Raw genomic sequence first — 52,713 nt, 5'->3', positions numbered from 1 at the left:
CTAGAGCCTGTTATGAACTTGCGGCGTGTCGGGCGAGCATGATGCAGGCGAAGACGACGAAATGGAGTTGCTGCAAGCTGACGCTGAGTCGCTCGTAGTCGCGGCCCAGCCGCCGAAAGCGACTGAGCCAGGCAAAGCTGCGCTCGACGACCCAGCGCTTGGGCAAGAGGACAAAGCCGGTTTGGCCTTCGGGCTTCTTAACCACTTGCAGGTCAATGTCGTGCACAGCTGCGGCGTACTCGGCCTCCTCGCCCGTGTAGCCTTGGTCGACAAAGCCTACGGTCACCGTCTGGCCCGTGATTTCCTGCACCTGCCGGCACAACTCGCCGACCTGCGCCCGCTCCTGCTCATTGGCCGGCGTGATGACCACGCTCAGCAGCTGGCCCAGCGTATCGACGGCGATGTGCGCCTTGCTGCCCTTGCGCCGCTTGGCCCCGTCCCAGCCCGCCCGCTGCCCGCTCTCGGGCGTACTTTGCAACGTGCGCCCGTCGAGTACCACGACCGAGGGCGTGGCCGCCCGGCCGAGCAGTACCCGCTGCAACTCGTTCAAATCGTGCACAATAGACTCGAATATGCGGGCATCTCGCCAGCGCGTCCACTGCTGATAGACCGTCGCCCAGGGCGGCAGGTCGCCGGGCAGGTAGCGCCACGGGCAGCCCGTGTGGGCCAGGTAGCGCAAGGCGTTGAATACGTCGCGCAAGGCGTAGTCGCGTTGCGGCGCGTCCTCGCGCATCAAGCACAGGTACGGGGCCACGAAGGTCCATTCGTCGTCTTTTACATCGCTGGGGTAAGCCATACCCCGAATTTCGGCACAAGTTCATAACAGGCTCTAGTAACTGCTGCACAGCCGAGTTGGTGACCGCCCCGGTCGCCTGTACTTGTAACACCACGCGGCGCAGGTCTTCGCGCAGGCCGTTCTGCCGCAGCGATGCTTCCGTGTGGCGAAAGAACTCCACGGTGCACCCGCCGGCTTCAAACGCGTACCGGGGAGCCGATAGGCCTTGGCGCTGACATTTGACCATCATCTTGATAGTGCCCCGTCCCCACGCTTCAATGTAGCCCGCGCGAAACAGCGTATTCGCTAGGTCGGGATTAAACGGGCGGGACGGGTGCTTGTGGGTCAGGTTGTCGACGGTCCAGGTGTCGGGCAAGTGGCCGTCGTTCCAGAAAAGCAGGCGGTCGTCGTACACGCTCACTTGCACCGGTGGACCGCTGCTGTAGTCCTTGTGGGCGACGGCGTTGAGCAAGTCCTCCCGAATGGCTTCCCGTGGAAATGGCAACGCTTCCGTACGTCCGGCGCCTTCGTAGCGGATGTCCGCGGTGAGGTACTTGGTGAGCAGCAGGTCCAGCCCTTTTTCAACCTGGTCGAACACCGGCCCGTGCACCTCGTCTTGGTAGCGCAGGTCGTCGTCGGTCGCGAACCGACCAATTTTGAGGTACGCCCCGGTCACGAACCGCTCGGGTGTTGGGTGAAACAGCAACAGGGCCGCCCGCTTCAAGTAGGCGCCCTCCACCAAATGCAAATTATCGAGCAACGCGGCATCGCCCTCGTGCAACGCCTCCCCCTCCACCCGCAACAACCAGCAGCCCTGGGCCAACCTGGAGGACTACTGCCGCACGCTGGTGGGCCAGGGCCACGAGCTCTACGTCATTTGTGGCTTGTACGGGCGGGGCGGCACCGGTTCCAGTGGCTACCTCACCACCCTGGACCAGGGGCGGGTGACCGTGCCGGCCCACTGCTGGAAAGTGGTGGTGGTATTGGCCGCCGGCACCGACGACGCCGCGCGGGTGAGCAGCGCCACGCGGGTGATCGCCGTCGACACGCCCAATGACAACGGCTTAAGCACGAGTTGGGGCACGTACCGCACCAGCGTCGACGCCCTCGAGGCGGCCACGGGCCTGAATTTGTTCTCGGCCGTAACCGCTAACGTGCAAACCGCCGTGGAGGCCCGCACCGACACGGGCCCTACGAATTGACCGGCCCACCGTTCGGCCCAGGCGGTTAGTGGCAATATCGAGTGTACCCGAAGGCCTCGCCTTGGCGCACAGGGCCTTTGGGCACGGGTTTTTTTGATCGCTGCCCAGCCACTGCTGGCCGGCCCGCGAGGCCGGCGGTCCTAGCGCCGCACCGGTACGGAACCAGCTATTTTCCCCCCCAGTTCGTGCACTACCCGCTCGAGCTGCCCTTGGTGGCCGAACGTGCGCGGCGGGGTGCTTCCCTGGGCAAGCGCTCGGGGAACGTGCGTTAGCCAGGCCATCGCGCCGTCCACGTCGGGGAAGCAGTTAATGGCCGGCCCGGGCCGCCCGTTGCGCACCGTTTGCCCCACGCGGCGCCCGGGCCGCGCCCCCGCGTTTACCCAGGCCGCGTGCGCGGCGCCGGCCAGGGCCAAGTGGGGCAGCAATTCCTGGGCGAACCACCGGGCCACGTGCCGGTGCCCGCCCGTCACCAGGGCATTGTTGTTGAGCACCCACGCGTACGGGCGGGGCAGGTACCAGCGGGCCACCGCCACGCCCGCGGTTTGCACGGCGGGCTGCGCCAAGTCCCCTTCCCAATCCAAAAACAGCCAATCGTTGAACGAATCGTAGTAAACAGCCACGCCCAGCAGCCGCTCCAGTAGGTGTAAACGCATCGGAATATAGGATAAGCTAGTGAAGCAAATAGCAAATAGCGAATACAAGGTACGTAGCTGCAAGGCAAACAGCTAATTATCAGTTTAATACAAGTGCAGTTCGGGCAATGTGTTGCCCGAGCTGGCCAGCGTCGTGGTCGTGCCAGAGGTCTTCCAGCGCGATGCCGCGCAAGGGCGAATAAAAAGGGGCCACGCGCGTAAGCATAAGGAGAAAAATTAGTAGTTATCGCAGCTGAATCTCCGTATTCGCCCGCTGGTGCGGCGTTTTCTTGGGTCGGAACTTTGTTGCCTGCCCCATCTTCCAGTCCCTTCCGATGGCCTACGACCCCCGTTTCGGCCCCAACGCCCAAACCCCCGCCGCCCGCGCTTGGGTGCTGCAGCAAATGCAGGCCGTTATTCCCGCCCTGCGCACGCGGGTCACGGCCCACGCCCAAGGGTTGTACGACCGCTACGTGGCCGGGGAGCTAAGCTGGGCCGAGGTGCGCGGTACCCTCGACGAGGCGTCCGCAGGCTAGCGGCGTAACGCGCCTGCGACCGGGGCGGGGCGGCACTGGCGCAGCCAGCGCTGGGCCTCCGCCACGTCCTCGAACACCTGCAGTTCGAACGGGCCCCCGGCCGGCAGCTGTCCCGGGATGACGTCGTGGTGCCGATCGGCTTGCACCACGTGGGCCACGTAGCGCAGGCCTAGCGCCGCGGCCTGCGGCACCCACACCCGGGCCAGCCAGTCCAAGCTGTCAAACCAGGGCCCGCGCAGCGGGGTGTTGTCGTTGAGCAGGTACGCGCAGGGCACGGCCGCAGCGCGCGCTAGGTAGGCGGCCGCCCCGCGCATGGCCTCCTCCTCGTCCACGTAGCCGCGCCAGGTAGCCCGCAGCCATCCCTCGGTTTCGTCGTAAGTGAGCGCGCACGAGCTGCCGTCGAGCGGGTCTTTGTTGACGTTGAGGAGCATGGGCAGACGTAAAAAGGATGGGGGAAGCACCAGCAGCGAAGCTACCGGTTAACACAGGAATAAGCACGGGGTCAAATACTTAAGTATTCCGAATAACTACGTACCCCTGCTGTGGATACTACGTTGTGACGTGCTTGGGCCGTAATGCGTTTCTGTGCCCTGGCAACCGTGTAATGCGCTAGAAGGGTGCTCCTATCTTTGGGCCACTAAAAACCTCCCTAGTCGCTGGGTTCTTTTGTGGGCGCGTGCTGCCTATGTTCAGCCTGCGCCGCCCGTTGACAAGAAACGGCGGCCAAAGCCGAGCCGGGACGGCCGTGCTGAGTAGTGCGCGCCGCCAAATCCATAGTTACCGGCCCAATACCCGTAGTTGCCGGGCGCACCGCGCCCGGGTGGGGGCCGCACACCCGGCATGGAAGATCTCCCAACCGAGGCCGCGCGGCGGCGCGCCATTGCCTGGGCCACCAACCTAAGCGCTGGTACCCCCTGGCCCCGCACGCCCACGAGGCGGCCTTGCTCGAAGACTGCGCCCGGGACCTGCTTGCGCTCGACCAGGTGCTGGCCCGACTCGACGGGCGCATGCACCACGTGCGCTACTGCAGCTGGGCCACGCACCCCTTCACCGACGGCCAGCTCACGGACTTGCTTACCTGCCCACCCGTTACTTAGCGCTCGGATTAACTCCCGTTTTTGCGGCTCATGTGCTGCCTAGGCTAGCGGGGCCCTACTGGTGGTACCAACTCTACTTTTATGTATAAAACTTTTGCCCTAGCCAGCGCGCTGGTTGTCAACTCGTTTATCGCGTTCGCCCAAACGTATTCCATCAAAGACTATGGCGCGGTGGCTGATGGCAAAACCCTCGCCACGGCCGCCATCCAAAAGGCCATCGATGCCTGCCACAGGGCCGGCGGTGGCACGGTGGAAGTGCCGGCCGGCACCTACGTAGTCGGCACCATCTCGCTGAAAAGCAATGTGGAGTTGCACCTGGGCAGCGGCGCCGTGCTGCGCGGTAGCGCCCGCTTGGCCGATTACCAAACTTACACCGTGCCCGAGTACGGGCAGAACCACTACGGCATTTTGTACACGGCCGGGGCCGAAAACGTGACGCTGAGCGGGGAGGGCACGATCGACGGCAATAACCCGGCCTTCTACGATTTTACGCAAGCCAAGAAAATCGACACTGCCGCGACCCGCTACACCCGCCAGCGCGGCAACTACCGCAAAGTCGTCGACGGCGGCATCGGCGACGGTCCGGTGGTGCCCAAGGACCGGCCCCGGCAACTGGTTATTTTCTCGCAGTGCAAGCACGTGCGCGTCAGCAACGTGTCGCTGCTCAACTCCCCGTTTTGGACCCTGCACTTTGCCGACTGCGACGCGGTGAGCGTAACGGGCATCCGGCTCTGGAGCGGCCTGCTCGTGCCTAATGCCGATGGCATCGACGTGACAAGCTGCACCAATGTGCTGATCGATGGTTGCGATATTCGCTCGGGCGACGACGCGCTGGCCATCGTGGGCTACGACCACCACTTCGAGATTGCGGGCTTTACCGGCCAGCGCCACGTGTCGGAGAATATCATTGTGAGCAACTGCAACTTGCAGTCGTATTCGAGCGGCATCCGCATTGGCTTCTTGGACCAGAATACCGTGCGCAACGTAACGGTGAGCAACTGCAATATTACTAACTCGACGCGCGGCATCAACATCTCGCTGCGCGATGAAGGCTCGCTTGAAAATCTGAGCTTTAACAACATCCGCATCGAAACCAAGCTGCGCACCGGCGACTGGTGGGGCAACGGCGAGCCGATCCACATCTCCGCCATCCGGGGCAAGGACCACGTGAAGCTGGGCCAGATTAAGAACGTGCGCTTCAACGACATCACCTGCGTGGGCGAAAACGGCATGTTGGTGTACGGTACCGAAGAGAGCGTCATCAAAGACGTGACCTTCAACAACGTCACCTTCGATCTGGTCGACAGCAAGCTCAACAACGTGGCTGGCGGCAACGTGGATTTGCGCGGTAACTCCGACCCCAAAGTTGGCCTGTTCGCCCGCGATATTCCGGGCCTGCTCGCCGAGCACGTCGACGGCCTGCGCATCCAGAATTTTACCCTGAACTGGGTGAACCCCCACGCAGCCTTTCTAACGAATGGCATCGAGGTTAACCATTTCAACAACTTGCTTATCAGTAATTTTCGCGGTACCGGTGCGCCCACTAGCCCCAAGGCTCACCCCGTGGTGCTCACCGATGGTACCGGCGCCGCCCTGCCCGACGCGGCCAGGGGCATGGTGCAGCGCACTGGTGTGCGCTAGCCGCGGCCTAAGTGTATGGCCCGCAACGGTTTTTAGAAGGCGAGGACCTGTAACAAAAGCGCTTCGCCTGCCTTCAGGCATGTAGCGCCCGTCCAGGTGAGGTGGTCTAGGAATGACGGACGGAAGGGGAGCGTTGCCTACCCTGTTATGGCAACAAAATCCAGCGGAACGTCGCCCGACAAGCGGCGTAAATAGGCCTTGAAGGTCGAGGCCCTGCGCCTGGCCGGCGAAAGTCGCAGCACACAGGCCGCCGCGCGGCAATTAGGCATTAGCTCCAAAGTGCTTTATCGCTGGCAGCTGGCGAAATTCGTAGCCGAGGTGAGCCGTGAAGAAGTAGCGCAATCCGGAGGTGCACGCCCCGCGGACCCGCCTCAAGCGGGCCGGGTAGGAGCTCGACATTTTAAAAAAGCGTTGGTCATCTTCGGCCAGCCCGGGGCTTGGTGAGTACCTACCAGCACAGTGCCCAGCGCGCCGCCCGTGCGTCCGTGCGTCCCCTATACTTAGGTGCTGCGCGTGGCTCCGGCCGCGTACTATATCGGGCAGCGCCACCTGGGGGCACCCATTGAGCCGGCGGGGCAAGTGTTCGTGCGCGAAGCGTATACGTGCCACCACCAGCGCTATGGCACCCGTCGATTGTGCGCCGAATGCAGCCCCAGGGCCATGCGGTTGGCCGCTGGCGCATCCGCCGCGAGCGGAAAACCGACGGCCAGCGGGTCCAGCAAAGCGTGAGCCAGCGGGGCAACTGCTACGGCAACACCCACACCGTATCCTTCTGGAGCCGCTTCAAAGCCGAATTGCCCGACGGTGGCCGCTTCCCGGTCTGGCCGAAGCCAAGCTCTAAATCAGCCACCACATCGCCGAGCGGCGACATTCTTCGTTCGGTTATCTTGCCCCAGCTACTTCGAAAAGCAACTTCAAACAACGTCTCAATTCTGTCCAGCTTAGCTAGACCACCTCAGTTCGTGGTGGTCGTCACCCTCATGAACCTGTGGGCTTGTTGCCTGGTGTGGCGCTACCGGCCCGGTGGGCCGGCCGGCTACGCCTAGGGCATACGCTGGGGATTAAGCCTATTTCTACTTGGGACGTTGGTGGGCGGCGCGATGGGCCGGCTGGGCCGGCATACGGTGGGGGCACCCGATGGGGGGGGCGGCCTGCCGCTGCTGGGCTGGAGTACCCGCGCCGGTGACCTACGCATTGCCCACTTCGTGGGACATTCACGCCCTACAAACGCTCCCGCTGCTAGGCTGAAGCCTGCGCCACCGGCAGCCACGCTGGGCTGCACTGCTCACCAGCGCCGGAGCTTTGGCCTGTGCTGCGCTCATGGGCGTTCTATTGAAGCGCGCGCTGCATAAACTGCCGCTGCAACATGGAATCCGAGAAACAGTGCTCAGCTTTCTGCTTAAGAAAGAGATGCTTGCGGTAGCGTTTAATGCTGGTGAGGCTAGTGCCGGTCAGTTGTACGTTTTCGCTCACGGACAAACTTTTTTCGTGCGCTTTTTTGACTTTAATCAAGTTCTCGGCATCGAGTTCTTTGGGCCAGCCGATACGCTTGCTCTGGGCGGCGGCTAATTGCTGACCAGCTTTGGTCTTCTCCAAAACGCTCTCGCGGTCGTACTCGGCTGAGGAGGCGAAGATGGAGAGCATAAACTTGCCAGCTGGCGTCGTAGTGTCAATGCCCAGGTCCTGGGTATTATCGCCGCGGGCCAGAATGTGCTGCACTACTGAATTGCCTCGTTTGGCACAATAGGCAACTACGCCAAGCAGAGCGGCCTGAGCCAGGCAGCGCAGGATATACATACCTGCCTGAGCGAGGCCAAGCAAGCCAACGAGGAGTAGAGCGCGATTGCGGAGCTAATCCTGCGCACGAATTAACCTAAGCGCAGCAAGCACGCTAAGCCGGCCGGGTAGCGCTTTAAGCTGCCCGGCCGGCTTTTTGGTGCCTCCTCGCCAGCCGCTGGCCGTAAGCCCTAGGTTGGCCGGAGCTTTAATCGGCGTATTTTGCGCCCCTATGCGGGGATTTTTTCTTAGGGGCTGTTTAGGGATTCTGGTGGGGCGGAATTTTACGCAGTAGGAGGACGGCAAAAGCTAGAAAATGAAAAGCTAGCCCGTTATCGTCGTTTGTTTTGAAGCGCACGAGTAAGGTTTTGAAACTGTCTAATCAGGAAGTGGTGCGTTCAATGGCGGCGCGCTCCCAATAAAGCTCGCTATCCAAATAGGTGTCGGCGGCTTCTTCCTTCTGGCGGGAACGGGGGTTCGGAGCCTGTGCTGGCCCGCGCCGCGTTGCCGCCGTCGACCGCCCAGGCCACAGGCTGCCCCACCGCGCCGCAAGTGGGGCCTCACCACCCCCGGCGCCCCCGCGCTGGTGTGACCTGCTCCACGCGCGACGACGACAACGAATGGGTACAGCGGCTGCGGGCCGGCGACACGGCCGCGGTGCAGCAGTTTTGCCAGCGCTACCGCCGGGCCCTGCTGGCCTTGATCGGCCGGCTGGTGCGCGACCCGGCCAGCGCCGAAAACGTGCTCCAAGAGAGCCTGCTGCGCATCTGGCTGGCGCTGGCCAGTTACGACTCCGCCCGCGGCCGGCTCCACACCTGGGCCGTGCGCATTTGCACCCACGCCGCCGTGGACCACCTGCGCAGCCGTGCCGCCGGTCAGGCCCGGCGCGTGGGCTCCTTGGGGCCACTCGCGCAAGTGGGCGCCGAACCCGTCGCCCCGACCACGTTCTGGCCCAAGCACATCGGCCTGGCCGCGCTGCTGGACCAGTTGCGGCCCGCGCACCAGCGCCCGCTGGAACTGGTCTACTTCGAGGGGCGTACCTACGCCGCGGCTGCCGCGGAACAAGGCGTGCCGGTGGGCACCGCCAAGTCGTGGGCCGCTGCGGCCAAGCACCGCCTGGCCCAGTGGTTCTAACCCCGGCGCCGGCCTACGGGTGCACGCCCGCGTCGCCGGTCCAGCCGTAGGCCAGCGCCGGGGCCAGGTGCGCGCGCAAGTACGCCCGCGTGGAGCGCTTGTAGGCAGACAGCTTGACCCAGGCGTCGGGGCCCAAGTTCCCCAACGCGTGCCGGGCCGCGGCCGGCAGCGTGTCATACCATGCGCATGGGCCGGGCAGGGACGGCGCGAAGCCGTTGGACAGGTGGTGGTAGGCCACGGCGGCGACTTTTTCGGCCGGGGTCCGGGGGGGGCGGGCAGGACCATGCCCGCTGGTACGCGTGCCAGGCCAGCAGGGTTAGGCCGCGCAGCGTCCGCGGCGCCGTTGGCCCGGCACGCGTACCTTGTTCCATGGCAATCGCTTGATTGTCTATTACTTCGCTGCACCGTGGACTTCTATGAAGCCGAAACAGCTGCCGACCCGAAACCGTCCGGCGGCACGTGGTCGCGCAGGCCCTGGCCCGCGTGCGGGCGCGCGACCACGTGCCGCGCCCGGAGAATAAAGCATCTATCAAATAAAAAATTTGTTGGTTATGGCCTAGTAAATTTGAGCTGCCTCAAAAGAGGGTTCTCAATACGCTTGTTATCTTAAGGAGATCGAATAGCAGCCGCACCCGTTGCCGCTACTCCGGCCCCGTCCGCGGCCGGGTAAGCCGCAGCAACTGCTGGCAGAGGTCAGCTTCGGTAAAGGGTTTGGGAACGCACGCGTCCATGCCCGCGGCTAGGTAGGCCGCGCGGTCCGCAGTGAACGCGTTGGCCGTCAAGGCCACCAGGGGCAGGCGCGCCCGTTGGGGGTCGGGGTGGCGGCGCAGGGCCCGGGCCACCTCCACCCCGCTCAGGCCCGGCATGCGGATGTCGAGCAGGGCTGCGTCAAAGGCTTGGGTTTCCAGCAAGGCCAGGGCCTCGTCCCCGTTGGCCACGGCCTCGACCGCCACGCCCCGCTGCGTGAGCACCGTGACCACAATCCATTGGTTAACGGGGTTGTCCTCGGCCACCAGCACCCGCAGGCCCCGCAGGCCCGCATAGTCGGCCGCCGCGACGGGGGCGGGCACCGGGGGCGCGGCAGCTTCGGCCCGCGGCAACGCGAGGGTAAAGGCGAAGGTGGCGCCCGCCCCCGGGGCGCTGCTGATGCGCAGCGTCCCGCCCATGCGGTGCACCAGTTGCTCGCTGATGGCCAGGCCTAGGCCGGTGCCGCCCGGCGGGGCCCCCGCTTCCCCCGCCCCGGCCTGGGCAAAAGCCGCGAAAATGCCTTCCTGCTGCTTGGGCGCGATGCCCACGCCCGTGTCTTGCACCCAGTACCGCACCGTCAGGGCCGCGGGCGATTCGCCCACCACGGCCGCGCCGAGCGCAACGCGCCCGCGCGCGGTGAACTTGAGGGCGTTGCCGAGCAGGTTGAGCAGCACCTGGTGCAGGCGGTAGGCGTCGCCGAGCACCTGCGGCGGGTCCGGCGCCGCGGCTTCGACAACTAAGGAGAGCCCTTTTTGCACGGCCAGGGCCCCGACGGCTTGGGCCGCGGCGTCCAGGGCCCCGTTCACGGAAAATGGGTTTCGGGCCAGGCGCAGGGGCTGGGCGCCGAGCGCAGCCAGGTCCAGCACGTCGTTGACCAAGGCCAGCAGGTGTTGCCCGGCCTGCTGCATGGTGCGTAGGTAGTTCCGCTGCAGGGGGGCGAGCGGGGTTTTCTCCAGCAAGGCGGCCAGGCCGAGCACGCCGTTGAGGGGGGTGCGGAGTTCGTGGCTCATGCGGGCCAGAAAGTCTTCCTTGGCCCGGGCGTTTTCCTCCGCCCGTTGCTGGGCGTGCTTAAGGGCCGTCACGTCCGTGAGAACGGTGAGCACGTCCCGGCGCCCGTCGGCGCGCCGCAGCGGGCGCTTGTGCACCTGCAGGTGCGCGGGCTCTCCGGTGGTCATCGCCAGCGCCAACTCCGCCGTCACCGGTTGTCCGGTGGCCACCACTTGGCGGTGCCAGGCGCGCAATTGCTGCAGCTGCGCTTCGGCCGGGGGGCTTTTCTCCGCCCCCAGGTGCGGGACGCGGGCCGCCAGCGCGGCAAAGGCCGCGTTGCGGAAGGTTACCCGGCCGGCGGCGCCGCGTACGTACACGGCGCTAGGCAACGCGTCCACCAGCACCTGCAAAAACGCCTGCTGTTCCCGCACCCGCGCCTCGGCCCGGTAATGGGCCGTGAGGTCGAAGCCCGAGCCGACGACGCGCTGCAACTGGCCATCGGGGCCCAGAATGGGCCGCAAATGGTAGCGCGTGGTGCCCGGGTGCGGCCCCCCGGTGACCGTTTGCTCCCAACTAACGGCGCGCCGCGTGCGCACCAATTTATCGAAGGCCCGCCGCCGCTGGGCGATAACGGCCGGGGGAAAATGACGGTCCGGCCCCGTTTCGGCGTCGGTCCGGCCCAGCATGTGGGCCCGTACGGTGGGGTCGGGGTGCACGGCGGGGTTGACGAAGACGTAGCGGAAGGCGGGGTCGACGACGGCCACCGCCACGGGTACCTGCGTCAGCACGGTTTCGTAAAAGAGCTCCTGCTCCCGCAATTGCTGCGCGGCGCGGTGGCGTGCGGTCACGTCGCGGTAGCACACCAAGCGCCCGGCGCGCCCGCCGGCCAGCACCAGGTAGTCGAGTTCGACCACCCGCCCGTCGGCGAGGACAAACGCTTCGTTGACCGCCGTTTGCCCCGCCGCGTGCAGGGCCCAGGTCCGCGCCGCGAAGGCGGCCGGGTCTTGGAACGCACCTTCGATCGGAACCGTCTCGGGGACGTCGTCCGGGAGACCAGGGGGCAGGCGAAACAACTCCCGAAAATGGGCGTTGAGAAGTTGAATGCGGCCCTCTGGGTCCGCCAGCAGGAGCCCCAGGGGCAGGTGCTGCACCAAGGCCGTGAGTTGGGCCTCGTAACGCTGGGCCGCGGCCAACTGCTGCTCCAGGGCAGCCGCACGGGCCTCAGCGGCCACGCGGGCGGTCCGCTCCAACAAAAAAAGTGAGTTAGGTATCATGCAACGTAGCGGACGCGGACGAACGCCCGGCCGCGAAGTACGGGCCATCCTGCTTAATTTGCGCGCCGCTACGCCGCAGTCGACCTGGAGAAATTGCCTCCCCAAATGAGGTAGGCGTTCAGGGCACAAATGCCTATATAATGCAAATACAGCCATCTTTTTTTCGCTCTAAAAAGAACCGGCTTAACGTTGTTAACGCCCGCTTATCAACCCCCTGTAACGTTTGCAGTGAGGTCTGAGTTGGTCTAACTTAGCTGAACAGTATAAGGACGTATCTTTCTGTTGTGATAAAGGCTAAAGAGAGCGGGCCTTGCCCAGTAAACGACGCAAATACGACGAGGTGTTGCAGGCCTAAACCCTGCGCCCGGCCGCCGCACGCAAGCCGCCACGCAGCAGTTGGGCAACCGCCCCAAGCTGCGCTAGCGCAGCTTGGGGCGGTTGCCCAAGGATTAGGCTTTGATGCGCTACGAATGGCGCGCACCCGCCAGGCCGAGGAAGGGATAGCGGGCCAGCCGCTGGTGCACCAAGTGGTGGTTCACGTCGGCGGGGCGGGTGCCGCGGGCTGCGACGGCCGCCCGCAGATCGACTTCGGAACAGGCGAACGTGCTCATCCAGTGGGCGATAGTAAGCGGAGTGGCGAGGCTGACGCGGTGGGTATCGGCGGGCGCATCGGGGGCTGAGTAGGTGGGCATGGTGGGCGGGATTTGGAAGAGAAAAGCGCTGGGCAGGGGCTTAGTAAGCAGGGACGCGAATATGCCATTGCCCTACAGTACGTAGAAACAGGGGCCCTAAGGCTTGTCCTCTGCGTTATTTCTGCGGATAGCAGTATTTCTGCAGATAGATAATTAGGCCGGATGGGCGTCCGGGCAGTGGCGTGGTCTACGGCAGCCCCTACGCGTTGCTGGCGCAGTTGCGGAGGCGCTGAACGGCGCCAGTACCGTCCTGGTAGTAAGCCGCGCAGAGGGAGTACGGCTCCACCGCGTTGGGGACCTCCCGTTGGGTGGCCGGTTACGTGCCGTTAGCACCTGCCCTTACTGCGCCAAGGGCCAGGGGCGAAACGCAGCGTGGGTAATGGGCACGGCCCCGAGTCATTGGCGGTTGAGGTAGCCCTGCACGGCGGTGACTGCGGGCCCCACGGCGAGCACGGCGTTGCGCAGACGGGTTTCGGTGCAGTTGAAGACGTGGCACCAATAGTTCACCTTTAGCAGGTACTGAACGTTGACGGGGGGGGGGCTGCGGGCGGCGAAGGGGCGCGGGTCGTGCACAAAGCAGGTAATGGAATGGAAGAAAATAGGGTAAGCCAAGCGGTTGAAAAGAGCGTTGGAATGTCTGCACCAGTAGTTGACATCCCGCAGGGTATGTTAGCCAATGAGTCAATGTGCTCGCAGGCCAGGGCTGCAGGGCGCTGCCGCGGTCTCTACCTCCCTGATAAACGCACGCCGTTTAAAATCCGCGTCCGCTAACTTATACTGATGGCCCCGTGGCTAGCGTCTGCGCGCGGTGCGCAACCGGGGACCAACAGGGGTAGCCCGGGGACGGTGCTTTGGCGCAGGGCCGCGTACAGGGCCCCGGCCAGTTCGTGCTTAAGCGCCGAGGGCGCGGGCGGGGTCCCAGCGTCCGCCCGCAGCGCCAAGGCTCGCAGGGCAGCGAACAGGAAGGAAGGGCGCGCCGGGGTGGGCCCCCACCAGTTGGCCCGCCTCTGCCAGCACCTGCTCAAGAAGGTCGAGCACGCGCGCCTCGTCGTCCACCACCCGGGCGTGCGCCCGGTGGAGCCACACCCGCAAAAATTCAGCAAACCTTAAGTTGTACAAGTGTTCTATGGCGTGTGGTTTTATAAAAGTTTTACAAGGATGTGGGCAGACGTCAATTCATTGATTTGCGAGGTTACTGCGCCGCCGGCGAGCGTGCGCTCGAAACCTGTTTCAATGGCTCGTTGCGCTTGGCGGAAGACCTCGTCCGCTCGGCCCACAAGCGGGGGCAGCGAGCCCCTCAGCGCTACGCCAGCCCTGGCGCTGCTTGGCTGCTGTTAAAGCATCCGGGTTCTCGAAGAATGTAGTCGCCCCCGCGCCGTTGCCAGTAGGTCAAGAACGCTGGCCAGTCTGCCGCTGACAGGCAAAACGCAACGTGACGGGTGAGACAGCTTAATAGCAGCACGGGGAAGGGAACAGCTGCGAAAGTTACGCGCAGCTACTTGGCTGTGGCCAACCCCACGGCGGGTTAGGAATGGCATATCGCTGCTCTTACCAGTGCCCAAGAACACCTGTCTGAACAGTTTTTTCCCTGGAGCGCAAGGTCCCATAATATAATTTGGAGTTTTACTAAGCTGTACGGGCGCGCGTACACGTCTGTGAATACGGCGTTCCCGCAGTGCTACCACGATAACATCCCAGGGCTGGAATTCAAAGCTAACGGGTTCAAGGCCAGGCGGCCGAATCGCTGAATTCGTTGGCGCTCTAGCTTTCGACCACCAACAGCCAACCCACAACGCTCGACGTCGCCTGAAGTGCCATCAACGCCGGCGAGTTGCTGCCACCTGTCCACCCCTCTTTGACGACTAACAACGACTAGTACTGGTCAGTGCGTCTGGGCTGCCCGCACTGACGTAGCCACTGCTGGGCATCTGCCACTTCCTGAAAAATTTGCAACTCGAACGGCACCGACGCGGGGAGGTGGCGGGGAACAATGTCCGAATGCAGGTCGGCTTGCAGAACGTGGGCCACGTAGCATAAGCTCAAGCGCCCGGTCTGCGGTACCCACGCTTCGGCCAGCCAGTCACTCCGCTGGCAGTAAGGGCAGTCTTTTCCAATGAAGGCGGAACGATAAAGTTGAAAAGCTCCGCGCCGCTGGCAAAGGGAATTAAACTTATGATGGTGCTGGCCACTAAGTGCACCGCATCAGCACTGTTTACCTGCGGTACATCCAGCGATTTTTCACTCTCAAGTTGCCTATAGTCCGTTATTTTAAACTGGCCATTGGGTTCACCAAGGCCTTGGCCAAGGAAATGGTCGCCCACGGCATTGGGATTAATTGCGTAGCCCCCGGCGTCATCGACACGCCTTTGCTCGACCAGATGCCGGCCGCTACCGTGGACTACGTGCGCAGCAAAGTGCCAATTGGCCGATTCGGTACGCCCGCCGAAGTGGCGGCCGTCGTCCATTTCCTAGCCTCCGACGGCGCCAGCTTTGTCACCGGCCAATGCTATGACGTAAGCGGCAATCGGGCTACCTACTAGTGAGGTGGCCCAGGTAAAAGCGCGGACCTTGGTAAATAGATATAAAATGTTGTCTAATAGGTGCTTGTGGACACCGGTAAGTAAGACTGCTCTGGTTAGGGGCCGGCGCACTACTCGGCAGGACAACTCGAGTGGGAGAGCTACCGCATGCACACACTGTAACCTGTTAACCTCTCACGAGGCCGCAGCAGTGCCCATAGGCGATGTCGCTGACGACCATCGCCTTCAATCGCAAGAAGTTGCTCAAGCACCAGCCCAAACGGGTAGTGCGCCTGGCCATTGCCCTACCCAAGCCATTGTCTAAACACCTGTTTACGTAGCCAATGAGCTTATTATAGTTTGCTCTGTTAACTTGACAGCATGAAGTGTAGCAGGGCCAAGGGTTTTGCAACAGCCAAAACTCTTCTTTGACAACAGAGCTATAGCTTGCTTCTAGCTTCTATTAAATCAAAAAGTTGATCGTTTATCGTGCAAGTCCACCTTTCGGAATAAAAACGCCATTACCAAGAGCGCTTCAGAAAGTGTGGGGCATCGGGGTTAAGCGGTTTTTAGCAGGGCTTCCGTCAGCAGTATTCAATGGCTTGGTGATTACAACTGCCCCGCACTTTCTGACGCGCTCCCAGCTAAACTTGGCCTGCCGTTGCTGCCGGCGGTGCCACCACGCGTTGGCGGGCTTCGGCAATGACGGGCGCGTGGTCTTTAGCCCAGTTGCCCAACTCGATAACCGCGCCCAGTAGGCTTTGGCCAAGGGCAGTGAGGCAGTATTCGACGCGGGGCGGCACCTCAGCATACACCGTGCGGCGTACGAGGCCGTCATTTTCCAACGAGCGCAACGTGACGGTGAGCATGCGCTGCGAAATGCCCATGATGCTGTGGCGCAGTTCATTGAAGCGCAGCCGGTCGGTGCTGCCCAGGTAGAGGATGCAGAGCAGCGACCACTTGTCACCCACGCGGTCCAGGATGTCGCGCACGGGGCAGAGCGCGAAGCCGTCGGCCGGCACGGTTAGGATTTTTTTGGCGGCGTCCACATTTTTAAGGGCCTGATTATCAGTAGCAGTTACGTGCATGTGCCTAAGGAAGAATTAAATGCCTTCTTGCGCCGGGTTGAGGCCGCAAATATCTTTGAGTTATCAAAAGTAACTAACACCTTTTTAAGAACCAACCCATGCTAGCCATCACCGGCGCTACGGGCCAGCTCGGCCACGCCACCATCCAAGCCCTGCTGCCCAAGGTACCGCCCCAGGAAATCGTCGCCGTCGTGCGCGACCCACAAAAAGCCGCCGCGCTATCCCTACTCGGCGTGCAGGTGCGCCAGGGCGACTACAACGACCCGGCCTCGTTCGGCGCTGCTTTTCAGGGCGTTGATACGGTGCTGCTCATCTCGACCAGCGAAACCGAAAACGAGCTGCGCATCCGCCAGCACCGGCAGGCCATCGACGCGGCCCAGCAGGCCGGCGTGCGGCACGTCGTCTACACCAGCATCACGAATCCGTCGCCGGACTCCCGATTCGCAGCCTCGCCGGGCCACTTCGCCACCGAGCAATACCTGAAGGCTTCGGGCCTGACGTACACCATCCTGCGCAATACGCTCTACCTCGACATCGTGCCCATGCTCGTGGGCCAGGACGTGCTAACCAGCGGCAAAATCTACTTCGCAGCCGGCGACGGCCAAGTGGGCTTCGCGTTGCGCGACGAAATCGGGCAGGTCCTGGCCAACGTGTTGACTACCGATGGCCACGACAACCAGTTTTACAACATTGCGCCCGGCCCCACCTATTCCTTCCAGGATATTGCCGCCACGCTCAACGAAGTAACCGGCCAGCCCGTGGCCTACGTGCCCATCTCGGGCGACGACTTGGCGGCCGGGATGCGCCAGCACCAGGTGCCCGAGCCCATGATTGCGCTGCTGCAAGGCATGGCCAGTGCCATGCAGGACAGCGAGTTTGACCTCGCCAGCCCCACTTTTGAACGGCTGCTCGGCCGCCGGCCCACCGACCTGAAAACCTACCTAACAACGGTTTACGGCAAATAGACAGGCTACGACAGGGCTTCGGCTGCCTACGGCCAGTTAAGGCCCAAGTAGCTTCTTTCGAAGGGGGGTGCTCCTGCCCCGGCCTTGGTTCGAGGGGCAGGTTACGCACTTTTTCACCAGGACTGAGGCTCGGGCCGCGCACGCCACGCCGGCGGATGATGGCCCGCTACTTCGCCAGCGGATGCCGCAGCCATAGCAGCCCCAAAGGCAGTAGCGGAAAGGGGATTTCCAGCGCCGCGGTGCGGAGGTTGCCCGTCTGCAGGGCGTAGCCCATAATCAGCAGAATGCCGGCGGCATTGAGCAGGTTACCCGCCAGGAAAGTCGCGGGGAAGAGCAACAGCCCCGCCACCGGCAGATTTAGCCAGCTCAAGCCCAGCATGAAAGATTGGCTAATTCCTAAAGGTTCTAAAAATTGCTTGGTTTGGGGGCTGATAGTACCGCTCACGCCTGCCCTCCGTGCCCCAAATTCAGGACCACGGAGCGGAGCAGGAGGCCGCTAATGATGTTTATGAACATTCTGATTGGCTACTCGGAGGCGAAAAAGGGGTAGCTGCCCGGGGCCCCGGTTTGGGGCGGTTGGCCCAGCGCAGCCAGTTAAGCTTCGTCCCGCAAGGGCATGCCCAGCGTTACGGCACCCGCCGCTTGCGGGCAGAATTGCATGCCAAAGGGTACGCCGTCGGGCGCAACGCGCTGCGCACCTGGCTGCGTCGCCGCGGCCTGCGGGCGCTGAGCACCCGGCCGCAACGCCCGCGCACCACCGAGCTGACCCGGAGGCTATCGTGGCGGAGAACCTGTTGCTTGGCCAGCCCGCGCCCACCGCGCCCAATCAGGCGTGGGTGGGCGACATTGCCTGCCGGCCCCTGGTCGGCGGGCGCTGGTGCTACCTAGCCACGTGGCGCGATACCTGCTCGCGGCGCGTGGTGGGCTGGCACCTCGACCAACGGATGCCCACCGAACTGGTGCTCACGGCCCTGGAACAGGCCCTGACGCTACGCCAGCCGGCTCCCGGCCTGGTTACCCACGCCGACCCCAGCGGTCAGTAGACCAGCCTAACGTGCCGGGCGGGCATCGAAAAAGCCCAGGCACTGGCCAGCTACAGCCGGCCGGGCAACCCCCACGACAATGCCCCGGCCGAAGCCGGTTGGAGCACGCTCAAAACCGAACTGCTGCCGCACGGCGGCGCGTTTGCCAGCCTCGAAGGGGCCCGACTGGAAGGAGCCCGCTACCTCGACACCTACTTCAACCTCGACCGGCGGCACTCGGCCCTTGGCCATCGTTCGCCCCACCAGTTCGAACGCGACTTCCAACCTAGCTTATCTTAGCCTACTGTCCGTTTCAACTGGACCACCCCAGTACAAGGCATTGCATCCCATCGTAGGCTATCGACGCTTATTTGCCGCGTCTTCTGCCCTCATCCTTCGTCCTATGAATCTGTTTGCCAACGTATCGTTGCCCACCATCGACGTGAAGGCCAAGACCGTCTTACTGGCCGAGGGCAAGGTGGCGGCGCACCTCTACGTCGTGCGCCAGGGTTGCGTGCGCATCTGGCTCCACCACCGGGGCAAGGAGTTGACCGCACAGTTTTTCGTGGAGGGCGAAGCCGTGGCCTCGTTGGAAAGCTTTATGACCGGTGAACCTAGTGAATTTACCCTGGAAACCGTGGAGCAGTGCACGCTCGAGGTGCTAACCAAAGCTGAATTTGACCGCCTCCTGGCCGAGCACGCGGGTTTTCGCGAGTGGTTCCAGCAGCTTACCACCCGGCGGCTCATCGGTTACGTGCACCACCTACTGGCCTATATTCGCGACACCCCGCAGGAGCGCTACCAGCGCCTAGTGAAGAATCGTCCGCAGTTGCTCCAGCGGGTACCGCAGCACTACATCGCCTCTTATTTAGGCATCACGGGCGTGTCGCTCAGCCGCATTCGCAACCGCAAATAAGCCGCAGACCGGCCGGCGTTTTTAACAATTGTTATCGTCGCCACCGCGAACAGCTACCCACCTTTGTGCAATGCCCGCTCAGCCCCGCACGGGGCTGCTGGCTAGGCTCGATACGATCACAAATAAGCCCTTGTAGCGGCGGTTGCCTGATGTTTGAAGCGCTAATCGTGTTAGCAGCGCCGCTGCTTTTCCTGCCGACGATGACCGGCTACTACGCTTATAGCCACGGCCGCTCCTTCTGGCGTTGGTTTCTGGTCGGCTGGGGCCTGCCGTTCTTTTCGCTCCTAGTAGTGGCGGCCGTGGTGCATCGGGACCAGCGCCGCCAAAGCCGCTTGCCCCCGCCGTTGTCGAAAGCCGAACCGCCTAGCTCCTCTACTGGCTGCTCACGCCTTTCCACCACCTGTCCCCATGAAACAAATCACTAATCGCCTACATCAAATCAGTTTGGGTGCCGTCAATGCCTTTGTGTTGAAGGACGACGGCCTGACGCTGATTGACACCGGGCTGCCTGGCAGCACCGATAAAATCTTTAAGGCGCTGCAAAAAGAGGGCAAGAACCCGTCCGACATCAAGCGCATCATCCTGACCCACCTGCACACCGACCACGCGGGCAATGCCGCCGACATCAAGCGCCGGGTGAACGCGCGCGTCTACGCCCACCAGCTGGATGCGCAGCTACTGGAAAAAGGCATCAGCAGCCGGCCCATGACCCTCACGCCGGGCCTCACCAATAGGTTTATTTACCAGCTGTTCATCAAAAGCGCCGGTGATAGCGTTCAGCCCGTTGCCGTGGAGGAGCAGCTGACCGACAACGACGTAATTCCCCTGGCGGGTGGTATTCGGGTCATCCACACGCCGGGCCACAGCGCCGGCCACGTGGCGTTGCTGCTGCAAAGTGAGGGCGTATTGATTGCGGGCGATATCTGCGCGCACGTAGTGGGTTTGGCGTACAGTACATTATACGAGGACATCACAGTCGGCAAGCAAAGCATTCTGAAAGCGGCCGGCTTCTCGTTCGACAAGGCCGTTTTCGGGCACGGGCACCTGCTGCACGATGAAGCGGCGAACCGAAAAATGGCCGCCAAGTTCAGTTGAGCGGCTGCCCGGTACTTGGCGCCGGGGCTGAGAGGGCATGGGCTGGAGTACCCCACGCAAGCTTCCCAACAGCCGGGGAAACAGCTCTGATTTTTCCGCCGTACGGATAGCCTCCCATTTTCCGCCGGCCATTTTTTTCCTGAACGCAACGCAGGAATTATGCTCATTACCTTTTTTTATGTCAGAAATTATTTTAGTAACGGGCGCCACGGGTACCGTCGGCGCCGAAGTGGTGCAGGCACTGGCGGGCCGGGGACTCACCGTGCGGGCCGGCGTGCATTCAGCTGAGAAGGGCGACTCGCTTCGGCAGCGGAACCCGTTGGTGGAACTTGTAGAGCTGGACTACGCCCGCCCCGATACGGTGCGGGCCGCCTTTGCCGGGGCCGACCGCGTGTTTCTGCTCACGCCCTTCAGCGAAGACAAAGTCGCGGTGGGGCAGCGCCTGGTCGATGCGGCCCAGCAGGCGGGCGTCCGGCACGTGGTGTGCCTCTCCGGCGCCGGGGCCGACGCCCCCGACGAGGCCCAAGCCCGCGTGCGGATTAGCCGCTGGCACCGGGCCGTGGAAGAATACCTGGAGCAGAGCGGTCTACTGTACACACTGTTGCGGCCGAGTGGCTTCCTGCAAAACCTGGCCAAATACAACGCCGAAGCCGTCCGCCGGGAGGGCAAACTATTGCTGTCGATGGGCGATGGCCGGGTCAGCTTCATCGATGCCCGCGACATCGCGGCCGTCGCCGCCTTGGTGCTCACCGCGCCCGTGGCCGCGCACCAGGGGCGGGCCTACCTGCTAACGGGACCGGCCGCGGTTGGCGGCCAGGACATTGCCGCGGCCCTCGGCGCGGCGACGGGCCGGCCGGTGAGCTACGTGGACGTGCCCGGGGCAGTGGCGGCCCAGGCCCTGGCGCAGGCCCCGGCCTGGATGCGGGAGAGCATGCGGGAGCTGCAGCGCCTCTACAAGTCCGGCGCCGCCGCCGGGGTATCGCCCACCGTGGAGCAACTAACCCAGCACCCGCCCCGCAGCCTCACCCAGTTTGCGCAGGACTACCAGCAGGCATTCCTGCCCGTGCCGCAGAGCCGGAACGGTGAGGCAGCCTAAATAATTGAATCTTAGCTTCTGTTAGATTAGGGAAGTGGCCACCGGCGAGCAACCAGGCTTCGAAGTGGTGCCAAAACCAGTCGGCGTGGGCGTTGTGCTAATAATTGCCGCGCCGACTCGTGCTTTGCCGCGCCCTACTTCGCGCGTCTAAATCTTTAGAGCGGACGGCCCTGTACTGGTTTCCCTGTGCGACTCCAGAACTACCCTTTCAAGGTGGGCCATCCATAGTGGCCCATCAGGGCTGCGTGCAGCCGCTTACCGGCTCTGCTCGTAACTGCCAGGCACGGAGGATTGAGAACCCCTCTGCTCAAGCGGGCACACGGGGTGGTCAGCCAGAGTGGCCCCGCCGGCACCAACCCACCGCAGGTGCGCGCTTACCGGTTCACCTTATGCTTTCGACGTTCGCTAAGGCTGCCTGCTGGCGTGCCCGCACAATGGCTGGCGCGTGGGTTTTGGTCCAGTTCCCGAGGTCAATGACGGCACCCAACGGGCTTTGCCCGACCTCTGTGAGGCAAGATTCGCCGCGGGGCGGTACCTCAGCATGCTCTTGGCGGGCAACTATCCCATCCTGTTCCAGCAAACGGAGCGTGACGGTGAGCATACGTTGCGAAATACCAGCAATGTTTTTGAGCCACTTGTTGAATATCAGACAATCAGCACTTCCTAAGTACAGAATAATGAGCAGGGACCAGATTTTTAACAGCCTGAGTGTCAACAGTGGCTACGGGCATGTGCCTGAGGAAAAATAAAATGCCTTCTTGGTATTTAAATTGCTCCGTCCACACCTCGGAGTAGACAATCCACCCAGCTTCGTAACGGTTCTAAAGTGAAGCGGTAGAGCAGGCTGATAGGTGGCGGCACTTCGGCGACAGCTTCTCTTCCTTCTAGCTACTTCGGTAGCTCTTATCTTTTGCTTCGATTTCTCCTCTGACTTTTCTCTACTTGTATAAAGATGATAAAAGCCTTTTTTTTACTTGTCCTACTAAGCGTCGGCGTTAGCAGTGGGAGCCATGCGCAACAGACCAGCAAAACTATCTGGCAGGTAGGCGTAGCGGACCGTTCTGGCGCCGAGTTTGCGCTGGCTCCCGCAGGCTTCCGAAAATTTGTCGCGCACGATTTTGGCTATGAAGACAAGCGCTTTGTCATTGGCTTTTCCAAAGAGAAGAACGAATTCCCTTATGTGCTCCCCGGTCCAGTAGATACGTGGGGCGGCACTTGGAGCACCGCCGGCTGGCGAACCAACCAAGTGACGGTTCTATTTGCCCTCCAGCGGGAACCAGCAGCCGGCGCTTACAAGCTGCTGATTCAGCTAGCGGATTACGCGAAGAAGTTTCCACCACTGGTGAAAGTAAGCATCAATGAGCAGGACAAGAAAGTTCAGCTGGCGGCCGCTGGTGCGACTACATTTACCCAGCCGCCACCAACCATGACAGAAGCCGTGGGTGATACGGCGGCACTGAGCGGCAACTTGGCCGCGACGACGCCCCACCTTATCGAAGTTCCGCTCGGCCGAAACGTGCTGCACAAAGGGGGGAACAGCGTCACGATTACCGTGCTGGAAGGTTCCTGGATTTTGTTTGACCAGGTCCGACTCCTTGGCCCGGCAACGACAAGGCTGCAGCAGCCCAGCCACTTACTGATTCGGGCGGTAGCGCCGGCTCCCTACGAGCTTTCTGCCAACGGGCGGCGGCGGCAGCCCTTACTGGTGAAAGTAGAGCACCTGAGCGGCACTCCTAAATTGCAGGTACGTGTGGACCAACAACTCATTTTTAGCGAAACGGTAGAAAGGGGCACGTATGAATTTGAAGCCCTGATGCCTGCGGTTACAAAGGCGACGCGCAGCCGATACGAAGTGCTGGAAGATGGCCACGTGATTCAAACGGGTACCATCACCCGCGCCGCGCAGAAGGCGCAGACCTTGGCCGGTTACGTAGACACCCGTTTAGGCACGGCCCACTCGCGCTGGATGATAGCACCGGGCCCCTGGATGCCATTCAGTATGGTGAAGCTGAGCCCCGATAACCAGAATAGCGGGTGGCAAGCCGGGTACCAGCCCACGAATGAGAGCATCGGCACCTTCAGCCACCTCCACGAGTGGACCTTGGCCGGTCTGGGCATCTTCGCCACTAATGGCAAGTTAAAAATTGCCATCGGGGACGAGTTCCGACCAGCGTCGGGGTACCGTTCGCGCATCGATAAGAAAACGGAGGAAGCACCCATCGGCTATTACAAGGTGCAATTGGCCGATTACGCCATCAAAGCGGAGGTAACGGCAACCACGCGGTGCGGCTTTGAGCGCTTTACGTTTCCGGCCAACCGCGACAGCGCCCGCATTCTGCTCGACCTGCACATCCCGGCCGAATACGAGTATCAGGTTAAAGAACTGAAGATTACTAAAGTGAGCGAGTACCGCGTTGAGGGGGTAGTGCATCAGTTTTCGCCCCGGGTGTGGAGTGACGATGCGGCGCAGGACTACACGCTGCATTTTGTGGTTGAATTTGACCAACCCATCAAGCGCCTTGGGGGGTGGCTAGACAAACGGGTGCAGTACGGCGGTGAACTGTCAGCGAAGAACGTGCAAGAGGCGGGCTTGTTCGCCGAGTTTGACGCGAAGCAAACCCCCGTGGTGCAGGTCCGCTCGGGTATCTCACTCGTCAGCCTGGCCAATGCCCGGCAAAACCTGGCAACCGAAATAACCAAGCCGTTTGGCTGGCGCTTCGACGCGGTTCGCCAACACCAACTGCAAACCTGGAATGCGCTCTTCGATCGGGTGAAGATAACGACCACCAACCGGCTCGAAAAAGTCCGTTTTTACAATGCGTTGTACCGCTCAATTTGCAGCCGCAACACGTGGAGCGATACGAACGGCGAATGGCGTGGCACCGATGGTCAGGTGCAAAGGCTGACCCACCCAGATGACGTAGCGTTGGGCTGCGATGCGTTTTGGAACACCTTCTGGAACCTGAACCAGGTCTGGAACCTCGTGCTGCCGGAATGGAGCAACCGCTGGGTCAATTCTCAGTTGGCCCTCTACGAGGCGTACGGCTGGCTAGCCAAGGGCCCCGCCGGCATGAACTACGTGCCGGTGATGGTGGCCGAGCACGAAATACCGCAGATGGTAGCGGCGTACCAAATGGGCATTCGCGGCTTTGACGCGCAAAAAGTGCTCGCCGCAGCTGTCAAAATGCAGACCACGCCGGCGCAAAAGGTGTTCAACGGCTTTGCGGGCAACCGCGACCTGGTGGCGTACGAGCAGTACCAGTACGTACCGGCTGACAAGGGGCGCTTTTCCAATTCCCTGGAGTACTCATTTGACGACTGGACCGTTGGGCAGTTGGCCAAAGCCCTGGGCCAACAGGACGTCTACACGAAGTTTAATGCGCGGGGTGCGTGGTGGCAGCACACGCTGGACAGCACCGGCTTCAGCCACCTGAAACTGAGCAACGGCCGCTGGACCAAAAACTTTGACCCGTTTAGAAGCGGGGCCAACGAGGAGTACGTGGAAGGCAATGCCTGGCAACTGACTTTCTTCGTGCCGCAGGACGTGCCGGCGTTGGTTAGCCAGATAGGCAAACAGGCCTTTGTTGACCGGCTGGAATGGGGCTTTCGGGCAAGCGAGCCCTGGCGCTACAACGGCATGAACGACCAGTACTGGAATTACCCCGTGGTACAGGGCAACCAGCAATCGATGCACTTTGCTTTCTTATTCAACTGGGCCGGCAAACCCTGGTCTACCCAAAAATGGAGCCGTTCCATCCTAGAGCGGTACTATGGCTACGGAGTAGCCAACGCCTACCTAGGGGACGAAGACCAAGGCCAAATGAGTGCGTGGTTGATTATGGCCTCGATAGGCTTGTTTCAAACAGATGGGGGGACCAGTGCCACGCCACGCTATGAAATTGGCAGTCCGCTTTACCAGAAAGTAGAAATTAATTTGGGCCAGCGCTTCGGGCGGGGCAAAAAGTTTACGATTATAGCGCGCGGGGCTTCCCGTAGAAATCTCTATGTGCAAGGAGCAACGTTGAATGGCAAGCCGTTGCCCTCTTTTGACTTCCCTGCTGCGGACCTACTGAAGGGGGGCTCCCTAGTGCTGACCATGGGGCCGCTACCGAACAAAGCGTGGGGGACAGTTTCGTACCGGTAATACATTTGAGGCGGCGTAGGCCAGGCGCACAGAAGCAGGACGTATATTTTCTGAGTCATGAGCGCAGAAAAGGGCAAAAAGACGCCAGATAAACGGCGTAAATACGACGATGCTTTTAAAGCCGAGGCTTTGCGCCTTGCTGCCAAAAGCCGCAGCACGCAGGCGGCCGCCCAGCAATTCGGCATTAGTCTGAAGCTGCTTTACTGCTGGCAGCAAACGCAGCTCATTGCCGAAGTGGGCGGCGTCGAGGTGGCGCGCGACCCCGAAGTGCGCCAGCTGCGCGCCCAGTTGAAGCGGGCCGAGCAAGAACTGGATATTTTAAAAAAGCCTTGGTCATCTTTGGCCAGCCGACCCGGTAAGCACCTACCACTATATTGCCCAGCGGCGGAACCAGGTAGCTGTGCGCCAGCTCTGCCAGGTGCTGCACGCGTCAGCTAGTGCGTATTATGCGTGGCAGCGACGGCAAATGCCTGCCTCGGAGCCAGCCTGGTAAGTGGCTGTTCGATTGGAGTTTAAGTGGCAATCCGCCCGCTATGGCACCTGCCGCTTGCGGGCCGAGTTGCACGCGCAAGACTACCGGGTAGGCCGTTGGCGCATTCGGCGAGCGCTCGCAGCGGCGGGCTAGCGAGCGCAGCAGCCCCGCTCGTTTGTGCCCCGCACCACCGACTCCGACCCCCGCGTGCGCGCTGCCCCGAATCTATTGCTGGGCCAACCCGCCCCGGCCGCCCCCAAATAGCTCTGGGTGGGCGACATCACCTTTTTGCCCAAACAGGGCGGCGGTTAGCTTTATCTGGCTACGTGGCTCGACCGCTACTCGCGCAAAGTCGTGGGCTGGGACGTGCGCGAATTCATGCCCGAAAACTTGGTCAGCGAGGCCCTGCGCCGGGCCTTGGCCGTGCGCCAACCTTGCAGCCGGGCTGGTCATCCATTCCGACCAAGGTAGCCAGTACTTGGCCACCAACTTTAAGGCTTTAGTGACCCGCCACGAAGCGGTGCAAAGCATGAGCCGCCGCGGTGATTGCTATGATAATGCGCACGCCGAATCGTTCTGGAGCCGGCTCAAAACCGAATTGCTCGACGGCGGCAGCTTCCGCACCCTCGCGGAAGCACGCCTAGAAATCAGTCATTACCTCGCTTATTACAACAATGAGCGTCGGCATTCAGCCCTAGGCTATCTCACCCCCAATCACTTCGAAACCCATTTTCAAACTGCCTCCCAACTCTGTGCGGCTTAGCTAGACCACCTTAGTTGCGCCAGCGCGGGGGTAGCGAGGGGGCCAACGGCCAGGAGGAACAAAAGTGTCTTCATGGGAACAACGATTGAAGTGAGGTTTTTGTGTTGATTAAGGGAGCTATACGAAACTTGCGGTAGGTAGTTAGGCGCAACTGATGGCCGCCGGCGCTACCGGCCGGGTACAAAAAAACGGCTGGGTATTCCGGCCGTTTTTTCAAATTGTAGGTGGTTGCTTATTTCTTGTAGTGGTCGGTGTCCGTCGCTTTGGTCGTGGTGGTCGCGCCGGAAATTTGCTCCACGTCCACTTCGGTTTTGCGCACTGTGTCGTGGATGGTTTCCTCGCGCTCCGTGGCCGTTTTATCGATGCTGACCTCGCCTACTACGCGGGCTTCTTTGGCTACCACGGCGCGCTCAGCCGATTCGGTGAGTTCCACCTGGCCTTCTTTAAAGGCCGTGAAGTCGGCTTCCGTCGCCGGGCGGTTCACCGGAATGCGGTTCACGACCACGTGCTTTTCGCGCAGGCGTACGCCGCCGGTTTGCTCCACGCGCTTGCCCACTTGCAGGCTTTCCTCGATGATTTCGGCCTTCAGGCCGCCGGTGGACACGTTGCCGGCGCGGTTGTTGGCGGGGCTTTGGTCCTTGCCGGCGTAACCCGCCAGGGCGGCTCGTCCACCGTGCCTTGGGGGAGCAATTGCTGCGCCTGGTCCGGCAAGGAACGCGTCGCTGGGGCTGGCAGGGGGGGGAGGGGCTGGTTCGTGGAAGGAAAACGAGGGGAATTGGCGGGGTCTTACGGTGAAAGCACCGGTGAGTTGGCCTGATTGGTTGCGGGCTAACCAATTAGAGCAAGGGCAGCCGGTGGGCAACTTCCTCCTTGCCATTAGCTTAAACGCTATGCCTAGAAGCTGCTAGCCGCCACACGGAATAACCTACGGCAGGGCTTATAATTTCTATGATGGCATTTTATTAATTTTTAATGGTAACCTGGACATAACCCTCTTCTTTCTAACAGCGTAAGGGGCACACGTTTACTTCATTTTATTATATGAAACACCCCTTCTATCGAGCAGCTCTGCTTGGACTTACTGCCTTGACGGCCATCCCAGGTGCGCAAGCGCAGACGGCCGACCGCAAAACGGCTATCGGCCTGCACGCCAACGCCACGCAGTACCGCGGCGACTTGGGCAACGCCTTCTGGAAATGGGACAACATGCCCTACAGCGGCGGCCTCGACGTCACGCAGTACGTCGGCCGCTGGCTCGACGTGCGGCTGGACCTGGACTACACCCGGCTGCGCTTTCCGCAAAACGAAGGCACGTTCAACAGCACGGGCCAGCGTTTCAAGGCCCAGGCGTACCAAGCGGGCTTGGGCCTCAAGCTGAAGGCTCCCATCAAGGACAGCTTCTTCCTGCACCCCTACCTGCTGGTAGAGCCGCAATTCTCGTGGGTGCTGGCCGACCGCTACGCTACCCCTACGGGGGCCAACAACTTTAACCGCTTCGGTACCTTCGGGGGCCAGGTAGGCGGCGGTCTAGACTTCCACTTGGGGGAGTCGGCTACTTTCTACGTGCAAGCCACCCAGGCCTACTTGCAGGCCGGCGACGACCGTCTTGACGGGGTGAACAACAACGCCACGACGTTCTGGGACAAGCACGACCGCTACATCCAACTCACGGCGGGTGTGCGGGCCAACATCGTCAAGGCCAAGGACACCGACGGCGACGGTGTAGCCGATAAAAAAGACAAGTGCCCCAACACGCCGACCGGCGTGAAAGTGGATGCCACCGGCTGCCCCCTCGACACCGATGGTGACGGCGTGGCCGACTACCAGGACAAGTGCCCCGATGTGAAGGGCCTGGCTGCCCTGCAAGGCTGCCCGGATGCCGACGGTGACGGCGTGGCTGACAACGACGACAAGTGCCCCAACACCCCGGCTGGCGTGAAAGTGGATGCCACCGGCTGCCCCCTTGACACGGACGGCGACGGCGTTTCGGATGACAAAGACAAGTGCCCCAACACGCCCAGCGGCGTGAAAGTGGACGCCACGGGTTGCCCCGTTGACACGGACGGCGACGGCGTGCCCGACTACCAGGACAAGTGCCCCGACCGCGCCGGCCCCGCCAGCAACCAGGGCTGCCCCGAGATTCCGGCTGAGAAGCGCAAGGTGCTCAACGAGGCCACGAAGTACATCAACTTCGACTTCAACAAGGCCACGCTGAAGCCTAGCTCGTTCCCACGCCTGCAACAAATGGTGCAGATCATGAACGAATACCCGGATTACAGCCTCAGCATTGCGGGCCACACCGACAGCAAGGGCGACGACAACCACAACCTCGAGCTCAGCTACGACCGGGCCGCCTCGGCCCGCACCTACATGCTGAGCAAGGGCGTGCCCGCCGAGCGCATCGAAGCCCGCGGCTACGGCGAAACCAAGCCCATTGCCGACAACAAAACCGCCGCCGGCCAGGCCCGGAACCGCCGTGTGGACTTCGACCCTTACCTGACGGGCACGCCTAACGCGGCCGAAACCAAGTACGGGCTGGCCCCCACGGTGGCCGACCTGCTCCAGCAAGGCAAAACCTCGCCCGCCAAAGCGACCCCGGCCAAAAAGAAGGCCCCGGCCAGGAAAGCCCCGGCCCGCCGCAAGTAGCGCCAGTTGCCCTTCTGCTGACAAAACGGCCCGCCCGCCAGCGGGCCGTTTTTGCTCGCAGACCAGCCAACTCCCGGCCGGGCCGGGGTTGGCGTAGCTACCCCTCATTTTCTTACCCCCCTCTCCGCTATGAACCCTTTAGTTGACATTCGCCGCCTCGACCAGAGCCTGTGGCTCGACTTTATCAGCCGCCAGGTGCTGACCAATGGCGAGTTGAAGCGTCGCATTGCCGAAGACGCGCTGCGCGGCGTCACGTCTAACCCGGCCATTTTTGAGAAAGCAATCGGCGGCTCGGCCGACTACGACGACATCATCATCGCGCAGGGCCGGCAAGGCAAACTGGCCGAAGAAATTTACCAGGGCCTAGCCGTGGCCGACGTGCAAGCGGCCTGCGACCTGTTCCGGGCGTTGTACGACAGCCACGACAACAGCAGCGACGGCTACGTGAGCCTGGAAGTGTCGCCGGCGCTGGCCCACGACACCGAGGGTACGCTTGCCGAAGCCCGGCAGCTGTGGCAAGCCGTGAACCGGCCCAACGTGATGATAAAAGTGCCCGCCACGGTGCAGGGGCTCCCCGCCATTCGGACGCTCATCGCAGAGGGCCTCAACGTGAACGTGACGCTGATTTTTGGGCTGGAGCGCTACAAGGCCGTGGCCGAAGCTTTTGTCTTGGGCCTCGAAGACCGGGCTAACGCCGGCCAGTCGCCGGCCGACATCAACTCGGTCGCCAGCTTTTTCCTGAGTCGTATTGACGTGCTCCTGGACCCCCTGCTGGAGAAAATCGCGGCCCAAGGGGCGGAGCAAGGCCCCCTGGCGCAATCGCTGGTGGGCGAGGTAGCCATTGCCTGTGCCAAGCAGGCGTACCAGCTCTACAAAGAAATCTTCGCGGGCCCGCGCTGGCAGGCCCTGGCCGACAAAGGGGCCAACACGCAGCGCCTGCTATGGGCCAGTACCGGCAATAAAAACCCGAATTATGACGCGCTGAAGTACGTGGAGAACCTCATCGGGCCGAAGACGGTGAACACCGTTCCGCTGGAAACGATGGACCTCTTCCGGCAGCAAGGCCAACCGGCCGACCGCCTGGAACAAGGCCTCGATCACGCCCGCCAGGTGCTAACGGACTTGCCCAAGCTCGGCCTGGAACTCGATGCCCTCACCCAGCAGCTCGAAGACGAGGGGGTGCAAAAATTCAACGAGCCCTTCGGCAAGATGCTCGCCTTGGTGGAAAAAAAGCGCCAGCAGGCCTTGGCTTCCGACTAGCAGCCGGCTTGATTACCCCACCTCCCACCTGCTTATTTCCCCATTTTTCTTTTCTGATGAACAACTCCTCCAAATCCCCTGCCTACGGCGACCCCCACCCGCAGCCGACCGAAGCGCCGCTGCTTGACCAAGCCAAGCAGGTCGTCTCCCCAGGCAGCCTGACCAGCCTGCTCGACAAGCTGCCCCAGTCGGTGAAAGACAGTGCCGGTAAGGCGACCGCCAGCTTCCACAAGCTCAGCACCACTCAGAAAGTCATCGGTGGCACGCTGTTGGTGCTGCTGGTACGCCGGCTTACGCGCGGCAGCAAGCCCCACAAAAAAGGCCCCAAGCATAAGCACAAGGCGGAGGCCGGCACCCTGCACGAGCTGCTGCACTTCGTCAACGACCGGGTGGAAGGCTACCAAAAAGCCGTGCAGGAAAGCCAGGACCCGCAGCGGCGTGGCTATTATCAGCAGCTGGTCAGCCAGAGCCAGCGCTTTGCCAGCGAACTAAACGACCAGCTGCGCCGGCTCGGTGGCGGGCAGGAAACCAGCACCACGCTTAAGGGCAAGCTCTACCGCCGCTTTATGGCAGCCGCGGCCGTTTTCACCGGCCACGATGAGCAAGCGGTGCTGGCCAGCAACCTCCACGGCGAGCAGTGGGCCCTCAAAGCCTACGAGGAAGCCCTGGACGACCACACGCTGCGGGGCCCCGCGCGCCAACTTGTGGCGCGTCAGTTTCACCAGTCGCAGCAGACCTACCAGGAGTTGAAGCGCCTGGCAGACTAGCCTGTCAGCTAGCCCATATGAGACGCCGGGCAGCCTGCTTACCAGCAAGCTGCCCGGCGTTTTAGCTACTGCCAACCGCGGCCTGCCGCCGCCCCTGTCACTCAATCCGGGAATACCAACCAAACACCCTACTACCCTTACGAATAAATCGCCTGACACTGCCCTGAACAGCACAACTTTATTTGCGGCCCTGGCCGAGCTGGTGGGCACCTTTTTTCTCACGCTCGCGGCGCTTACCGTGGCCGCGCCTACCACGGCCTACGCGGTGGGCCTGACGCTGCTCGTGCTCGTGTACGCCATCGGCGGCCTTTCGGGCTGTCACATTAACCCGGCCGTCACGGTGGGGTTGGTGGCCAGCCGCCGCTTCCCGCTGGTAGAGGGCTTGCTTTACGTAGGGGCCCAGATTGCCGGGGCCTTACTGGCCCGGTTCGTGGCGGGGGCGGGCCTGGTCGGCCACCTGGCCGGCGGCTACCGGGCGGGCAGCGCGGGCGCGAGTTCATCGGGTTTGGCATCCTAATGCTGGCCGTAGCGGCGGCCACGGAGAAGAAAGTGACCAAGGCGGGCAGCGGCCTGGCCGTCGGCGGGGCCCTGCTGGCGGGCTTGCTGGTGAGCGGCGGCGTGCTGAATCCAGCGGTGGCCATCGCAATGGGCTTGGCCGGGTCGCCCGCCGTGTGGGCAACGTTGCTGAGCGGCGTTGCTTTTGGGCTACTTTTCTCACTTTTTGAGCCGGCGAAACCCCCTAAAGTGGAAGAGTAAGCATCCAGGCCCAGGCCTGACTTCCCGCTCAGCTCACAATGGTGTAGGGCAAATCAGTCAGCGCCTTTTTGGGACCGGGCAGGTCCACGCCCAGAGTCTCCGGCACGCTCACCCGGATTGAAGAACAAGAGGGTAGCGACGAAACCCGGATGCACGACCAGGAATTTGGGGCCCCGGCCCCCACTACCCCCGCGCCCCATGCTGGCCGCGCTACCAATTAAAAGCCTGCAGCTACCTAGCAGTGCTACCGGCCCGCAGTTGCGGGCCGGTAGCACTGCTTCTTAACTTGAATCCCGCTGTACAAGGCGGTTTTATCCCACTCATTTGGCAACCTTCGTCATGCTGAGAACCTGCTTGCTATTACTAAGCCTGCCGCTGCTGGTGCGGGCGCAGGCTACCCCGCCGAGCGAGCCCTTCGCGCTCCGGCATACCTTTTTTGCCGGGGTGCAGCTGCCCCTGAGCTACACGGCTGGCTACCAGGCCCAGTTCAGCCGCCGCTTTTCGGCGCGGGTGCAAGGCGGGCTAATTGTGCCGCCCTTCGACCGCTATACGATAAAAACATTGGAGGGCTTTGGGCTTGACCACCAGCTGGGCGATGCCATCGACCGCTCGTTTCAACGGGGCACCTTGCTGAGCGTGGGCGTCAATGTGCACGCCAACTCGCCCTGGTACGCAGGGTTGCTTGGGCAGTACGTCCACCTGACGGCCGGCCCCATCACGCCCGCCGATGGGCTGGGCTTGTACTTTAAGCGCGACTTTTCGGCCTTCGGCCTGCTGGCATCCCCGGCCCTGGTCTTCGAGATGCAATCGAACCTGTGGCTCGGCGGGCTGCGTATCGGGCGGGCGTTTCTGTTCACCAACTCGCACTTTGGCTTGAACCTGGAAGCCGGCCTGGGCAAAATCTTCGCCACCCGTAACACCTTCGCGTCTAATCGCTCGCTGGTAGACGCGCTCGGCGTGACGCAGCAGCTCTACAGCGACCTCGACCACGAAGTTGATAGCAGCCTGCGTAAAAACGGTTACCTGCCCACGTTGGACGTACTGCTGACCTACCGGCTGGACGGTCGACCCTAGCCCGTTGGGCGGGTTGTGCGTGGGAGCAGGAAGAGGCTGGTGCCGCCGCCCGGCGGCCCGTACCATACTCATTTATAGGTGGCTAGCGCCTCGCAAAAAATCACCTGAACAAGACCTGAGTAAGGCCGACAAAGGAAACGAGCAGGTCAGCAGCAATGCCCCCAAAAGCAGAGCGCGCACCGACTATGCCCTAGCCCCGGTGGAAGCGTTCATCAGCCAGTGAACCGACACCCGCGACTAGGTGGGCGTGCCGGCGTAGGTCCATCCAGCGCAACTCACTAAGTAATAAAGGGGCCCTCAACAAAACAAGGTAGTACAGGCTTGGCCTTGTCCATTTTTTTAATTTAACCAAAACGCTAATGAGCCCCCAAGCCGGACCTTGGATCGAGCAGTAGCGCCCGGCAAGCGGAGTGGTGCGAAAGGGTCGATGTCTACCATACCGACTCGCCCAGGGTGCATCAGGTATTTCGCGCCAGTAACCTGCATAAGTTCATTCATACAAACGCGACGACTCCGGTGGGACTATAAAAGCACTCTTATTTAGCTCACGACGCCAAAGGCCCCGGCTCTTTTTCGGTGCCGGGGCCTTTGGCGTCAAAGACGCTTGGACTCAGCCTTAATGGGTGGCGGGGGCCAGCCCACCGCTGCGCAGCACGGCTTTGAGGCCAGGCTTGCCCACGAAGGGCACGGACTGGACGGAAGCAGCGGACGCGGGCGCCGCAGCTGAATCGGCAGCAGTTGGCTTAGCGGTTACCGCCGGGGGCAGGGAAGCTACGGCAGTGGTCGCCACGGGACTGGCGTTGCAGGCGCTCACCAAGAGGCCGGCGAGTAAGGCGGGTAACTGGGGAAGCTTGTGCATAGCTGTTGGTAATAAAAACGGGGGAGAGCGAGCAGGCGGCGCGGCTAGCGCGCGGGTGAAGTGCCGCACCACGAACACCAGCAGCAGGCCGCTGAGCACCTTTTCGGTGGTGGTGAGGGCCTTGAAGCGCGCCAGCAGCTGCGTGCCGGTTTGCTGAAGCGAAGCCGGCACGCCAGTCAACGCGGCCGGCAGATTAGCCAGCGCGGTGGACACAGGCGAGGGCCCAGCCTGGCCGCTATCCGGCGGGCGGGGATTGGTCGGCGGGCGCGTGGCCGCCGGTGGGGCCGGCCCCGCGCAGGGCGGCTTTGGCGCCGACGGGGGAGCCGGGAGATTGGGCGTGGCTCAAGCGAAAAGGGGAGGTAAGAAAATAAAAAAGGGATAACGGAGGAATAGGCTAGGCGGGCGAGGAACCGGGGAAGCTTGGCAAAAGCTACGATGGGCGGAGGCCCTAGGGCCGGGTCGGTGCGCCACCCAGCGAGTCACGGCGGGTGACGCGGCTATTGAGGAGCTGGCGGGCGGTCACGTCCTTCTCAACGTTCACGTAGTTGGGGCTCTTGATGGTGGCCCCCAGGAACTTTACGCTCGGGCGCACGGCGATGGTGACGCGGGTGGGCTGGCGGTTGCGGTCGGCCAGGCCCAGGGCAAAACCGCCGAGGGCTTCGGCCCCGCCGTTGGCCACCACTTGGCGGGCGTCGGCGCTGATGGGCAGCGTGACGGCGGCCGACCTGTTGCCGGGCACCTCAATGCGCTGCGTAGTGGCGCCGGTGGCGATTTCGTTGCCATCCACCAGTACCTTATATTCCAGCACATTGAGGGCCGCCAGGTCCTGGTTGGGGTTGGTTACTTGCAGGTTCACCCGCATGTTGAGGGGCAGGGAGCCCGTGCCGTAGGCAGCCAGGACGCGGGCGCGGTCGGCCCCGCTCAGGTCGGCGGCCGAGCGGACGTTGGTCACGTCCACCCCACCCAGGGTGGCCTGCTCAATGGATTGCAACGCGAAGGTGCAGTTTTGAAAGTTCTGGCCCTCCTGCTGCTGGCGGCTGATGCCGGCGCAGTTGGTGAGCGAGAAGCTAGGGCCGAGCAGCGTAGCGCTGAGCAAAAGCAGTCCCAAGGGCCGGGTAAACGTGGGGGTGGTCACGGGAAAGAAAGGAACAGGAGGGAGAGCAGGAGGGCATCATCAAAAAATGGGCTCCCCGCACAGCGAGGAGCCCATTTTTAGGCACTTTAAGCGATGGCATTGCGGCGTGGTGCAGCCAGCGAGTCGTCGTAGGGCGTGGCCCGCCGGCCCCCGAAGGCCGATACGGCGGCTCCCAAGCCCAGACCCAGGGCAGCCAGCAGCGCGGCCTTCGACAGGCCCGAGGCAGCCGCATCGGCTACTTCCCGGGCTTTGAGGGCGGCGGCATCCTTGGTTTCCTTGAGCTTGGCTTGCGCCTGCTTGGCGGTCGCAAGCCAGTTGTCTACTACTTGCTCCGACTCGGCGCGGCTCTTGCCGGTGCGCTTCATCACCACGTTCACGGCCGCGTCGCGGTCGGCGGCGTTGCCCAGGTTATCGGCTTTGCTGGTCAGGTTGTCGATTACCTGGTCGAAGTTATTGCCCGCGGCTTGCGGGTCAGCGGCGCTCTGGCCGGCTTCGTTTTTGGCGGTGGCCAGGGCTCCTTTGGCCTGGCGCTCCAGTGCCTCGGGGGTAAGGTCGGCCTTGCCGGTCTGGCGCAGCAGCAGGCGGGCCTGGTGCTTGAGGTCGTTGAGGTCAATGCCCTGGTCTTTCAGCTCGCCCTGAATGGCCTTGCCGGCGGCGGGAGCTGCGGCGGCGATGCCGGAGCCCACGCCCGACAACGCCCGGCCGGCTACGCCCGTCACGCCGCCGATGATGCGGCCCACGGCGGTCGTGAGCAGGTAAAACGTCAGCAGCGTGACCACACTCCAGGTCAGCAGGCCGTGCAGCAGCCCATCGGTGCGGCGCGGAATGCCGGCCAGGCGGCTCGCCACGGTGGCCCCGATGTAAAGGGAGCCCAGCATGGTGACAAGCCACCAGATGGCGGCCCCAACACCAATGCCCGACGTGGGGTTGTTTTCGGTGAGCGGGTCGATGGTGCCCAGGCCGATGCCCAGGCCCAGCAGGCTCAGCGAAAGCTGGATAACCAGCGCCAGCAACGCCCCGGCAAATACGGCGCCCCAGGAGATGCGCTTGACGGCGGCCGTCAGGCCAGCCGGCGCAGGTGCTGCGGGCACCGCGCCGTAGGCCGGCGCGGAGTCGCTCATCGCGGTGGTCGTGCTCACCCGGTTTGAGTCGTTAGTAGAAGGGGTCATAGCGAAAAAATTTAGCTGAAGCCAACGCCTCAACAGTGAGAAAAAGCGCTCTGATGAACGCAAAGAGAATGCGCTTACGCCCTGATTTTGGGAAGGTTATTATTTTCTGGCATAACCTCTACCGTATAAGGGCAACGTCAATCGTCGGGTGTCGAGCCTTATAATTCAGCTAAATCACTTGTCCGCGCTGCCCCTACGGCTACGTGATGGGCTGCCGCTGATGCACCCGCGCCTGCTTGAGGCCGAACACCAGCAGGCCTGCGCCGAGCACGAACAGCCAGTCGAGGACGAAACGGCCCAGCCCGGCGGCGGCCAGCGCCGGCCGGCCCACCGCCAGCGCTGCGCCCACCAGCGCCGCGGACGGAATGAGGGCCTGGGGCGATGAGTGGCCCGGCCTGGAAGCTGCGCCGGAAGGCCGCCAGCATCAGCACGCCGGCCACGGCCCCCGCGCCGGACACCAGCAGCTCCATCGGGCCGGGGTGGCGCAGGTGCTGCACCTCGCCGTTGGCCGCCAGCGCGGCGGCGGTGGTTTCGCCGGCCGCTACCAGCCCGTAAAACGTGAGGCCGGCCGCCAGCACCAGCACGGCATAGCCAGCCAGCGCCGAGCGCAGCCCGCGCCAGAGCAGCGGCCCGCGGCGCAGCACCAGCGCGAGCGGCACTTTGGCCAGCGGGTCAAAGCCGGGGGCGATGATAGCCGCGGCCGTAAAGGCCACGGCCTGCGGCACGGGTTCGGCCACCAGGCCCACCGCACAAATAAGGCCGCCCAGGGCCATCAGCAGCAGGTAATTGACGCCGACGCGGCCCTGGTGGCGCAGGCCGCTTTCCATCTCTTCCCAGATGGCCTCGTCGCGGTCGTTGTCGATGGCTTCGTGGTGGGCGGGCACGATGAAGCTGGCCACCTCGCTGGTAACGATGCTCAGCGCCTCGCCGGGCACGGCGGCCCGCACGCGGCGCAGCACTTCGTCGCCCCCCCGGTTGAGCACGTGCACGGTGAGCACGTCGCCGGGCGGCTTTTGCGACGCGCCCCGCGCCAGCGTCAAGCCGATGACTTCGGGCAGTTCCGCCAGGCGCGGGCAAAGGGCATCGGTAGCGGTGGCGGGTACCGTGATTTCAAACGTGCGGTGCATAAAACTTAGGTCTACCGGGGCCGGCTGCGCCGGGGCCGCCGGCCAGCTGAAAAGCTTGCCAGCAGGGCCAGCGGGCTTTCCCTTGCAAGATGAACAACGGCGGAAGCAGCCGCGCAGCCCCATACGAGGCCAGGGGGCTTATGTTGGGTCACAAGGGCTTACGCAGAGGCCATTTCGTATTTAAAGCGAATATTTTTCTTGAATTAGTTTTATTTTCAGCTGCCTGCCAGCGGAGATTTGTGGTGGTTTTACAAGGATATCGTTCTTGTTGTTAAGTCATTGTGCGGATTAATGTTGTGAGCTTGCCGTCCCATCAGCTGGTTGGTAGTGGCGATTATTTGGGCGTTGCTCCAGAACCCCAGCCGGCCGGCGGCGTACTAGGCCGGCCATGAATACACCGCCCGAACCTAGGTCTGCGCTTACCCGATCTGCTGAGGAGTTAGCCGTGCCCGAGCTGGTCATTCCCGTACTGGTCGAAACGGCGACCGTTACCCGCGAATTGGTGGAAACCGGCCGGGTGCGCCTCACCAAGACGGTGCAGGAAAAAGAAGAACTCGTGCCCCTCGACCTGCGCCACGACCAAGTGCAGGTCGAGCGGGTCGCCATCAACCGGTACCTGCCCGACGAGGCCCTGGCCCCCGAACCCCGCCACGAGGGCGACGTACTGATCATTCCCGTGCTGCGCGAAGTACTCGTCAAGCGCTTGCTGCTGGTCGAAGAGTTGCGCGTGACCCGGCAGCAGCACACCACCACCGAAGTGCAGCGCGTGGTGCTGCGCCACGAGCAAGTGCAGGTCGAGCGCTTGCCCCCCGCCGGGGCGGCCAGCCCGGCCACTCCCCCGACTTTCCAGCCCTAGCGGCTGCCGAAGTGTTCCAATCCCCCTCTTTCACTTTCTTTCGCTTAAACCAGATGCAAACCGTCGTAGGAATGTTCGATACCGCTGCCGAAGCGCAGCAAGCCGCCCAACAACTCGCCACCGCCGGCTTCGGCTTGGAATCCGTGGACGTGTCCAATGCCCGCTCCGGCGGGGACACCGGTGCTGCCGGTAATTCGGATTACCAAAACACCAGCGGCACGGCCGTGGAAGGTGCCGCCGACGCCGCCGGCCGCACCGCCGACCAGGCGGGCAACGCCCTGAGCAACGCCGCCCGCCCCGACCGCGACGCTTCGGACTACCGCAACACCAGCGGCACGGCCGTCGAAGGCGTGGCCGATGCGGCCGGCCGCACCGGCGATGGCATCGCGGGCTTCTTCAGCAACCTGTTTGGGGGCGACGACGACACCACCCAGCGCTACAGCCACGTCGCCCGCCAGGCCGGCTCCATTGTGACGGTGCATTGCAGCACGCCCGCGCACGCCCACCAGGCCGCGGACATCCTCGACGCGGCCGGCGCCGTGAACGTAGACGAGCGCGCCGCCGCTACCGGCTACCAGGGCCAGGCCAATAGCCTCGCGGGCACCACGCCCACGAACCAAAGCACCGACGGCTTGAAGGCCGAAGTGATTGAAGAAACGCTCCAGGTAGGCAAGCGGGTAGAGCAAACCGGTGGGGTACGCCTGCGCTCGCGCATCGTAGAAAAGCCCGTGGAGGCCAGCGTGCGCCTGCGCGAAGAGCGCGTAGTAGTAAACCGCACCCCCGTCAACCGCCCCGCCACGGAAGCCGATTTCACCGCTTTCAAGGAAGGCCAAGTCGAACTGACGGAGTCGGCCGAGCGCGCGGTTGTGAGCAAAGAAGCCCACGTAGTAGAGGAAGTGAGCCTGGGCAAGCAGGTGACCGAGCGGGAGGAAATCGTCCGCGACACGGTGCGCAACACCGAAGTAGACGTGGAGCAGATTCCCGGCACGACCACGAACACCATCACGCCAAAGAAGACGGATTATTAGTCGTCAGGTAGTTATAAAAAAAAGGCAGTCGGAATTCCGGCTGCCTTTTTTTTATAACTGAGCAGCGCAGATGCACAGCGTTCGACTAGCCTGGTCAGCCCGAAGCAGTAAGTAGCCCCTAGGTGCCAAAAAAGCCCCGTTGCGCTAGTAGCAGGGCTTCTTCGATTGCTGGCAGGTAAGGCGCGGCTCTGGCCAGCAAGCCGGGCGGACAGCTTGCCAGCAAGAGCGGCGGCCTAAAACTCAGACACGCTTTCGGGCTGCTCCTCGTCGCCGCGCACGAAGGCCTGCACCATGCCGTCGGCCGATACTTTGATGGCCGTGCCGAAGGCGGCCAGCGTTTTGGTAGCGGCCCGCCGCCCGCCGCCCGTGCTGCCGCCATCGATTTTGATGATGGCCCCGACGGCCAGCACTTCGCCCTCGTAGGTGATGATGGTGGCCCCGTCGATGCCCACCATTTCCTTGCGGGCGATGCGGTCCAGGTCCTGAAAGGGACGGCCCCGAATCAGGCTGCTCAGCGTCTGGCTTTTGAGGGAGGTAGGGCTCGCCAGCAGGTCATCGCGCTTGATGACGCTTTGCACGCCGCGGCCGTCTTCCACGACAAGCCGGGCCACGTCGGCCAGCCGTACCACCGCGATGCACCCGCCCGTACGGGAAAACGACACGTCCAGAATGGTCTCGTACACCGCCTTGCGAACCTCCAGCGACCCCCCGGCCAGGGCCGCAATGGTCGAGCCGTGGTTGTAGTAATTCCAACTATTGTTCATCTTGGAGAAGAATAGCTTCTGGTGCTTGAATATCAGTACCTGGCTATTGTCGGTGCGGGTGAAGCATACCCGGTTATTGTCAGCGTAGTTGGAAAACGACACGAAGCGCCACGGTGCAAAATTGTTGTCGACGACGGCGTCGGTGCTGAAATTGACGTAATCCACCAAGGCGCCCGACGCGGAGAGTACCAGCCCGCTCTCCACGCTATTGGAGAGCAGGGCCGAAAAATCGGTGGCCAGCACCTGCCCAATGGCCGGGTGGGTGGCATCAACTTCCTGCTTGTTGTTGAAATCGACGACAATGCTGAACGTGGGCCGGCGGCCCTCGTAGGTGCGCATAGACCACGACTCGAACCCATCGAGAATGTCGATGAGCATGGCGGTGCTGGCCGGGGCCAGGAACTTGCACACGCCCACCTCAATGGCGTACTTGATGACCCGCGTGCGGTACGGCAAGGTCGTTTTGTTGTAGTTGGCGACGATTTCAGTGATAACTGCTTCCGCCAGCCGGGCATCGTCGGGGTTGAACACCTGGCTCCTTTTTATTTCCACTTGGTACGCCGCCGTTTCGGTGGGGCTGATACGCATCGTCTGGCCTTTGCCCTGGAGGGTAATCTGCTCGGCTCCGGCGGGCTCGTGCACCACTTTCACCACGGTAGCGCCCGCCAGCACGGGGCAGATGTACTGCTCCACGACGGTCGCAAATTCTTTCTGATTCATAAGGGATTGTCAGGAGTAGCCGTACTAGCACGCCGCTCGCCTTACGCCCAAAAGCCCCGCCCCGTTATGTGGGGTAAGCAGGAGTAAAGCTTTAGGTAGGTTGGCAGCTGAAAAGTATGGGCTACTTCAGCGGTTACGTTCCGTGCTGCGTAAGTGCGGACGCACGGTGTTTTACCCTTTCTCATGAGCCTTCTGCTTGAGCTTGCGCAAAATTATTTTCTGGGCAGTACCGGCCGCCAAGCCAGCCTGGCTTTTGACGAAAGTGAACCGGGCGTTCGGGCGGGCTTGCGCAGCGCGGTGCCCTTGGTGCTGGGGTACTTGCTCGTGCACGCGCAGCGGCCCGGCGGGGCGGCCGAGTTGGCTGCCCACGCCCAGCGCGCGTACGGCTCCGGCCTGCTCGGCAACCTGAACGAATGGCTGACGGGCTTGCCCAGCGGCGCGGCCCCGCCGGAGAAGGCGCCCGCTGGCCAGGATTCCGACCTGCTGCGCCCGATGCTGGGGGGGGACTACCCGGCCGCCGTGGCCGGCATCAGCCAGCACGCCGGCGTGCGCCCCGCTACCGGGCGCCACCTGCTGCACGTCGCGCTGGCCGTGGGGCTGGCCCTACTCGGCCGCCACGCCGCCCAGCAAAAGCTGGACGCGGCGGGACTGGCGAGCTACCTGGCGAGCCAGCGCGACGACATCCGGCACGCGGTGCGCCATCTGCCCGGCGAGGTGGGGGGGGCGCTGCTGGACTTGTTGAGCGGCCCGCCGCGCGTCACGGCCAAGGTCGTGATGCAAGCCAGTAACCCGGTTGACCGCCCCGCCGCCGTCACCGAACGTGCTGCCGGGCTACCCCCTGCGCCCCGTGCCGCCCGCGCTGACCTGGCCCCGGTAACGGCCGCAGGGGGCGTGGCCGGCCGTACGGGTGCGCCCACCGCCGATCCTTACCTGGAAGAAGACCTTGCTGGCCAGCCCATGGCCGCAGCAGGCGCGGCTAGCAGTACGGGTCAGCCCATCACCAACCCCTACCGGGAAGAAGTCCCCGCTGGCCGGCCCATCGCCGCCGAAAATCGCTTGGGCAGTCGCCCCGCGCTGGTGCGCCCGGTAGCCCGGTCCGCCGCTCGCCCGTCCCGGCGCTGGCCCTGGCTGCTCGCAGTACTGGCCCTGGCGGGGGCTGGGCTGGGGTACGTTGGGTGGGCAGAATTCGCGCAAACTGACCCGGCTCCGGTGGCCTCGGCGGCGACTGTGCCGACTCCCCGCGGGGGCGTGCCCGCGACCGACCGCTACGAGGCCGCCAGCGACACCTACCGCTACAGCCCCGGGCGGCCCGTGGTGGTGCAACTGCCCACCGGGGACCAGTTGCGCGTGGGGGAGAATACGGCGGAAGCCCGGTTATTTTATTTGCTCACGGGCAGTCCCAAGGCGCAGCCCGGCGACGCGCAAGCCGGTATCCGCCTCGACCAAGTGAATTTTGCGGCGGGTACGGCCAGGCTCCCGGCCACTGCCCGGGCGCAGCTTACGAACCTAGGGGCCGTGCTTAAGGCCTTTCCCCGCGCCCGGCTCAAGGTAGCGGGCTTCACTGACAACCAGGGGCCACCCGAAGCCAGCGTGTTCCTGAGTGCCAACCGCGCCAACGCTGTGCGCAATGCAATAGTGGCCCAGGGGGTAGCGCTCGTCCGGGTAACGGCGCAGGGGTATGGCCAAGCGCAGCCGCTGGCCAGCAACGACACGCCGCAGGGACGCGCCCAGAACCGCCGCGTGCACCTGCTGCTCACCAAAAAGTAGCCGGCGGGTGCCGGGCTGTCCCGAGCAGTGCTGTTTACGATGTTGGCAGTCAGGGCTCCGTACCCATCTTTTTAGCACTCGGTTGACTGATTTGAAACCTCCTTTGAGTCAGTTTTTTAGCTGAGCGCACACTAGGCTTGAGTTCTGCAATAGCTATGGTGAACTGCAACACGTACAAGCGGAGCTTATAACGTCCTATGTTTGAGCGGAAGCTTAAACTTGGGTTTTCGTTGCGACAGGAAGGAATAAGATTCCTTATAACGGTGGGCGTCCGAGCCCGTGATAAATGAGCATCCCTTCCTGTTCTACGGCCACTTTGGACAGTTCCGTTAGGCCACTAGAGCCTGTATTAGGATTGAAAAAGCATGCTGTGGAACGCACGAGAAAAGTATTCCATCTTTTCCCTTTGGTCTATGACTACCACGCAACCAGTTGTCGGAATAGATGTTAGCAAAGCCACCGTAGCCGTGTGCCACCAAGTCGGGGCGCACCTGCAGCACTTGGAAGTGGCCAATACCCCAGCAGGGTTTCGGCAACTGGTGCGCTGCGGCGGGGCGGCGAGCCTGTACGTGCTCGAAGACACTGGCCCCTACTACCTGGCCGTGGCCTACCACCTGGTCGCCGCGGGTGCCCAGGTAGCCGTGCTCAATCCACTCGTCGTCAAGCGCTTCATTCAGATGCACCTGGACAAGGGCAAGTCCGACCGCAAGGATGCCCAGTGGCTGTTGCGCTACGGCCAGCAACAAGCCACCCCGCGCTGGCAACCCGAGGAAGCGGTGCTGGTGGAGTGTCGCCAAGTGGAACAGGTCGTCGAGTTGCTTATTCGGCAGAAAAAAATGGTACACAACGCGTTGGAAGCCCTGCAAGCGCAGCCCGTCGTCAGCCCGGCAGCCCGCGCCAGATGATGCTTCGCTTGGAAGACCAAGTGCAGCAACTTGAAACGAAGCTATTGACGACGGTAAAAGCCCGGTATCCGCCTGAAAGGCACCTGCGCTGCTCCATTCCCGGCATCGGCCGCAAGACAGCGGCTTACCGGCTACTCTTCGCTGGCGGTTTCACCAGCTTCGAGAACTACCGTCAACTCATTGCCAAGGTGGGCCTATGCCCCCGCGAGTTCAGTTCGGGCACGCGTGTGCGCGGCAAAGCGCGCATCGCGAAGATGGATGGGGCACTGATTCGCAGTAAGTTATTCAGGTGCAGCTGGTCTGCCCGCAAAGCAAACGGGGCTTGTCGGGCACTCTATGACCGCCTCGTAGCGAAAGGCAAGAATGGCAAGCTCGCGCTGGTTGCGGTTTGCAATAAGCTGCTCGAACAAGCGTACGCCATCGTCATCTCAGGCGTACCCTATCAAGCTGATTTTACTAAAAAAGTAGCTTCCTCGCTTGCTTTTTAACACAGTTCATTTAACAGTTGACGTTTGCAACATGTAAAAACACCAAGTCGAGCCTTGCCAGTGCTCTACGAACGCTTTCTTTACCAATTTACCTCGGCCAATTTGGTGAGGGAAGCCGTCATTTTGGCCATCAAGTAGGAATAGTCCCCGCGTACCCGGTCAGCGGCGGTCACACCAAACGTTGTGGCAATGGGTGCCCCGTGGAACTGGGTATTCTCCGCTGGGTCCAGCGCCCATGTGACGCTTAAGCCCGCGGGCGCAGTGGTCACCAGTGCGATGCGGACGGTATGCACGGTCCCCGCCGCTGCGTCGCCCGTGCGCAGGAGGCGGTAGCCCAGCTTGCGTTGGTTGCGGGCAAAGACGTCCGCCACCAAGGCTTGCACGCGGGCGCCATCCACCGAGCGCGGGGAGGGGGCGAGGACCAGCCGCAGTACCGTTTCCGGCGCCGGCCCGGCCGGCGCCCCATCGCCTGCCAGAAAGCGAAAAATGTCGGCATACGTCTTCTGGAAGGACTCGCGCAGGGCCTGCGGGTGCTGAACCAGGTCCTCCAGGTTTTTGAACTGGGTCTCGACGCGGTAGACTTCGCGCTGGCCGGCCGCGTCGCGGAGTACGGCCGTGTGAGCGTATTGGAAAAGGCCCGGAAACTGCCCGCTGGGCGTATGCTCTACCCGCCCTTCGAGGGAAAACGTGTATTGGTACGACCGAAGGGTGTCCAGGGGTACCCCGTAAGCCCGGCTCAACGAGTCCAGAACCTTCCCATAAACGGCCGCCAAGGGGGCGTGTGGCCCTGGAAAGTCTTTGGTCACGTGCAGCGTAGTTGGCTGAAACCCCACCAACGCTTGTCCTACCACCGCTCGGGGAATCAGCCCCAAAAGAAGAGCGGTTCCCGCAGACACTAAAAAACAGGAAAACGGTGAGCGCATCGCAGAATAATTGTGGAAGTCTGCTAAAGATAAGGCCGTGCACCGGCCTGTGAACGAATAGCCTGTGGTAGTGCCACCCCGCCAAAGTACCGCGCCGGCCGCGTTCCGAAAGGCAGCCTAAAATGGCACGGATTCCAAGAGTGCGCTTATAACACGCGTGGCTGTTGCAAAAGTCAAGCGAGGGCTTTGCACGATGATGTCAGCGGCCAACTCAAGCGCGCAGATGGATGATAAAGCTGCTTTCGGGAAGTCCTGCTACCGGCTACCATCGCTTGTCGGATGAGGGTGGGACTTTTGCAACAGCCACACTTATTATGTTAAGGGACAGAACCCAGACGGGGGAGGGACTATTTCTGCTTCCCCACTGCCCCTAAAATCCTGTTTGCCCAGGCCCGAGAAAGCACCTGGTGGCGAGTTTACGAAACTCATCCCTTCGGCGAGTTTTGTAAACTTTGAATCGTAGACGAGTTTCTTAAACTCCCCCAGCCCTATTGAGGCCAGCTGGCCACCAGGTGCCGGGCTGATTTCTGCCGTTCACGGAGTGGAGAATTAAAGTTTCTTGTCGAAGCGCCCTTGCGTGACTTTGATGGTATCGCAGCCCGGTTTGTAGAGGGTAAAGGCGAACGTGCCCGCGATGATGCCCGCGTTCAGGTCCAGCCGGGTGACCGTCAAGGTGCCCGCGCGGTAGGTCAAGGCCGGAGCCTCTTCAAACTCTTTGCACAGGGTCTGTTGGCCGAGGTCAACGAAAAAGGCTTCGCGATTACCCTTCAGTACGAAAGGATAGGCACCCGGCTTTGCAATCTGCCCACCGCCGAAGATGATGTACTGCCCAGGCGACGAGTCATCTGGATAGCGATAGGTGCGCACCTGCAAACTACCGCCATCGTAGCCCGGGTCGTACGTGACGATAAAATTTGGTCGACTATAGTAGCCTTTCGGCGTCCAGGGCTGGCCGTTGAGTAGGCAGCCGAAGGTGTTGGCCCCGGTCTGGGTAGCTGAGGGCAATTGGTCTACCGGGGCGGGCTCGTTCTTCTTGCACTGGCTCAGGCCCAGTAGGGTGGCCAGCAGCAGGGCAGTGATGCGGCTATTCAGGGGCATGGCGGTAGAGGTTGGGGGGGGAAGGAAACGGGGGGTAGTGCGCGAAGCCTGCGCACGGCAGGTTCGCGGAAGGACGTACAGTTCATTCAGGAAAAGGGTCCTCTTCTAAAGATCAGCTGCAGCTGCAGTTGCTGCTAACCCGCCTGCGCGCCGGCGATACCCTGGTAGTCTGGAAACTCAACCGCCTCGGCCGCTCACTCAAAGACCTCGTGACGCTGGTGACGGGCTTTCAAAAAAAGGGGTTCATTTCGTGAGCCTTCACGACCACCTGGATACGACCACGGCCCAGGGCCGGCTCGTGTTTAACCTGTTTGCCTCGCTGGCCGAATTTGAGCGGGAATTGATTCGCGAGCGTACCCACGCGGGACTGGCGGCGGCGCGGGCGCGGGGCCGCCAGTCCGGCCAGCCCAAGTGCCTGTCGAAGGCGGCGCTCTCAAAAGCACAAGCCGCCAAAACGCTCTACCTGCAAGACAAAACTGTGGCCGAAATCGGCAAGTTGCTCGGCGTAGGCCGCGCCACGATTTACCGTTATCTCGGGCACCTGGGCATCCCCACAGGTGGCAGTTAGACGTCAACTGGGGCTTAGCGTAGTTTTACGCGCCGTTGTAACAAGAACCCCCGCTTCGACCCGCGCACCGGCCGCGCCGTGAACGGCAACCTGGGCGAATACCTGGTGCCCACCTGCGCCGACGCGCCCGATATTCACTTGGAGCTACTCACCCCCGACCCCTGCATCAGCGAGCTGGGCGCGCGGGGCCTGAGCGAAATGGGCGACGTGGGCACGGCCGCCATCACCAACGCCGTGTTTCACGCCACCGGCCTGCGCCTGCGCAGCCTGCCCATCACGTCCGACAAGGTGCTGGCGGGCTAGCTTAGGAGCTACCGGAAAACAGCCCGCAATCTACTGGTAGCGCTCATTTGGCGTTGGCACCATGCGCCGGAACGAGCCTGTTCGGTAAAGCCAAAACGGGGACTTACCACGGGCAGGTGGCCGGCGCGGGAAAGTACTCTTCGCTGACAAACTGACCGGTAGGTCCGTCCGCGTCCAGCAGCGCGTATTTCACGATGCGCTGCCCGGCCTCCTCCACCGTGCTGGTGCCCTGATGGCCCGTGAAGTCGGTTTTGGTGTAGCCGGGGCACACGGCGTTGACCTTGAAAGCGGTATCGCGGAGTTCGTAGGCCAGGTCAATGGTGTACATGTTCAGGGCTGCTTTCGACGACTGGTACACGGAAGGCCGGAAGGCGAACGTATCGCTATAGAGTTCGGCGGACAGCGCCAGGGACGCCATCGCGGTGCTCACGTTGACGATGCGCGGCTGCGGTGAGGTTGACAGCAGGTCGAGGAACGCCTGCGTGACCCCGGCCACGCCGAATACGTTGGTTTCAAACACGGCACGGAACTGTTCCAGCGTGGCGTGCAGGGCCGGCTGGGGTAGCCCGCCCGAAATGCCGGCGTTGTTGACCAATACATCCAGAACCGGCGTCTTTGCGCCAATCGCCGCTCGTGCCGCGCGGATGGAATCCGGATTGGTGACATCTAATTGCACGGCTTCGAGGGTAGTAAGCCCAGTAGCAGTGAGCTGTTGGACAGCGGCCTCCCCATTTTCTAGGTTACGGCTGCCGAGGTACACGAAAAACCCCTGTTGGGCGAGTAGTTTGGCGACTTCCAGGCCAATGCCCTTGTTTGCGCCGGTTACTAAGGCTGATTTCATCTGTTGCATCAAGTGAGTTTAGGAATAAAAAAGACCCGTTGGAACTCTTCCGGCCGGGTAGCTCGGTGTATCTTTTAAAGTTGGCGGCCTCCGGCTGGCCTAGCCAGCGGCCAGCCGGGGGCCGGGCCTCTGCCCGACCAGGGTGGTTGGGGGGTAGCCGAACTGCTTTTTGAAGGCAACAGAAAAATGCGCCAGGTTCTCAAAGCCGACCTCCAAGTACAGCTCCACAGGCTTGCGCCTTTTTTCCGTTAGCTGGTAGTGGGCCAGCTTCAGCCTTTGCTGCGTGAGCCAGCGTTGGGGGCTCAGGAGAAAGGCTTTTTTAAAGTCGCGCTTAAACGTGGTCAGGCTGCGGCCGGTCAGGTAGCTGAACCTGGTCAGGGGGAGATTGAACATATAGTTCGCCTCCATAAACTCGACCAAGTTGACTTTTCCCGGCTCGGCGAAGTCGGCCAGCACCCCGTCGCTCCGCTGGTCGAGGCTACGCAGTACCTCGATGGCCTCCGTTACTTTCCCAGCGAGGAGCGTGGCGGGCAGGCGGTGTTCCAACTCCAGGTAGGGCAGCAGTGAGGCGAAGAGACTTTGCAGGAGTGGGCTTTTTGGGAGCAACACCAGCCCGCCGGCCGCCGCCGGGGCGGGCAGCGGGGGCTGCTGCGCGTAGTACGCCCGCACCAGGGCCGTGGGTAGCGTCAGCATCACGGCTTGGTAAGCAGCGCCGCCTTTCGGATACTTCAGCAGCGTTGCCGGCTGGTTGCGGGGCAGCAGGAGCGCGTCGCCTGCGCCGCAGCAGCGGGTGCGGTCGGCCTGCACCACCTTCAGCTCGCCGGCCAGCACCCCAACCAGCACGTTGTCCTCAAAGGACACCTCCCGCCCGTAGCGCCGGTCGCCGTGGCAGACCACGACCATTTCCGCGTGGCGGTTTAGCTGCTTGATGTTCATGGGGAAAGGCGGTTGGCTAGTTGTCGGATTGCCTGCTTGGGCAGGCAGCGCCAGTTGACTATGCAAAAGTAGGCAGCCGTAAACCGGGGCACTTTGCTCAGAAGGCCGAAGTTGCTTTGCTTAGCGGTCCACCCGCGCGGCTGGCCGCTACGCGCTTACTCTTTCTTCTCGGGTGTTAAATGTATTGTTTAGAGCGCAGCAAAAATTTCGCTCACATTCTTAAAATGCCCACTCAACGGCCGCAAGTGCGATTCTTCGCTGCGCTCTGAATGACGGTCTTCTGCCATTTTAAGACCCCAAAGGGAATAGTTGGCCTTTTCGTAGTAGCGGGGAAGTAAACTTGTTCTAAGAAAAAACGCTATGCTATAGGTAGTTTACGTAGGAGAGGCCTGCAACTACTTGCGGTAGCGTTTGACCCTGGGGAGGCTGATGATAAGTGCCACGCCAATGTGGGGATTACCTTGGCAACTATTCGACCTGTTTTCAACCTCTGCTACCTCAAACAGCTTAATAGTGAGTCTCAAAGGACCCCAGGCGCGCCTAACCGGCCACTGCCCCGCCGGAACTATCCAACCCCGGCTAAGGTGTGTACTTGGTAGGGGGTTGTTTCAAAAAATAGCAGAGCGTACCAAAAGTAAAACATAGCTGTAGAAGCACCAGAGACGCTTTTGCTTGGTTGGATGCTACCTTGCCCTACCCTCATTTTTAGTTGGGGACTTCCACTTTAAGCGCGCTAAACGTTTCCGGAGAGTCTCCAGGCTTAGTTACTGATTGACCTGCCCCAGCCCCACGTATAAGTCCTATGCAGATAAGCAGTCGATTTTCCGTGGCCGTGCACGTGCTGACTTTGCTGGCCGACAACCCGGCCGGCGAGTTGCTGACCTCGGACCGCTTGGCCGGCAGCGTCAACACCAACCCGGTGGTCATTCGCCGCATCCTGGGGCAGCTCAAGAAAGCGGGCCTGGTGGAAGTGCGGGCGGCGGCCGGCGGCACGTACCTGCGCCGCGACCCGGCCACCCTCACGCTACTCGACGTGTACCGAGCCGTGGACGTGGTGGAGGGGGCGCTGTTCAGCGTGCACGAGCACCCCAACCCGCACTGCGCGATGGGCCGCCACATCCAAGCCGCGCTCGACGGCACGTTGGCGCGTGCCCAGGCCGCGCTGGAGCGGGAGCTGGCCGCGACCACGCTGGCGCAAGTGGTGGCAAGCGTACGCGAACCGGTCGGCTGATTTTTTGTCATCTATTGTAACGACTTTGGTTACAATAAAAAATTTGTCTCTACCTTTGGCCTGCCGCTAGGCGGTTCCCTCATTTTACTACTGCTCAAACTCATGAAAATTATTCTTTTAGGTGCCACTGGCTTTGTTGGCACCGCTCTCTTGACCGAAGCCCTCACGCGGGGCCACCACGTCACGGCCGTCGTGCGCGACCCAGCCAAACTCACTACTACCAATGACCTGCTGACCTTGGTGACGGGTGACGCGAACCAGCCCACGCAACTAACCCAGCAGCTGGCTGGCCACGACCTGGTGCTGAGCGCCTACAACGCGGGCTGGAGCAACCCCAACCTGTACCAAGACTTTCTGGCCGGCTCCCGCGCCATTGAGCAAGCCACCGCGCAGGCCAGCGTGCCGCGCCTGGTAGTAATTGGCGGGGCTGGCAGCCTTTTCATCGATGGCCACCAACTGGTGGACGGGCCGCAGTTTCCGGCTGAGTACCGGTAGGGGGCGAGCGCCGCCCGCGACTACTTGAACGAGCTGCGGCAGAACGCGCAGCTGGACTGGACTTTTGTCAGCCCGGCCATCGAGATGCACCCCGGCATCGCCACAGGCCGCACCGGTCAGTACCGCCTCGGCACCGAAAGCCCGGTGTTCGACGCCGCCGGCCGCAGCTTCCTCTCGGTGCAGGACTTGGCCGTGGCCGTGCTCGACGAAGTAGAAAAGCCGCACTTCCGGGTCGCGGGCTACCCCTACGCTGCCCACTTCGGCCACTACCTGCGCCTGCTGCCAGCGATAAAGCAGTTTGGGGCTGCTGCCCAACTGCTGCGCGGCGGCCTGCGTGCGGCGGCTTTCACTGGCCAGGCGCAGGGCCGCTGCTTTGAACGCATCATCGTACTTACGCCGCTTATCTGGCGCGGTCTTGCTCTTTTTTGCAGTCATGACAGCAGGAATATACGTCCTGCTTCTGTCCGGCCTAACTAGACCACCTCAGTATGCTTTTAATGCGCCTAATTTACTCAAACCCCTGTGTGCTGACCCGCGAACCGCTCTAGTACCGCCTCCCTTTGCCCAAGGGGACACCAGTCGTAACGAGGCCCGGGCTACCAGCTTACCCGAAACCATTTTAGTAGGCGGGGGGCGTTGGGTGGGGTTGGTTCGGGCTCCACGCGGACGCGCAGGCCGCGGGCGGGCTGGTACCGGCGCGCCAAGCCGGTGAGAATCCCCCGCTCGAACTCGGCCGGGGTCGGGGTGAGGCAGCGTACCCGCGCTTCGTGGGGACCCAGTTCATCTACCTGGTAGTACCCGATGTTTTGCCCCCGGATGTTGGCCCGGCACGCCTGTTCCAAGGCCGCCAAGGCGTCCGACAAGGTGTGCAGGTTGGGCGGCCAGACGCACAGGTCAATGGCACGCAGGCCAGCGGCATAGATCGTGTCTTCCCACGTGCGCTGCTCCAGGTCGGCTAGCACGTCCAACCACGCCTGCAGCGGGTACCACTCCTCGGCTTGCGGCTGGGCGGGTAACCCATGCTTGGTCAAGAGCTGCGTGCCGATGTGGGGCACTAGGCAAGCCGCGAGCACCAGTTGAATCGTGGCCCCGTTGACTTCAGACGACGCCTCAAAGGCCAGGTAGGGGTGGGACATAAACGATTGGGCGGTGAGCGGGTGCACGAATGTACATTGCGGCTCTGCTATTCGCACAGGTGGTGGACAGCTCCCAAACTGCTGCCGTACGTATCATGAGCGTGGAAACCACGCCGTAAAGGTGGCGCCGACGTCTATTTAGCCTGTTTGGCTCTGCATTTTGATGCGCCCGCCGGCATTCCCGACCATGCGGTCGACCAAGTAGAGCCCCACGCCCGAGCAGTAAGCAGCCCGACCTGTATTCCCACAAAATTTTGGGGGCCTACCTGCACCCGGACCCGTCGGTGCGCGGTACACTCGCCGCCCTGCAGCAGGCCCTGGCGGCTCGCAAGTCGCTACCTATACTGCCCACTTTACCTGCCTGTAAAGTCCAATTCAGATTGCCAGCCCGACCCGTAAAGCGCAGGCCGGATTATTTATTCCACCTGTATAGCCATGGCCGGACGAGGCAGTCTAACCTAATTGGAGCACTGCAGCGCAATGCCCGCTAGAGCCTGTTATGAACTTGCGGCGTGTCGGGCGAGCATGATGCAGGCGAAGACGACGAAATGGAGTTGCTGCAAGCTGACGCTGAGTCGCTCGTAGTCGCGGCCCAGCCGCCGAAAGCGACTGAGCCAGGCAAAGCTGCGCTCGACGACCCAGCGCTTGGGCAAGAGGACAAAGCCGGTTTGGCCTTCGGGCTTCTTAACCACTTGCAGGTCAATGTCGTGCACAGCTGCGGCGTACTCGGCCTCCTCGCCCGTGTAGCCTTGGTCGACAAAGCCTACGGTCACCGTCTGGCCCGTGATTTCCTGCACCTGCCGGCACAACTCGCCGACCTGCGCCCGCTCCTGCTCATTGGCCGGCGTGATGACCACGCTCAGCAGCTGGCCCAGCGTATCGACGGCGATGTGCGCCTTGCTGCCCTTGCGCCGCTTGGCCCCGTCCCAGCCCGCCCGCTGCCCGCTCTCGGGCGTACTTTGCAACGTGCGCCCGTCGAGTACCACGACCGAGGGCGTGGCCGCCCGGCCGAGCAGTACCCGCTGCAACTCGTTCAAATCGTGCACAATAGACTCGAATATGCGGGCATCTCGCCAGCGCGTCCACTGCTGATAGACCGTCGCCCAGGGCGGCAGGTCGCCGGGCAGGTAGCGCCACGGGCAGCCCGTGTGGGCCAGGTAGCGCAAGGCGTTGAATACGTCGCGCAAGGCGTAGTCGCGTTGCGGCGCGTCCTCGCGCATCAAGCACAGGTACGGGGCCACGAAGGTCCATTCGTCGTCTTTTACATCGCTGGGGTAAGCCATACCCC

57 protein-coding genes and 4 pseudogenes are annotated in these 52,713 nt (G+C 62.4%); 33 read left to right on the top strand and 28 right to left on the bottom strand.

Translation table 11 applies throughout. The features are described 5' to 3' along the window. Positions 1 to 10: 10 nt before the first annotated feature. Positions 11 to 796: an IS5 family transposase gene (locus BEN49_RS07480; protein WP_070742379.1), complete on the bottom strand. Its 786-nt coding sequence runs from the start codon at positions 794 to 796 to the stop codon at positions 11 to 13. A 169-nt stretch (positions 797 to 965) separates the two neighbouring features. Next, a pseudogene (locus BEN49_RS30880) lies at positions 966 to 1,202 on the bottom strand (ATP-binding protein); the annotation flags it as partial. A gap of 361 nt (positions 1,203 to 1,563) precedes the next feature. Between BEN49_RS30880 and BEN49_RS07475 the strand changes: the two are divergent. Continuing rightward, a pseudogene (locus BEN49_RS07475) lies at positions 1,564 to 1,977 on the top strand (DNA/RNA non-specific endonuclease); the annotation flags it as partial. A 140-nt stretch (positions 1,978 to 2,117) separates the two neighbouring features. Here the strand turns inward: BEN49_RS07475 and BEN49_RS07470 are convergent. Together BEN49_RS07470 and BEN49_RS30080 are read right to left on the bottom strand one after the other, a co-directional pair. Further along, positions 2,118 to 2,630, bottom strand: coding sequence for a hypothetical protein (locus BEN49_RS07470; RefSeq protein WP_070742427.1), 513 nt, complete (start codon positions 2,628 to 2,630; stop codon positions 2,118 to 2,120). 79 nt (positions 2,631 to 2,709) lie between these two features. Then, entirely contained in the window at positions 2,710 to 2,835 is a 126-nt protein-coding gene (locus tag BEN49_RS30080; protein ID WP_262490184.1) for a hypothetical protein, read from the bottom strand. Between the two features lie 109 nt (positions 2,836 to 2,944). On the opposite strand from BEN49_RS30080, the gene BEN49_RS07465 reads away from it, so the two are divergent. Then, positions 2,945 to 3,145: a hypothetical protein gene (locus BEN49_RS07465; RefSeq protein ID WP_070742426.1), complete on the top strand. Its 201-nt coding sequence runs from the start codon at positions 2,945 to 2,947 to the stop codon at positions 3,143 to 3,145. Here BEN49_RS07465 and BEN49_RS07460 read toward each other — a convergent pair. Further along, a complete protein-coding gene (locus tag BEN49_RS07460) occupies positions 3,142 to 3,576 on the bottom strand; it encodes a hypothetical protein (protein WP_070742425.1) in 435 nt (144 codons plus the stop codon). The two genes, BEN49_RS07465 and BEN49_RS07460, sit on opposite strands and share 4 nt — an antisense overlap. A 510-nt stretch (positions 3,577 to 4,086) precedes the next feature. On the opposite strand from BEN49_RS07460, the gene BEN49_RS27705 reads away from it, so the two are divergent. From BEN49_RS27705 to BEN49_RS26690, 3 genes are all read left to right on the top strand, one after another. After that, positions 4,087 to 4,242: a hypothetical protein gene (locus BEN49_RS27705; RefSeq protein ID WP_158022786.1), complete on the top strand. Its 156-nt coding sequence runs from the start codon at positions 4,087 to 4,089 to the stop codon at positions 4,240 to 4,242. 81 nt (positions 4,243 to 4,323) lie between these two features. Next, on the top strand, positions 4,324 to 5,883 hold the full coding sequence (locus tag BEN49_RS07455) for a glycoside hydrolase family 28 protein (protein WP_070742424.1): 1,560 nt from the start codon (positions 4,324 to 4,326) through the stop codon (positions 5,881 to 5,883). A 635-nt stretch (positions 5,884 to 6,518) separates the two neighbouring features. Continuing rightward, a complete protein-coding gene (locus BEN49_RS26690; protein WP_125916606.1) occupies positions 6,519 to 6,929 on the top strand; it encodes a hypothetical protein in 411 nt (136 codons plus the stop codon). A gap of 283 nt (positions 6,930 to 7,212) precedes the next feature. On the opposite strand, the gene BEN49_RS07450 is transcribed toward BEN49_RS26690, so the two are convergent. Then, positions 7,213 to 7,704 carry a recombinase family protein gene (locus BEN49_RS07450; RefSeq protein ID WP_239691858.1) on the bottom strand — a complete coding sequence of 164 codons (492 nt, stop codon included), beginning with the start codon at positions 7,702 to 7,704 and terminating at the stop codon, positions 7,213 to 7,215. A 543-nt stretch (positions 7,705 to 8,247) separates the two neighbouring features. On the opposite strand from BEN49_RS07450, the gene BEN49_RS07445 reads away from it, so the two are divergent. After that, on the top strand, positions 8,248 to 8,793 hold the full coding sequence (locus tag BEN49_RS07445; protein WP_158022785.1) for an RNA polymerase sigma factor: 546 nt from the start codon (positions 8,248 to 8,250) through the stop codon (positions 8,791 to 8,793). Between the two features lie 13 nt (positions 8,794 to 8,806). Here BEN49_RS07445 and BEN49_RS30075 read toward each other — a convergent pair whose 3' ends face one another. The 6 genes from BEN49_RS30075 to BEN49_RS27700 all read right to left on the bottom strand — a co-directional run bounded on the left by BEN49_RS30075 (position 8,807) and on the right by BEN49_RS27700 (position 14,521). After that, the gene (locus tag BEN49_RS30075) at positions 8,807 to 8,938 is read right to left on the bottom strand and encodes a hypothetical protein (protein WP_262490183.1); all 132 of its coding nucleotides are present in this window, start codon (positions 8,936 to 8,938) and stop codon (positions 8,807 to 8,809) included. Positions 8,939 to 9,434: 496 nt separating this feature from the next. Next, complete coding sequence (locus tag BEN49_RS07440; RefSeq protein WP_070742421.1) at positions 9,435 to 11,777, bottom strand: PAS domain-containing protein; 2,343 nt, start codon at positions 11,775 to 11,777, stop codon at positions 9,435 to 9,437. Positions 11,778 to 12,265: 488 nt separating this feature from the next. Continuing rightward, complete coding sequence (locus BEN49_RS07435; RefSeq protein ID WP_070742420.1) at positions 12,266 to 12,493, bottom strand: DUF3606 domain-containing protein; 228 nt, start codon at positions 12,491 to 12,493, stop codon at positions 12,266 to 12,268. Positions 12,494 to 12,889: 396 nt separating this feature from the next. Then, entirely contained in the window at positions 12,890 to 13,105 is a 216-nt protein-coding gene (locus BEN49_RS07430) for a DUF3606 domain-containing protein (protein ID WP_070742419.1), read from the bottom strand. A 279-nt stretch (positions 13,106 to 13,384) separates the two neighbouring features. Continuing rightward, positions 13,385 to 13,612, bottom strand: a complete 228-nt coding sequence (locus tag BEN49_RS07425; RefSeq protein WP_070742418.1) for a hypothetical protein — start codon at positions 13,610 to 13,612, stop codon at positions 13,385 to 13,387. Between the two features lie 753 nt (positions 13,613 to 14,365). Further along, positions 14,366 to 14,521 (bottom strand): hypothetical protein, encoded by a 156-nt coding sequence (locus BEN49_RS27700; protein ID WP_158022784.1) that lies wholly within the window; start codon positions 14,519 to 14,521, stop codon positions 14,366 to 14,368. Positions 14,522 to 14,742: 221 nt separating this feature from the next. On the opposite strand from BEN49_RS27700, the gene BEN49_RS07420 reads away from it, so the two are divergent. Continuing rightward, positions 14,743 to 15,033 carry an SDR family oxidoreductase gene (locus BEN49_RS07420; protein ID WP_204376072.1) on the top strand — a complete coding sequence of 97 codons (291 nt, stop codon included), beginning with the start codon at positions 14,743 to 14,745 and terminating at the stop codon, positions 15,031 to 15,033. Between the two features lie 623 nt (positions 15,034 to 15,656). Here the strand turns inward: BEN49_RS07420 and BEN49_RS07415 are convergent. Continuing rightward, positions 15,657 to 16,100, bottom strand: a complete 444-nt coding sequence (locus tag BEN49_RS07415) for a winged helix-turn-helix transcriptional regulator (RefSeq protein WP_083325875.1) — start codon at positions 16,098 to 16,100, stop codon at positions 15,657 to 15,659. 98 nt (positions 16,101 to 16,198) lie between these two features. Here BEN49_RS07415 and BEN49_RS07410 point away from each other — a divergent pair, with 98 nt between their 5' ends. After that, positions 16,199 to 17,065, top strand: a complete 867-nt coding sequence (locus BEN49_RS07410) for an SDR family oxidoreductase (protein WP_070742416.1) — start codon at positions 16,199 to 16,201, stop codon at positions 17,063 to 17,065. 166 nt (positions 17,066 to 17,231) lie between these two features. Here BEN49_RS07410 and BEN49_RS25480 read toward each other — a convergent pair whose 3' ends face one another. Then, positions 17,232 to 17,444 carry a hypothetical protein gene (locus BEN49_RS25480; protein WP_083325874.1) on the bottom strand — a complete coding sequence of 71 codons (213 nt, stop codon included), beginning with the start codon at positions 17,442 to 17,444 and terminating at the stop codon, positions 17,232 to 17,234. A 77-nt stretch (positions 17,445 to 17,521) separates the two neighbouring features. On the opposite strand from BEN49_RS25480, the gene BEN49_RS30875 reads away from it, so the two are divergent. The 6 genes from BEN49_RS30875 (at position 17,522) to BEN49_RS07380 (ending at position 21,194) form a co-directional block, all read left to right on the top strand. Further along, a complete protein-coding gene (locus BEN49_RS30875; protein ID WP_369073209.1) occupies positions 17,522 to 17,953 on the top strand; it encodes an IS3 family transposase in 432 nt (143 codons plus the stop codon). Next, positions 17,845 to 18,108 (top strand): DDE-type integrase/transposase/recombinase, encoded by a 264-nt coding sequence (locus tag BEN49_RS27695; protein ID WP_070742415.1) that lies wholly within the window; start codon positions 17,845 to 17,847, stop codon positions 18,106 to 18,108. Before BEN49_RS30875 ends, BEN49_RS27695 begins: the two co-directional genes overlap by 109 nt. A gap of 24 nt (positions 18,109 to 18,132) precedes the next feature. After that, positions 18,133 to 18,387: an integrase core domain-containing protein gene (locus BEN49_RS30870; protein WP_094123124.1), complete on the top strand. Its 255-nt coding sequence runs from the start codon at positions 18,133 to 18,135 to the stop codon at positions 18,385 to 18,387. A 103-nt stretch (positions 18,388 to 18,490) separates the two neighbouring features. Next, positions 18,491 to 19,003, top strand: coding sequence for a Crp/Fnr family transcriptional regulator (locus BEN49_RS07390; protein ID WP_070742413.1), 513 nt, complete (start codon positions 18,491 to 18,493; stop codon positions 19,001 to 19,003). Between the two features lie 408 nt (positions 19,004 to 19,411). Next, on the top strand, positions 19,412 to 20,098 hold the full coding sequence (locus BEN49_RS07385; RefSeq protein ID WP_070742412.1) for an MBL fold metallo-hydrolase: 687 nt from the start codon (positions 19,412 to 19,414) through the stop codon (positions 20,096 to 20,098). Positions 20,099 to 20,276: 178 nt separating this feature from the next. Then, positions 20,277 to 21,194 carry an SDR family oxidoreductase gene (locus BEN49_RS07380; RefSeq protein ID WP_070742411.1) on the top strand — a complete coding sequence of 306 codons (918 nt, stop codon included), beginning with the start codon at positions 20,277 to 20,279 and terminating at the stop codon, positions 21,192 to 21,194. 382 nt (positions 21,195 to 21,576) lie between these two features. Here BEN49_RS07380 and BEN49_RS30865 read toward each other — a convergent pair whose 3' ends face one another. Next, a complete protein-coding gene (locus tag BEN49_RS30865; protein ID WP_158022783.1) occupies positions 21,577 to 21,909 on the bottom strand; it encodes a winged helix-turn-helix transcriptional regulator in 333 nt (110 codons plus the stop codon). 237 nt (positions 21,910 to 22,146) lie between these two features. Between BEN49_RS30865 and BEN49_RS07370 the strand changes: the two genes are divergently transcribed. The 3 genes from BEN49_RS07370 to BEN49_RS27690 all read left to right on the top strand — a co-directional run bounded on the left by BEN49_RS07370 (position 22,147) and on the right by BEN49_RS27690 (position 26,573). Then, a complete protein-coding gene (locus BEN49_RS07370; protein WP_070742409.1) occupies positions 22,147 to 25,338 on the top strand; it encodes a GH92 family glycosyl hydrolase in 3,192 nt (1,063 codons plus the stop codon). 57 nt (positions 25,339 to 25,395) lie between these two features. After that, positions 25,396 to 25,776, top strand: coding sequence for a transposase (locus BEN49_RS07365; protein ID WP_070742408.1), 381 nt, complete (start codon positions 25,396 to 25,398; stop codon positions 25,774 to 25,776). Between the two features lie 512 nt (positions 25,777 to 26,288). Further along, positions 26,289 to 26,573: an integrase core domain-containing protein gene (locus tag BEN49_RS27690; RefSeq protein WP_158022782.1), complete on the top strand. Its 285-nt coding sequence runs from the start codon at positions 26,289 to 26,291 to the stop codon at positions 26,571 to 26,573. A gap of 232 nt (positions 26,574 to 26,805) precedes the next feature. Here BEN49_RS27690 and BEN49_RS29385 read toward each other — a convergent pair whose 3' ends face one another. Then, positions 26,806 to 27,177, bottom strand: coding sequence for a YsnF/AvaK domain-containing protein (locus BEN49_RS29385; protein WP_070742406.1), 372 nt, complete (start codon positions 27,175 to 27,177; stop codon positions 26,806 to 26,808). A gap of 437 nt (positions 27,178 to 27,614) precedes the next feature. Here BEN49_RS29385 and BEN49_RS30445 point away from each other — a divergent pair, with 437 nt between their 5' ends. The 6 genes from BEN49_RS30445 to BEN49_RS07325 all read left to right on the top strand — a co-directional run bounded on the left by BEN49_RS30445 (position 27,615) and on the right by BEN49_RS07325 (position 33,076). Then, positions 27,615 to 29,219 carry an OmpA family protein gene (locus BEN49_RS30445; RefSeq protein ID WP_083325871.1) on the top strand — a complete coding sequence of 535 codons (1,605 nt, stop codon included), beginning with the start codon at positions 27,615 to 27,617 and terminating at the stop codon, positions 29,217 to 29,219. 129 nt (positions 29,220 to 29,348) lie between these two features. Then, positions 29,349 to 30,479: a transaldolase gene (tal, locus tag BEN49_RS07345; protein WP_070742404.1), complete on the top strand. Its 1,131-nt coding sequence runs from the start codon at positions 29,349 to 29,351 to the stop codon at positions 30,477 to 30,479. 56 nt (positions 30,480 to 30,535) lie between these two features. Further along, positions 30,536 to 31,246, top strand: coding sequence for a ferritin-like domain-containing protein (locus BEN49_RS07340; protein ID WP_070742403.1), 711 nt, complete (start codon positions 30,536 to 30,538; stop codon positions 31,244 to 31,246). Position 31,247: 1 nt separating this feature from the next. Continuing rightward, entirely contained in the window at positions 31,248 to 31,763 is a 516-nt protein-coding gene (locus BEN49_RS30860) for an aquaporin (protein ID WP_083325870.1), read from the top strand. Further along, positions 31,763 to 32,002, top strand: a complete 240-nt coding sequence (locus tag BEN49_RS07330) for a hypothetical protein (protein WP_070742401.1) — start codon at positions 31,763 to 31,765, stop codon at positions 32,000 to 32,002. Before BEN49_RS30860 ends, BEN49_RS07330 begins: the two co-directional genes overlap by 1 nt. 339 nt (positions 32,003 to 32,341) lie before the next feature. Beyond that, entirely contained in the window at positions 32,342 to 33,076 is a 735-nt protein-coding gene (locus BEN49_RS07325) for a hypothetical protein (RefSeq protein ID WP_125916604.1), read from the top strand. Positions 33,077 to 33,692: 616 nt separating this feature from the next. On the opposite strand, the gene BEN49_RS07320 is transcribed toward BEN49_RS07325, so the two are convergent. The 4 genes from BEN49_RS07320 to BEN49_RS07305 form a co-directional block, all read right to left on the bottom strand. Next, positions 33,693 to 34,148 carry a hypothetical protein gene (locus BEN49_RS07320; RefSeq protein WP_125916602.1) on the bottom strand — a complete coding sequence of 152 codons (456 nt, stop codon included), beginning with the start codon at positions 34,146 to 34,148 and terminating at the stop codon, positions 33,693 to 33,695. A gap of 235 nt (positions 34,149 to 34,383) precedes the next feature. Next, positions 34,384 to 35,070: an LEA type 2 family protein gene (locus BEN49_RS07315; protein WP_070742398.1), complete on the bottom strand. Its 687-nt coding sequence runs from the start codon at positions 35,068 to 35,070 to the stop codon at positions 34,384 to 34,386. Between the two features lie 86 nt (positions 35,071 to 35,156). Continuing rightward, on the bottom strand, positions 35,157 to 36,239 hold the full coding sequence (locus tag BEN49_RS07310; protein ID WP_125916599.1) for a hypothetical protein: 1,083 nt from the start codon (positions 36,237 to 36,239) through the stop codon (positions 35,157 to 35,159). Between the two features lie 158 nt (positions 36,240 to 36,397). After that, on the bottom strand, positions 36,398 to 37,366 hold the full coding sequence (locus tag BEN49_RS07305) for a DUF389 domain-containing protein (protein ID WP_070742396.1): 969 nt from the start codon (positions 37,364 to 37,366) through the stop codon (positions 36,398 to 36,400). A gap of 445 nt (positions 37,367 to 37,811) precedes the next feature. Between BEN49_RS07305 and BEN49_RS07300 the strand changes: the two genes are divergently transcribed. Together BEN49_RS07300 and BEN49_RS07295 are read left to right on the top strand one after the other, a co-directional pair. Then, the gene (locus BEN49_RS07300) at positions 37,812 to 38,222 is read left to right on the top strand and encodes a YsnF/AvaK domain-containing protein (RefSeq protein ID WP_070742395.1); all 411 of its coding nucleotides are present in this window, start codon (positions 37,812 to 37,814) and stop codon (positions 38,220 to 38,222) included. 53 nt (positions 38,223 to 38,275) lie between these two features. Continuing rightward, positions 38,276 to 39,250 carry a YsnF/AvaK domain-containing protein gene (locus BEN49_RS07295; protein ID WP_070742394.1) on the top strand — a complete coding sequence of 325 codons (975 nt, stop codon included), beginning with the start codon at positions 38,276 to 38,278 and terminating at the stop codon, positions 39,248 to 39,250. A gap of 233 nt (positions 39,251 to 39,483) precedes the next feature. On the opposite strand, the gene BEN49_RS07290 is transcribed toward BEN49_RS07295, so the two are convergent. Continuing rightward, the gene (locus tag BEN49_RS07290) at positions 39,484 to 40,734 is read right to left on the bottom strand and encodes a hypothetical protein (RefSeq protein WP_070742393.1); all 1,251 of its coding nucleotides are present in this window, start codon (positions 40,732 to 40,734) and stop codon (positions 39,484 to 39,486) included. Positions 40,735 to 40,917: 183 nt separating this feature from the next. Between BEN49_RS07290 and BEN49_RS07285 the strand changes: the two genes are divergently transcribed. From BEN49_RS07285 to BEN49_RS07275, 3 genes are all read left to right on the top strand, one after another. Continuing rightward, entirely contained in the window at positions 40,918 to 42,501 is a 1,584-nt protein-coding gene (locus BEN49_RS07285) for an OmpA family protein (protein ID WP_070742392.1), read from the top strand. A gap of 413 nt (positions 42,502 to 42,914) precedes the next feature. Beyond that, a complete protein-coding gene (locus BEN49_RS07280; RefSeq protein WP_158022781.1) occupies positions 42,915 to 43,406 on the top strand; it encodes an IS110 family transposase in 492 nt (163 codons plus the stop codon). 8 nt (positions 43,407 to 43,414) lie between these two features. After that, the gene (locus BEN49_RS07275) at positions 43,415 to 43,894 is read left to right on the top strand and encodes a transposase (RefSeq protein WP_070742390.1); all 480 of its coding nucleotides are present in this window, start codon (positions 43,415 to 43,417) and stop codon (positions 43,892 to 43,894) included. Positions 43,895 to 43,974: 80 nt separating this feature from the next. Here the strand turns inward: BEN49_RS07275 and BEN49_RS07270 are convergent, their stop codons facing one another. Both BEN49_RS07270 and BEN49_RS07265 read right to left on the bottom strand, forming a co-directional pair. After that, positions 43,975 to 44,634: a hypothetical protein gene (locus BEN49_RS07270; protein ID WP_070742389.1), complete on the bottom strand. Its 660-nt coding sequence runs from the start codon at positions 44,632 to 44,634 to the stop codon at positions 43,975 to 43,977. 732 nt (positions 44,635 to 45,366) lie between these two features. After that, positions 45,367 to 45,915 (bottom strand): Riean_0653 family protein, encoded by a 549-nt coding sequence (locus tag BEN49_RS07265; protein WP_070742388.1) that lies wholly within the window; start codon positions 45,913 to 45,915, stop codon positions 45,367 to 45,369. Positions 45,916 to 46,043: 128 nt separating this feature from the next. Here BEN49_RS07265 and BEN49_RS30855 point away from each other — a divergent pair. The 3 genes and pseudogenes from BEN49_RS30855 to BEN49_RS07255 all read left to right on the top strand — a co-directional run. Further along, a pseudogene (locus BEN49_RS30855) lies at positions 46,044 to 46,249 on the top strand (recombinase family protein); the annotation flags it as partial. A gap of 6 nt (positions 46,250 to 46,255) precedes the next feature. Continuing rightward, positions 46,256 to 46,483, top strand: coding sequence for a helix-turn-helix domain-containing protein (locus BEN49_RS07260; RefSeq protein ID WP_369073210.1), 228 nt, complete (start codon positions 46,256 to 46,258; stop codon positions 46,481 to 46,483). A 78-nt stretch (positions 46,484 to 46,561) separates the two neighbouring features. Continuing rightward, positions 46,562 to 46,786, top strand: coding sequence for a xanthine dehydrogenase family protein molybdopterin-binding subunit (locus BEN49_RS07255; RefSeq protein ID WP_070742386.1), 225 nt, complete (start codon positions 46,562 to 46,564; stop codon positions 46,784 to 46,786). 103 nt (positions 46,787 to 46,889) lie between these two features. Here the strand turns inward: BEN49_RS07255 and BEN49_RS07250 are convergent, their stop codons facing one another. After that, positions 46,890 to 47,636 (bottom strand): SDR family oxidoreductase, encoded by a 747-nt coding sequence (locus BEN49_RS07250; protein WP_317040407.1) that lies wholly within the window; start codon positions 47,634 to 47,636, stop codon positions 46,890 to 46,892. Positions 47,637 to 47,726: 90 nt separating this feature from the next. Further along, on the bottom strand, positions 47,727 to 48,563 hold the full coding sequence (locus BEN49_RS07245) for an AraC family transcriptional regulator (RefSeq protein WP_070742384.1): 837 nt from the start codon (positions 48,561 to 48,563) through the stop codon (positions 47,727 to 47,729). Between the two features lie 802 nt (positions 48,564 to 49,365). Between BEN49_RS07245 and BEN49_RS07240 the strand changes: the two genes are divergently transcribed. Continuing rightward, positions 49,366 to 49,794 (top strand): Rrf2 family transcriptional regulator, encoded by a 429-nt coding sequence (locus BEN49_RS07240; protein WP_070742383.1) that lies wholly within the window; start codon positions 49,366 to 49,368, stop codon positions 49,792 to 49,794. Positions 49,795 to 49,896: 102 nt separating this feature from the next. Then, positions 49,897 to 50,289, top strand: coding sequence for an NAD(P)-dependent oxidoreductase (locus BEN49_RS29365; RefSeq protein WP_239691855.1), 393 nt, complete (start codon positions 49,897 to 49,899; stop codon positions 50,287 to 50,289). A 333-nt stretch (positions 50,290 to 50,622) separates the two neighbouring features. Here the strand turns inward: BEN49_RS29365 and BEN49_RS30850 are convergent. The 3 genes and pseudogenes from BEN49_RS30850 to BEN49_RS07220 form a co-directional block, all read right to left on the bottom strand. Then, positions 50,623 to 50,724, bottom strand: a pseudogene (locus BEN49_RS30850) (hypothetical protein); the annotation flags it as partial. Between the two features lie 161 nt (positions 50,725 to 50,885). Continuing rightward, positions 50,886 to 51,425: a hypothetical protein gene (locus BEN49_RS07225; RefSeq protein ID WP_070742380.1), complete on the bottom strand. Its 540-nt coding sequence runs from the start codon at positions 51,423 to 51,425 to the stop codon at positions 50,886 to 50,888. Positions 51,426 to 51,922: 497 nt separating this feature from the next. Beyond that, positions 51,923 to 52,708 (bottom strand): IS5 family transposase, encoded by a 786-nt coding sequence (locus tag BEN49_RS07220; protein WP_070742379.1) that lies wholly within the window; start codon positions 52,706 to 52,708, stop codon positions 51,923 to 51,925. Positions 52,709 to 52,713: the final 5 nt, after the last annotated feature.

The sequence above is a fragment of the Hymenobacter coccineus genome (assembly GCF_001816125.1).
Lineage (GTDB): Bacteria > Bacteroidota > Bacteroidia > Cytophagales > Hymenobacteraceae > Hymenobacter > Hymenobacter coccineus.
Note: the sequence above shows the minus strand (reverse complement) of the source record. Positions and strands in the feature narration are given on the sequence as shown.

What these genes read in the sequence shown, in the direction of transcription:
- BEN49_RS07480 (WP_070742379.1), bottom strand. Translation starts at nt 796, where the DNA reads ATGGCTTACCCCAGCGATGTAAAAGACGACGAATGGACCTTCGTGGCC.
- BEN49_RS07470 (WP_070742427.1), bottom strand. Translation starts at nt 2,630, where the DNA reads ATGCGTTTACACCTACTGGAGCGGCTGCTGGGCGTGGCTGTTTACTAC.
- BEN49_RS30080 (WP_262490184.1), bottom strand. Translation starts at nt 2,835, where the DNA reads ATGCTTACGCGCGTGGCCCCTTTTTATTCGCCCTTGCGCGGCATCGCG.
- BEN49_RS07465 (WP_070742426.1), top strand. Translation starts at nt 2,945, where the DNA reads ATGGCCTACGACCCCCGTTTCGGCCCCAACGCCCAAACCCCCGCCGCC.
- BEN49_RS07460 (WP_070742425.1), bottom strand. Translation starts at nt 3,576, where the DNA reads ATGCTCCTCAACGTCAACAAAGACCCGCTCGACGGCAGCTCGTGCGCG.
- BEN49_RS07455 (WP_070742424.1), top strand. Translation starts at nt 4,324, where the DNA reads ATGTATAAAACTTTTGCCCTAGCCAGCGCGCTGGTTGTCAACTCGTTT.
- BEN49_RS07435 (WP_070742420.1), bottom strand. Translation starts at nt 12,493, where the DNA reads ATGCCCACCTACTCAGCCCCCGATGCGCCCGCCGATACCCACCGCGTC.
- BEN49_RS07415 (WP_083325875.1), bottom strand. Translation starts at nt 16,100, where the DNA reads ATGCACGTAACTGCTACTGATAATCAGGCCCTTAAAAATGTGGACGCC.
- BEN49_RS07410 (WP_070742416.1), top strand. Translation starts at nt 16,199, where the DNA reads ATGCTAGCCATCACCGGCGCTACGGGCCAGCTCGGCCACGCCACCATC.
- BEN49_RS25480 (WP_083325874.1), bottom strand. Translation starts at nt 17,444, where the DNA reads ATGCTGGGCTTGAGCTGGCTAAATCTGCCGGTGGCGGGGCTGTTGCTC.
- BEN49_RS07390 (WP_070742413.1), top strand. Translation starts at nt 18,491, where the DNA reads ATGAATCTGTTTGCCAACGTATCGTTGCCCACCATCGACGTGAAGGCC.
- BEN49_RS07385 (WP_070742412.1), top strand. Translation starts at nt 19,412, where the DNA reads ATGAAACAAATCACTAATCGCCTACATCAAATCAGTTTGGGTGCCGTC.
- BEN49_RS07380 (WP_070742411.1), top strand. Translation starts at nt 20,277, where the DNA reads ATGTCAGAAATTATTTTAGTAACGGGCGCCACGGGTACCGTCGGCGCC.
- BEN49_RS07370 (WP_070742409.1), top strand. Translation starts at nt 22,147, where the DNA reads ATGATAAAAGCCTTTTTTTTACTTGTCCTACTAAGCGTCGGCGTTAGC.
- BEN49_RS07365 (WP_070742408.1), top strand. Translation starts at nt 25,396, where the DNA reads ATGAGCGCAGAAAAGGGCAAAAAGACGCCAGATAAACGGCGTAAATAC.
- BEN49_RS30445 (WP_083325871.1), top strand. Translation starts at nt 27,615, where the DNA reads ATGAAACACCCCTTCTATCGAGCAGCTCTGCTTGGACTTACTGCCTTG.
- tal (WP_070742404.1), top strand. Translation starts at nt 29,349, where the DNA reads ATGAACCCTTTAGTTGACATTCGCCGCCTCGACCAGAGCCTGTGGCTC.
- BEN49_RS07340 (WP_070742403.1), top strand. Translation starts at nt 30,536, where the DNA reads ATGAACAACTCCTCCAAATCCCCTGCCTACGGCGACCCCCACCCGCAG.
- BEN49_RS07330 (WP_070742401.1), top strand. Translation starts at nt 31,763, where the DNA reads ATGCTGGCCGTAGCGGCGGCCACGGAGAAGAAAGTGACCAAGGCGGGC.
- BEN49_RS07325 (WP_125916604.1), top strand. Translation starts at nt 32,342, where the DNA reads ATGCTGAGAACCTGCTTGCTATTACTAAGCCTGCCGCTGCTGGTGCGG.
- BEN49_RS07310 (WP_125916599.1), bottom strand. Translation starts at nt 36,239, where the DNA reads ATGACCCCTTCTACTAACGACTCAAACCGGGTGAGCACGACCACCGCG.
- BEN49_RS07305 (WP_070742396.1), bottom strand. Translation starts at nt 37,366, where the DNA reads ATGCACCGCACGTTTGAAATCACGGTACCCGCCACCGCTACCGATGCC.
- BEN49_RS07295 (WP_070742394.1), top strand. Translation starts at nt 38,276, where the DNA reads ATGCAAACCGTCGTAGGAATGTTCGATACCGCTGCCGAAGCGCAGCAA.
- BEN49_RS07290 (WP_070742393.1), bottom strand. Translation starts at nt 40,734, where the DNA reads ATGAATCAGAAAGAATTTGCGACCGTCGTGGAGCAGTACATCTGCCCC.
- BEN49_RS07285 (WP_070742392.1), top strand. Translation starts at nt 40,918, where the DNA reads ATGAGCCTTCTGCTTGAGCTTGCGCAAAATTATTTTCTGGGCAGTACC.
- BEN49_RS07280 (WP_158022781.1), top strand. Translation starts at nt 42,915, where the DNA reads ATGACTACCACGCAACCAGTTGTCGGAATAGATGTTAGCAAAGCCACC.
- BEN49_RS07265 (WP_070742388.1), bottom strand. Translation starts at nt 45,915, where the DNA reads ATGCCCCTGAATAGCCGCATCACTGCCCTGCTGCTGGCCACCCTACTG.
- BEN49_RS07250 (WP_317040407.1), bottom strand. Translation starts at nt 47,636, where the DNA reads ATGCAACAGATGAAATCAGCCTTAGTAACCGGCGCAAACAAGGGCATT.
- BEN49_RS07245 (WP_070742384.1), bottom strand. Translation starts at nt 48,563, where the DNA reads ATGAACATCAAGCAGCTAAACCGCCACGCGGAAATGGTCGTGGTCTGC.
- BEN49_RS07240 (WP_070742383.1), top strand. Translation starts at nt 49,366, where the DNA reads ATGCAGATAAGCAGTCGATTTTCCGTGGCCGTGCACGTGCTGACTTTG.
- BEN49_RS29365 (WP_239691855.1), top strand. Translation starts at nt 49,897, where the DNA reads ATGAAAATTATTCTTTTAGGTGCCACTGGCTTTGTTGGCACCGCTCTC.
- BEN49_RS07225 (WP_070742380.1), bottom strand. Translation starts at nt 51,425, where the DNA reads ATGTCCCACCCCTACCTGGCCTTTGAGGCGTCGTCTGAAGTCAACGGG.
- BEN49_RS07220 (WP_070742379.1), bottom strand. Translation starts at nt 52,708, where the DNA reads ATGGCTTACCCCAGCGATGTAAAAGACGACGAATGGACCTTCGTGGCC.